The organism is methanotrophic endosymbiont of Bathymodiolus puteoserpentis (Logatchev), from assembly GCF_900128525.1.
GTDB lineage: Bacteria > Pseudomonadota > Gammaproteobacteria > Methylococcales > Methylomonadaceae > Methyloprofundus.
Genome location: NZ_FQTQ01000190.1, coordinates 1 through 57,671, shown reverse-complemented (window position 1 = coordinate 57,671; position 57,671 = coordinate 1). Strand labels below are relative to the sequence as shown.

At 39.1% G+C, this 57,671-nt stretch carries 54 protein-coding genes and 1 pseudogene (1 of these 55 running past the window's edge); 18 read left to right on the top strand and 37 right to left on the bottom strand.

Annotation, left to right across the window (positions count from 1 at the left end; genetic code table 11):
* Positions 1–775 carry the 3' end of an excinuclease ABC subunit UvrA gene (gene uvrA, locus BQ7314_RS14095; protein ID WP_174484321.1) on the top strand. It extends 2,063 nt beyond the left edge of the window, so 775 of the gene's 2,838 nt are visible here — the last part of the coding sequence; its start codon lies beyond the left edge, outside the window; the stop codon is at positions 773–775.
* A 118-nt stretch (positions 776–893) separates the two neighbouring features.
* On the opposite strand, the gene BQ7314_RS14090 is transcribed toward uvrA, so the two are convergent.
* The 15 genes from BQ7314_RS14090 to BQ7314_RS14020 form a co-directional block, all read right to left on the bottom strand.
* Positions 894–1,622 carry an oxygen-binding di-iron domain-containing protein gene (locus tag BQ7314_RS14090; protein WP_174484320.1) on the bottom strand — a complete coding sequence of 243 codons (729 nt, stop codon included), beginning with the start codon at positions 1,620–1,622 and terminating at the stop codon, positions 894–896.
* Between the two features lie 22 nt (positions 1,623–1,644).
* Complete coding sequence (locus BQ7314_RS14085; protein ID WP_174484319.1) at positions 1,645–2,262, bottom strand: chemotaxis protein; 618 nt, start codon at positions 2,260–2,262, stop codon at positions 1,645–1,647.
* A 45-nt stretch (positions 2,263–2,307) separates the two neighbouring features.
* Positions 2,308–4,008, bottom strand: a complete 1,701-nt coding sequence (locus tag BQ7314_RS14080) for a SpoIIE family protein phosphatase (protein WP_174484318.1) — start codon at positions 4,006–4,008, stop codon at positions 2,308–2,310.
* 19 nt (positions 4,009–4,027) lie between these two features.
* Complete coding sequence (locus tag BQ7314_RS14075; protein WP_174484317.1) at positions 4,028–4,333, bottom strand: STAS domain-containing protein; 306 nt, start codon at positions 4,331–4,333, stop codon at positions 4,028–4,030.
* Positions 4,334–4,515: 182 nt separating this feature from the next.
* The gene (locus tag BQ7314_RS14070; RefSeq protein WP_174484316.1) at positions 4,516–5,721 is read right to left on the bottom strand and encodes a methyl-accepting chemotaxis protein; all 1,206 of its coding nucleotides are present in this window, start codon (positions 5,719–5,721) and stop codon (positions 4,516–4,518) included.
* Between the two features lie 13 nt (positions 5,722–5,734).
* A complete protein-coding gene (locus tag BQ7314_RS14065) occupies positions 5,735–6,823 on the bottom strand; it encodes a protein-glutamate methylesterase/protein-glutamine glutaminase (protein WP_174484315.1) in 1,089 nt (362 codons plus the stop codon).
* Positions 6,824–6,836: 13 nt separating this feature from the next.
* Entirely contained in the window at positions 6,837–7,469 is a 633-nt protein-coding gene (gene cheD, locus BQ7314_RS14060) for a chemoreceptor glutamine deamidase CheD (protein WP_174484334.1), read from the bottom strand.
* A 139-nt stretch (positions 7,470–7,608) separates the two neighbouring features.
* A complete protein-coding gene (locus tag BQ7314_RS14055) occupies positions 7,609–8,439 on the bottom strand; it encodes a CheR family methyltransferase (protein ID WP_425356652.1) in 831 nt (276 codons plus the stop codon).
* Positions 8,440–8,468: 29 nt separating this feature from the next.
* Entirely contained in the window at positions 8,469–8,954 is a 486-nt protein-coding gene (locus BQ7314_RS14050) for an STAS domain-containing protein (protein WP_174484314.1), read from the bottom strand.
* Positions 8,955–9,716 carry a ParA family protein gene (locus BQ7314_RS14045; RefSeq protein WP_174484313.1) on the bottom strand — a complete coding sequence of 254 codons (762 nt, stop codon included), beginning with the start codon at positions 9,714–9,716 and terminating at the stop codon, positions 8,955–8,957.
* Positions 9,713–10,207 carry a chemotaxis protein CheW gene (locus BQ7314_RS14040; protein ID WP_245395012.1) on the bottom strand — a complete coding sequence of 165 codons (495 nt, stop codon included), beginning with the start codon at positions 10,205–10,207 and terminating at the stop codon, positions 9,713–9,715. The genes BQ7314_RS14045 and BQ7314_RS14040 overlap by 4 nt, the downstream gene beginning before the upstream one ends.
* A 93-nt stretch (positions 10,208–10,300) precedes the next feature.
* Positions 10,301–12,655 (bottom strand): methyl-accepting chemotaxis protein, encoded by a 2,355-nt coding sequence (locus tag BQ7314_RS14035; protein ID WP_174484312.1) that lies wholly within the window; start codon positions 12,653–12,655, stop codon positions 10,301–10,303.
* A 42-nt stretch (positions 12,656–12,697) separates the two neighbouring features.
* Positions 12,698–13,219: a chemotaxis protein CheW gene (locus BQ7314_RS14030; protein ID WP_174484311.1), complete on the bottom strand. Its 522-nt coding sequence runs from the start codon at positions 13,217–13,219 to the stop codon at positions 12,698–12,700.
* Positions 13,220–13,231: 12 nt separating this feature from the next.
* A complete protein-coding gene (locus tag BQ7314_RS14025; RefSeq protein WP_174484310.1) occupies positions 13,232–15,310 on the bottom strand; it encodes a chemotaxis protein CheA in 2,079 nt (692 codons plus the stop codon).
* Positions 15,311–15,426: 116 nt separating this feature from the next.
* Positions 15,427–15,789 (bottom strand): response regulator, encoded by a 363-nt coding sequence (locus BQ7314_RS14020; protein WP_174484309.1) that lies wholly within the window; start codon positions 15,787–15,789, stop codon positions 15,427–15,429.
* A gap of 22 nt (positions 15,790–15,811) precedes the next feature.
* Between BQ7314_RS14020 and BQ7314_RS14015 the strand changes: the two genes are divergently transcribed.
* Entirely contained in the window at positions 15,812–15,976 is a 165-nt protein-coding gene (locus BQ7314_RS14015; protein WP_174484308.1) for a hypothetical protein, read from the top strand.
* 292 nt (positions 15,977–16,268) lie between these two features.
* Here BQ7314_RS14015 and ssb read toward each other — a convergent pair whose 3' ends face one another.
* Positions 16,269–16,781 carry a single-stranded DNA-binding protein gene (gene ssb, locus BQ7314_RS14010; RefSeq protein ID WP_174484307.1) on the bottom strand — a complete coding sequence of 171 codons (513 nt, stop codon included), beginning with the start codon at positions 16,779–16,781 and terminating at the stop codon, positions 16,269–16,271.
* A gap of 172 nt (positions 16,782–16,953) precedes the next feature.
* Here ssb and BQ7314_RS14005 point away from each other — a divergent pair, with 172 nt between their 5' ends.
* Together BQ7314_RS14005 and BQ7314_RS14000 are read left to right on the top strand one after the other, a co-directional pair.
* Complete coding sequence (locus tag BQ7314_RS14005) at positions 16,954–17,670, top strand: MBL fold metallo-hydrolase (protein WP_174484306.1); 717 nt, start codon at positions 16,954–16,956, stop codon at positions 17,668–17,670.
* Between the two features lie 7 nt (positions 17,671–17,677).
* Positions 17,678–18,580, top strand: coding sequence for a sulfite exporter TauE/SafE family protein (locus tag BQ7314_RS14000; protein WP_174484305.1), 903 nt, complete (start codon positions 17,678–17,680; stop codon positions 18,578–18,580).
* An 8-nt stretch (positions 18,581–18,588) separates the two neighbouring features.
* Here the strand turns inward: BQ7314_RS14000 and BQ7314_RS13995 are convergent, their stop codons facing one another.
* The 3 genes from BQ7314_RS13995 to BQ7314_RS13985 form a co-directional block, all read right to left on the bottom strand.
* Complete coding sequence (locus tag BQ7314_RS13995) at positions 18,589–19,977, bottom strand: competence/damage-inducible protein A (RefSeq protein ID WP_342590413.1); 1,389 nt, start codon at positions 19,975–19,977, stop codon at positions 18,589–18,591.
* Positions 19,898–20,866: a YncE family protein gene (locus BQ7314_RS13990; protein WP_245395011.1), complete on the bottom strand. Its 969-nt coding sequence runs from the start codon at positions 20,864–20,866 to the stop codon at positions 19,898–19,900. Before BQ7314_RS13990 ends, BQ7314_RS13995 begins: the two co-directional genes overlap by 80 nt.
* Positions 20,867–20,962: 96 nt before the next feature.
* Positions 20,963–21,559 carry an SRPBCC family protein gene (locus BQ7314_RS13985; protein ID WP_174484304.1) on the bottom strand — a complete coding sequence of 199 codons (597 nt, stop codon included), beginning with the start codon at positions 21,557–21,559 and terminating at the stop codon, positions 20,963–20,965.
* 214 nt (positions 21,560–21,773) lie between these two features.
* On the opposite strand from BQ7314_RS13985, the gene BQ7314_RS13980 reads away from it, so the two are divergent.
* From BQ7314_RS13980 to BQ7314_RS13965, 4 genes are all read left to right on the top strand, one after another.
* Positions 21,774–23,369: a LysM peptidoglycan-binding domain-containing protein gene (locus tag BQ7314_RS13980; protein WP_174484303.1), complete on the top strand. Its 1,596-nt coding sequence runs from the start codon at positions 21,774–21,776 to the stop codon at positions 23,367–23,369.
* A 183-nt stretch (positions 23,370–23,552) separates the two neighbouring features.
* Complete coding sequence (locus BQ7314_RS13975; RefSeq protein WP_245395010.1) at positions 23,553–24,935, top strand: efflux transporter outer membrane subunit; 1,383 nt, start codon at positions 23,553–23,555, stop codon at positions 24,933–24,935.
* Entirely contained in the window at positions 24,928–26,115 is a 1,188-nt protein-coding gene (locus BQ7314_RS13970; protein WP_174484302.1) for an efflux RND transporter periplasmic adaptor subunit, read from the top strand. Before BQ7314_RS13975 ends, BQ7314_RS13970 begins: the two co-directional genes overlap by 8 nt.
* Positions 26,108–28,456 (top strand): efflux RND transporter permease subunit, encoded by a 2,349-nt coding sequence (locus tag BQ7314_RS13965; protein ID WP_245395009.1) that lies wholly within the window; start codon positions 26,108–26,110, stop codon positions 28,454–28,456. Before BQ7314_RS13970 ends, BQ7314_RS13965 begins: the two co-directional genes overlap by 8 nt.
* A 91-nt stretch (positions 28,457–28,547) precedes the next feature.
* Here BQ7314_RS13965 and BQ7314_RS13960 read toward each other — a convergent pair whose 3' ends face one another.
* Both BQ7314_RS13960 and BQ7314_RS13950 read right to left on the bottom strand, forming a co-directional pair.
* A complete protein-coding gene (locus tag BQ7314_RS13960; protein WP_174482658.1) occupies positions 28,548–29,648 on the bottom strand; it encodes an IS91 family transposase in 1,101 nt (366 codons plus the stop codon).
* Positions 29,645–30,552 (bottom strand): annotated as a pseudogene (locus BQ7314_RS13950) (tyrosine-type recombinase/integrase). The gene BQ7314_RS13960 and the pseudogene BQ7314_RS13950 overlap by 4 nt, the downstream one beginning before the upstream one ends.
* 132 nt (positions 30,553–30,684) lie before the next feature.
* Here BQ7314_RS13950 and BQ7314_RS13945 point away from each other — a divergent pair.
* From BQ7314_RS13945 to BQ7314_RS13935, 3 genes are all read left to right on the top strand, one after another.
* Positions 30,685–31,713, top strand: coding sequence for an efflux RND transporter permease subunit (locus BQ7314_RS13945; RefSeq protein WP_174484300.1), 1,029 nt, complete (start codon positions 30,685–30,687; stop codon positions 31,711–31,713).
* A gap of 127 nt (positions 31,714–31,840) precedes the next feature.
* On the top strand, positions 31,841–32,800 hold the full coding sequence (gene trxB / locus BQ7314_RS13940; protein WP_174484299.1) for a thioredoxin-disulfide reductase: 960 nt from the start codon (positions 31,841–31,843) through the stop codon (positions 32,798–32,800).
* Between the two features lie 310 nt (positions 32,801–33,110).
* On the top strand, positions 33,111–33,560 hold the full coding sequence (locus tag BQ7314_RS13935) for a DUF4124 domain-containing protein (RefSeq protein ID WP_174484298.1): 450 nt from the start codon (positions 33,111–33,113) through the stop codon (positions 33,558–33,560).
* A gap of 18 nt (positions 33,561–33,578) precedes the next feature.
* On the opposite strand, the gene BQ7314_RS13930 is transcribed toward BQ7314_RS13935, so the two are convergent.
* The 8 genes from BQ7314_RS13930 to rluC form a co-directional block, all read right to left on the bottom strand.
* Positions 33,579–34,508 carry an SPOR domain-containing protein gene (locus BQ7314_RS13930; RefSeq protein ID WP_174484297.1) on the bottom strand — a complete coding sequence of 310 codons (930 nt, stop codon included), beginning with the start codon at positions 34,506–34,508 and terminating at the stop codon, positions 33,579–33,581.
* A complete protein-coding gene (locus BQ7314_RS13925) occupies positions 34,505–35,245 on the bottom strand; it encodes a type III pantothenate kinase (protein WP_174484296.1) in 741 nt (246 codons plus the stop codon). Before BQ7314_RS13925 ends, BQ7314_RS13930 begins: the two co-directional genes overlap by 4 nt.
* Positions 35,242–36,237, bottom strand: coding sequence for a bifunctional biotin--[acetyl-CoA-carboxylase] ligase/biotin operon repressor BirA (gene birA, locus BQ7314_RS13920; protein WP_174484295.1), 996 nt, complete (start codon positions 36,235–36,237; stop codon positions 35,242–35,244). Before birA ends, BQ7314_RS13925 begins: the two co-directional genes overlap by 4 nt.
* 8 nt (positions 36,238–36,245) lie before the next feature.
* On the bottom strand, positions 36,246–36,842 hold the full coding sequence (locus BQ7314_RS13915; protein WP_245395008.1) for a PilZ domain-containing protein: 597 nt from the start codon (positions 36,840–36,842) through the stop codon (positions 36,246–36,248).
* Positions 36,843–36,859: 17 nt separating this feature from the next.
* Positions 36,860–37,714 (bottom strand): MotB family protein, encoded by an 855-nt coding sequence (locus BQ7314_RS13910; protein ID WP_174484294.1) that lies wholly within the window; start codon positions 37,712–37,714, stop codon positions 36,860–36,862.
* Between the two features lie 2 nt (positions 37,715–37,716).
* Positions 37,717–38,478, bottom strand: a complete 762-nt coding sequence (locus BQ7314_RS13905) for a MotA/TolQ/ExbB proton channel family protein (protein WP_174484293.1) — start codon at positions 38,476–38,478, stop codon at positions 37,717–37,719.
* A 106-nt stretch (positions 38,479–38,584) separates the two neighbouring features.
* A complete protein-coding gene (locus BQ7314_RS13900; RefSeq protein WP_174484292.1) occupies positions 38,585–39,568 on the bottom strand; it encodes a S49 family peptidase in 984 nt (327 codons plus the stop codon).
* A gap of 97 nt (positions 39,569–39,665) precedes the next feature.
* Positions 39,666–40,619 (bottom strand): 23S rRNA pseudouridine(955/2504/2580) synthase RluC, encoded by a 954-nt coding sequence (gene rluC / locus BQ7314_RS13895; protein WP_174484291.1) that lies wholly within the window; start codon positions 40,617–40,619, stop codon positions 39,666–39,668.
* Between the two features lie 668 nt (positions 40,620–41,287).
* On the opposite strand from rluC, the gene BQ7314_RS13890 reads away from it, so the two are divergent.
* Complete coding sequence (locus BQ7314_RS13890) at positions 41,288–43,540, top strand: Rne/Rng family ribonuclease (protein WP_174484290.1); 2,253 nt, start codon at positions 41,288–41,290, stop codon at positions 43,538–43,540.
* A gap of 128 nt (positions 43,541–43,668) precedes the next feature.
* Complete coding sequence (gene infA / locus BQ7314_RS13885) at positions 43,669–43,887, top strand: translation initiation factor IF-1 (protein ID WP_174484289.1); 219 nt, start codon at positions 43,669–43,671, stop codon at positions 43,885–43,887.
* Between the two features lie 27 nt (positions 43,888–43,914).
* Here infA and clpA read toward each other — a convergent pair whose 3' ends face one another.
* Positions 43,915–46,176 carry an ATP-dependent Clp protease ATP-binding subunit ClpA gene (gene clpA, locus BQ7314_RS13880; RefSeq protein WP_174484288.1) on the bottom strand — a complete coding sequence of 754 codons (2,262 nt, stop codon included), beginning with the start codon at positions 46,174–46,176 and terminating at the stop codon, positions 43,915–43,917.
* A gap of 12 nt (positions 46,177–46,188) precedes the next feature.
* Positions 46,189–46,512, bottom strand: a complete 324-nt coding sequence (clpS, locus tag BQ7314_RS13875) for an ATP-dependent Clp protease adapter ClpS (protein ID WP_174484287.1) — start codon at positions 46,510–46,512, stop codon at positions 46,189–46,191.
* A 134-nt stretch (positions 46,513–46,646) separates the two neighbouring features.
* Between clpS and BQ7314_RS13870 the strand changes: the two genes are divergently transcribed.
* Positions 46,647–47,102, top strand: a complete 456-nt coding sequence (locus BQ7314_RS13870) for an NUDIX hydrolase (RefSeq protein ID WP_174484286.1) — start codon at positions 46,647–46,649, stop codon at positions 47,100–47,102.
* Complete coding sequence (mnmA, locus tag BQ7314_RS13865; RefSeq protein ID WP_174484285.1) at positions 47,102–48,193, top strand: tRNA 2-thiouridine(34) synthase MnmA; 1,092 nt, start codon at positions 47,102–47,104, stop codon at positions 48,191–48,193. Before BQ7314_RS13870 ends, mnmA begins: the two co-directional genes overlap by 1 nt.
* 84 nt (positions 48,194–48,277) lie before the next feature.
* On the opposite strand, the gene BQ7314_RS13860 is transcribed toward mnmA, so the two are convergent.
* From BQ7314_RS13860 to BQ7314_RS13850, 3 genes are read right to left on the bottom strand one after another with little or no spacing between them, the layout of a single operon-like run.
* Positions 48,278–48,976: a TIGR04283 family arsenosugar biosynthesis glycosyltransferase gene (locus tag BQ7314_RS13860; protein ID WP_174484284.1), complete on the bottom strand. Its 699-nt coding sequence runs from the start codon at positions 48,974–48,976 to the stop codon at positions 48,278–48,280.
* A gap of 1 nt (position 48,977) precedes the next feature.
* Positions 48,978–49,610, bottom strand: coding sequence for an HvfX family Cu-binding RiPP maturation protein (locus BQ7314_RS13855; protein ID WP_174484283.1), 633 nt, complete (start codon positions 49,608–49,610; stop codon positions 48,978–48,980).
* 35 nt (positions 49,611–49,645) lie between these two features.
* Positions 49,646–50,110, bottom strand: a complete 465-nt coding sequence (locus BQ7314_RS13850; RefSeq protein ID WP_174484282.1) for a YehS family protein — start codon at positions 50,108–50,110, stop codon at positions 49,646–49,648.
* A gap of 175 nt (positions 50,111–50,285) precedes the next feature.
* Here BQ7314_RS13850 and BQ7314_RS13845 point away from each other — a divergent pair, with 175 nt between their 5' ends.
* Complete coding sequence (locus BQ7314_RS13845) at positions 50,286–50,726, top strand: single-stranded DNA-binding protein (RefSeq protein WP_174484281.1); 441 nt, start codon at positions 50,286–50,288, stop codon at positions 50,724–50,726.
* A gap of 101 nt (positions 50,727–50,827) precedes the next feature.
* Here BQ7314_RS13845 and BQ7314_RS13840 read toward each other — a convergent pair whose 3' ends face one another.
* From BQ7314_RS13840 to BQ7314_RS13830, 3 genes are all read right to left on the bottom strand, one after another.
* The gene (locus BQ7314_RS13840) at positions 50,828–52,579 is read right to left on the bottom strand and encodes an ABC-ATPase domain-containing protein (protein ID WP_174484280.1); all 1,752 of its coding nucleotides are present in this window, start codon (positions 52,577–52,579) and stop codon (positions 50,828–50,830) included.
* Between the two features lie 283 nt (positions 52,580–52,862).
* Complete coding sequence (locus BQ7314_RS13835; protein ID WP_174484279.1) at positions 52,863–53,600, bottom strand: dienelactone hydrolase family protein; 738 nt, start codon at positions 53,598–53,600, stop codon at positions 52,863–52,865.
* 114 nt (positions 53,601–53,714) lie between these two features.
* Positions 53,715–55,412 carry an NAD-dependent malic enzyme gene (locus BQ7314_RS13830; protein ID WP_245395007.1) on the bottom strand — a complete coding sequence of 566 codons (1,698 nt, stop codon included), beginning with the start codon at positions 55,410–55,412 and terminating at the stop codon, positions 53,715–53,717.
* A gap of 241 nt (positions 55,413–55,653) precedes the next feature.
* On the opposite strand from BQ7314_RS13830, the gene BQ7314_RS13825 reads away from it, so the two are divergent.
* Complete coding sequence (locus BQ7314_RS13825; RefSeq protein WP_174484278.1) at positions 55,654–56,046, top strand: group II truncated hemoglobin; 393 nt, start codon at positions 55,654–55,656, stop codon at positions 56,044–56,046.
* Between the two features lie 172 nt (positions 56,047–56,218).
* The gene (locus tag BQ7314_RS13820; protein ID WP_174484277.1) at positions 56,219–57,559 is read left to right on the top strand and encodes a diguanylate cyclase; all 1,341 of its coding nucleotides are present in this window, start codon (positions 56,219–56,221) and stop codon (positions 57,557–57,559) included.
* Positions 57,560–57,671 lie beyond the last annotated feature (112 nt).

Below are 57,671 nucleotides of genomic sequence, written 5' to 3'. Positions count from 1 at the left end.
AAGTCCAATTGGTCGTACTCCACGTTCGAATCCAGCCACATATACGGGGTTATTCACACCCATTCGTGAACTATTTGCAGCAACCCCCGAGTCACGCTCTCGTGGCTATACACCTGGTCGTTTTAGCTTTAACGTCAAAGGTGGTCGCTGTGAGGCCTGTAAAGGTGATGGTGTGGTTAAAGTAGAGATGCACTTCCTCCCTGATGTTTTTGTGCATTGCGATACCTGCGCAGGCAAACGCTACAACCGTGAAACGCTAGAGATCCGCTATAAAGGCAAAACGATTAATGAAATATTAAATATGACTATCGAAGAAGCCTATACCTTCTTTAGTCCTGTACCTACTTTAGCGCGCAAACTACAAACTTTATTAGATGTCGGTTTAAGTTATATTACCTTGGGGCAAAATGCGACCACCTTATCAGGTGGAGAAGCGCAACGCGTTAAATTAGCTAAAGAATTATCTAAACGCGATACCGGAAAAACACTTTATATACTTGATGAACCGACGACAGGCTTACATTTCCATGATATTCAGCAATTACTCAATGTACTACATACTTTGCGTGATCATGGGAATACAGTGATTGTGATTGAACATAACCTAGATGTCATTAAAACGGCAGACTGGGTGGTTGATATAGGACCAGAAGGTGGTAATGGGGGCGGGATGGTCGTTGCCGAAGGTTCGCCTGAACAAGTTTCTCACATTGAAGCATCCTATACAGGCCAATACTTAAAACGCTTTTTTACAGCAATCATAAAATCCAATTAGTTTTTTATAGGGTATAGCGGGAACAGTAATTCAGCCTCTATTTCCAGCTATAAAGGCAGATTAAAGCACTACTCCCAAAAGTATAATTGACTCTATGAAAGAGGGCCCTACGAAAAACTTAAACAGCAATTCCTACTTGTAGTGACTCAAACCAATCTAAAAATCGATTCACATCATCGCCTCTAAAGATTCGCCCATGTTGGGGGGCCATAATATCAATATCAAGTTTACGTACTCGATCAATCCAATCACGTTTTGCTTGGTTAGATGGCATCCAGCGTTGATGAAAAAAGCGCATTTTTTCTACATGTGCATTAAAATCATCAACAAAGATGGGAGCTCCATCCTCCTCTAATGCCGCGCCTACATCACCTGACATCAGGATTTTTGCTTTTGGGTCATAAATATGAAAATTAGCTGAAGAATGTAAATAATGTGCAGGGATAATTTTTAAATCCGCACCATCCAATTGAATAACGCCGCCATTATCAGGAATACCAACATATTCAATCGTTTCACAACCGAAATGTCGCAAAAACCCTTCCCACAAGGCAGGTGCATGTAGTTTTGCGTGCGGTAAAGCTTGGTCCCAAAGCCCTAAGGACGAAATAATATCCGGATCTTGATGTGAGGCAAATAAATCGGTAATTTCTTCTACAGGCGCATGATGCAATACAGCGGCTAACATCGGTGCAAATAATTCTATTCCCCCTGGATCAAGCACCAAGCAACGCTTCGCCGTGCGAATGATATATTGATTGGTATCAATAATATTGCTAGGTTTATTTTTATCCCGCCCGTACATAATCCATTGGTACGATCCATCGTAAAGCTTAGTCATTTTCATAATAAATAATCTCTTTTAGCAACTATTCTGTAACATTAAGAATGGATAATGCGCTTCGGCAACGCTGCACATTATCATGAATAACTTGCGCCGCATTATCGACACTTTCTGCTACGGCTTGTAAACTTTGTAAGTATTCCCCTGCTTGTGAAGCTTCAATCCTTGAGTTAGCCGCAATAACGCGCGCAGCTCTAGCAGGATGCATAACGCCTTCGAGTTGGTCTAAAAGTTGATTAACGTGTATTCTAAATTGAGTACGACAAAACTGCATACGCTGTTGCGCTAGTTCCACCGATTTATCTAATGAACTTGCATAAGGCGCACCTTCAGCCAATATCACTACTTTCTCAAAAGAATGGCATGCGTCAGTCATTCTATGCTCATCAACTGTCATCTGGTAAAGTAATAAGGCATGTTCATTGATATCATTAACTAACTCAATCGTTTCTTTAGCCAACTCATTAATAAAATCAGTAATCGGTTGAAAACCTTTTGCCTTTTCACCGGCTCTAAAAGCAATAGCTTTAGCATTGGCAGCCGCTAAGGAAATTTCTTTTGCCACATGCATAACAGCACTTAGTTCAGCAGCAATAGATGCCACGGCTACAAATTTAGATTTTGCATGATTCGGTTTATTCATTAATTAATCCAGCTTTTAGCCTATAAAATACAATCGCATTTACTTTTATGCAGTCCACTCATAAACTGCTTTCACACGATTACCATTACCACTGTACTCAACGGTCTTACATAAGTTAAATAAGAGACTTATGCCACGCCCAAAGTTTTGTTCATTCTGCTTTAAGTCTGATGATACCTTTGAAAAATCAAATCCTGGCCCAGAATCTTGCATTCTAATCACTAATTTTCCACCTGTCTTCGTCGGCTGATGATTAAAACTCATTTTTATATAGCCATCACTTAATTGCGCTAGCCTCTCCTCTCGAGTTGAATAATATTGCATAAAACCATCAGCACTTTGTTTCATTTTGGAATCCAATCCTAATAACCCATGCTCTAAAGCATTAGCAAATAACTCAGTAACAATTAAAAAAATAGACTCACGGTGCTCAATTAACCCTTGAATTTCCATAATTAAATTAATCACGACAGGAACGGGGTTAGCATGTCGTAAGGAGGAGCTCTGGAACTCCATAGATCCCTTCCAAGAAAGCGCTTGTAACTTTTTATGTGTTTCTTTAGTTGCTACTTGCATCCATTGAGCATCTGAAACATTACAGTTTAACTCAACAAAAGTAATATCATCTTGCTGCCCCATTCCCTTAGTGTGCTTATCTAATGCACTTAAAACCGCAGTATAACCATCAATACCACCATCAATACTGTTAATCACACTAGGTGCATCAAACTGCTCACCTTGTGTGTTTTCAGCCTCAATAACACCATCGGTAAACAAGTACAAAAAGCTATCTTTGCTAATCGGCATATGTTGCATGTCGGGCACAAAGCTATCAATAATACCTAAAGGTAAGTTTTTGGAAATAATAGTCTGTAACTGCTTAGTCTTATGATTAAATAAATAATGATCGGGTAAACCACAAGTGATCAAGCTCATGGAGTTAGTATCCGGAAAAAAAACCACAACCGTAGCTGCTAAAAACATATTAACAGGTAGCAATTTATGCATTTTACGGTTAATTTCAACAATAATTTCGCTACAGCCAAACCCTTTTTCTGTCATACCATAGAAAATTTCTGCCGCAGGACCAGCACCTACCGAGGCGGCTAAACCATGCCCTGTAAAATCACCTAATAAAACATAAAGTTGATTACCTGGCGATTTAGCCACCAAAAATATATCACCATTAAACAAAGCCATGGGAGATAAGCGATATTTCACTTCTGGTGTATCATAAAACCCAGCGTGAACAATATTTTTATACAATGTTGCGGCAATTTCTTGCTCTTGATCCATTTTGTGCTGATATTCTAATAGCTGTTGCTTTTGGCTATATTGCTTCTGACAAAGCTGCCGAAAACGCAACAAAGAATTTACTTTTGCTTTTAATACCAATTCATTAATTGGTTTATAAATAAAATCATCGCCTTCAGCATCTATACAATACTGCAAGTATTCCTCACGACTATCCCCAGTAATAAAAATAATAGGCACATACTCAGTACCTGAAATTTTCTTTATTTTAGTCGCTGCCTCAATTCCATTCATTTTTGGCATCAGAATATCTAAAACAACAAGATCTGGCCTTTCTTTCTTAAAAAGTTGTAATGCCTCATCTCCATCCTCAGCCACAAAAACTTTATATCCTGCTTGGGAGAATATTTTTTCTAACAATATGCGTTGCAGTTGGCTATCATCTGCAACTAAGATCTTTGATTTATATTGTGTTTTTTTTTCTAAAATCATTAGCTTGTGTTTTTTTACTTTACATTACTGTAAATAATTTATCAAAATTAGCAATGATCAATATTTTTTTGACATCAGGGCAAGCATTGATGATTTTTATCGCACTTTGTTGGTTACTCACTTTATCACGTAACACTAAAAGCATACCTAAAGCGGAGCTATCCACATATTCGGTTCTACCAAGGTCGATACTAATCGAACTAACACCTTTCGCTGCTTGTTCTGATAATTTACGGAAATCTTGGTGCAAGCTAAAGTCAAAACGTCCTATAACCTTTACTTGTAATTCGTTATTACTTTTATTTAAAAAAACTTCAACTGTCATGTTATATTCCTAAAATATTAATTAATCATTCACTAGCGTAGTACAGTAGTCCCAAAATAAGCCATACAACAGTAAGATCTATCAAGGTTATAGTTTTTATGTGATGCGCTTCGTTCCTCAGCACATCTTACATGACTTAGTATCTAACAGAAAAAGGAGGAGTAAAAGTTATCTATCATAAGCTAAAACAAATCAATCTCACCTTCTTCCATTGTGTTCTGCGCAACAGTTTTCTTTTCTTTAATTTGCCATAGCGCCTGCATATCTTTAAAGCGCTGCACCCCTGCTTCTAATTCATTTTTTTGCATCAGAATATCAGATATTTTGAAACTTCCTAAACCGATTTTAACTTCGTCATTGAGTGCTTGAAAATGATGTACATTGCTTTGTAAAAATTCGATTTGCTGGCGTGCCATATCTTCAAACTGTAAAGCTCGAATAGCACCCCCAACTGCTTGCTCCATTTGATTAGAAAGTCCTGATACTTGCGTTAATTGTACCGACATATTTGCATTCATCGTACCGATATCGCGCATCATCTCGTCAATATGCGATTTGGAAGTAATGGCTATATTCATGTCTCTTGATGCCATTTTTTCAATCATTTGTTTGGCATTATTAATATTTGTACGCGACTCCCCCACTACTTTCTTGATTTCTTCACTAAATTTATCAGAATGTTTAGATAAATTTCTAACCTCATCAGCAACTACAGCAAAACCACGCCCAGCCTCGCCGGCTCTTGCTGCTTCGATCGCCGCATTGAGTGCTAGTAGATTAGTTTGATCCGCAATACCTTGTACATCAGCCAATAAGACGACAATTTTTTTCATATGCTCATCAACATCACTTACAACGGCAACCATCTCCATGCTTTGTTTACTAACCTCTAAAATATGCTCGATAAAATAAGCTAAAACCCCATCAGTTTCTTCTGCAAATTGTTGAAAATTTACTGATTTTTTTTCACCTTCTTCAGTAGAAGTGCCTTCTAAATTATTGACTAATGAATGCATTGCGTTTGCCTGCTGAACCGAAAGATTATGCATTTCAGTAAAACTATTCGACATAGTAACAACGGCATCCGAAACAACTTGCTTCACTTGTTCTAACTCACCAACAAAATCAATAACTTCTTGTTCAGTACAGTGCTGTAATGTCTGTAAATACTGATCAACTGCCCCTTCTACAGAAGAATTTTCATCCTCAGCTTCTCCATCCTTTATAAAATTAGCTTGCTGAACTTGATAAATAAGTACACAGAAAAGCCCAAATAAACTTGGAATAACAATCCAATACAAGGTTTCTATAGAAAAAAATAGCGGCAAAAACAAAGCAGCTAATGTCAACAAAAAAGGCCAAATGATTTTTTTCAAAAAAAGCGACATTTTAATTTCCAGATTATTTAACTAACGCAAGTATTTGTGCAGCAACTTGATCGAGAGGCTGTACATAATGCGCTGCACCTTGGCGATAAGCTTCGCCTGGCATACCCCATACGACACTACTGGCTTCATCTTGAATGATATTTGTTGATCCAGCATCACGCATTTCTTTCATCGCCACAGCACCATCGGCTCCCATTCCTGTAAGCATGACACCTATGGCATTACTGCCAACATTTTGTGCGATGGAACGAAACATCACTTCCACAGAAGGCTTAAACCTATTCACAAGCGGGCCATCATTTAACTGGCAGACATAATGTGTACCATGCCTAATCACGAGTAAGTGCCTATCTCCTGGCGCAATATAAATATGCCCTGACTTAATCACTTGGCCTTCTTCAGCAACACAGGCTTTCATTTCAGTTACCTCATTAACATGCTTAGCAAAAGAAGCACTAAAAGCAATGGGTAAATGCTGGGTAATAACAATGGCAGGGGTTGTTGTTAGTAAACCTTTTACTACATTTTTAACCGCTTCTGTTCCCCCTGTCGATGAACCTATAGCAATAATTTTTTCCGTAGTAACAAAATGTTTTTTCGGAGTCGTCGCTTGTTTATCTTGGATGTTTAATTTTGTAGAAATATTAGCTGCCTGTTTATGATTGCTTTGATTACTGACTGAGCTAGATCCAGATCGTACATTTGCTTTAGCTGCTGCTTTAACTTTTGCAATTAAATCTTCGGCGTAGGCATTCAGTGTATTGGCCACATCTACTTTTGGCTTAGCAACAAAATCGACAGCGCCTATAGCTAGCGCTTCTAAAGTTACCTCAGCACCCTTCTCAGTTAGAGTGGAAATCATAACCACCGGCATAGGTCTTAAGCGCATTAAATTACGCAAAAAAGTTAGCCCATCCATACGCGGCATTTCAATATCCAAAGTTAAAACGTCAGGTTTTAGTTTCTTAATCTTATCTCTGGCGATAATAGGGTCTGCAGCAGTCCCAACGACCTCAATTGCAGCTGAAGACTCAAATATTTTGCTCAACATCGTACGAATAAGTGCTGAATCATCAATAATTAATAAGCGTATTTTTTCCATCTAACATATTCCCTTAAAATAATTCAATATCACTTTCAACAGGCATATCTTTAATACTATTAAAGTATCGCTTCTCTCTAATAGCAAGCGTTTCATTATGTATATCTTGAATTTTTTTCATTTTAACTTTACCCGTTTGGGGGTAATAGTTCACTTTACGTGGATAAATATCGCCTAAATCTTGGGCAAGCAATCGCAAAGCCTCAGCATCGACATAATCTAATACAAACTGTATATTTCTTGCTCCCACATCACTCATAGTTGGGATAATTTTGCCGCCGCCAAATAACTTAACTTCAAGGTTTTTTCGTTTACCACCGTTAGATAAAATAATATTAATTAAATGCTCCATGGCATAATTTCCATAACGCGTAGCATTACCCACAACCGCCTCATCACCCGCTTGTAATCGCGCTTTGCTTGTTTCAGGCAACATAAAATGATTCATACCACCTATACCGGAGATAGGATCGCGAATACAAGCTGAAATACAAGAACCCAGGACAGTGGTAATAAGTTCATTTTCCCTAGTTACATAATACTCGCCAGGTAATACTTTGGCAGTAACAATATTATTTTGTTTATCCCAGTAACGTTTTATTGACTCAAACCCTTCAACTGAAGGGGGGGCTATATTTTCATTCATAATAACGTATTTTTGTAATGTCTCATTATCTACTGACGTTTGAATAATTAAGCTCGAAAAATCAAGGTAAATGTTGCGCTGCATTTTCTAGTGTATCCTACATCAACGTGTCCATGTGTGATGAGAAATTGTATGCTTTTTATCTTATTTTTCGATAAATAGTATTACCAATTAAATCAAAATCAGTCTCAATTTGATGTAAAGACTCCGAGTGACCAATTAATAAATGTGCGCCTGTAAATAATAAAGTACTGTAACGATTAACGAGCTTTTCCTTTGTATCTCGATCAAAATAAATAATTACATTACGACAAAAAATAAAATCAAAATGCCCTTTCATAGGCCATTCATTCATCAAATTAAGTTGTTTAAAACGAATGCAGGCTTGTAGTTCAGGTTTAACTTTTACTTTACTCGCATTCCTGCCAATGCCTTTTTTAAACCATCTTTTTAAGCGATCTGTTGATAAACCACTGACACGATCATCTCCATAAATACCTGTTGCAGCAGTTTGTAAAACATTCGTATCTAAATCTGTGGCCAAAATCTTTACATTCCAGTCCTTAGGTAAGTTTTCCAATAATGTCATCGCGATAGAATAAGGCTCTTCTCCAGTAGAACAGCCAGCAGACCATACCTTAATTTCCCTACTCATATGATTACGTTTAAGTAATTCAGGGATAATCGTATTTTTTACATACTCAAAATGGTGATTTTCACGAAAAAAAGCAGTTAAATTTGTCGTGATCGCATTAATAAATTCTGTAAACTCATGTGCTTCGTTGTTTTTTAAATACTGACAATATTCCTGAAAATCCCTTAAGCCTAGCATTCTTATCCGCTTTGATAAGCGAGAATAAAACATATCAAACTTATCATCTGTAACAATAATGCCGGAATGACTATTTGATATTTTTCTCAAAACCTCAAAATCTGCTCGGGTATAGTTAAATTCACGCTGTTTTTCCATCGTTTTTATCCTTTCTTTATATACTCTGATCAGAAAAAACCAGCAGCAGCCTGATCAACCCCTAGCATATTATCGATACCTAGCAATTTCGCCGCTTCTATAAATTTATCCGATGGAAAATCAAAAATAATATCCTTATTTAACTTGAGTGCCTCCTGCTTTAAAACAACAAACAACTGTAAACTTGCAGTATCAATACTATTCACATTCGCAGCATCAATTTCTAAACATTCATTACCTTGTAAAGCTTGTACTAACTGACTATGTAATTCTGCCACTGTACTAATATTGAGGGTATTCTCTAAGAGAATTTTTGAATTATCTATAAACTCACTAACTTCCGATATTTGATTGCTTACTTCAGCAATTAAAACTTCATTCTCTGGCTTATCGACGCTTGCGTTGTCAACGGCTTGCTCGACCAAGGTTTCTTCTTGATCTGGTGGTTTATCATCGTCATTGATCCAGGCAAGTGGGTCAAAACCAATTAAACTGTCTTTATTTTTTGTCGTCATTTACATCACCTTACCTTCAAGAAAAGCATTCGCTAAATCACGAAAATCTCGTGCTGAACGGCTTCCAGGTCGATACTCTAAAATTGTTTTACCAAAACTAGGACACTCGGCTAATACCGAAGCTTCTCGAATAACAGTCGCTAGTACCTGATTGGGAAAATGTTTTAACATAGTATTTAAAACTTCTTTAGATATACGTCTTGTCGTTACATAGCGAGACATCACTAAAGAGATTTTATATTTTTTCTTTAATGCACTTTCAAAGCGCTTTAAAGTAGCAACTAAATGCGACAAACCTTGTAGTGCCAAAAAGTCACTCGTCATCGGAATTAAAACCTCATCCGCTGCAAATAATGCATTTGCGACCAATACACCCGATGAAGGTGGACAATCAACAAAAACAAAATCTTGGTCTTGTAAATTCTCATGCAATGCTTTGCGCAATAAATCCCCTCGTTGCGCACCGCCATCGGTCAACTGTTCAATTTCTTGCAGCCTTGGGCCTGCAACAATAAGTTGCAAATTATCACGTGCTGCAATCACCTGCTGCTCAATATTTTTTTCATCTAACATCACTGCATCAACACCATTAATCTGAGGCGATGTTACCCCAAAAGAGACCGCTAAATGCCCTTGTGGGTCTAGATCAATAACAGTCACTTTATAGCCTTTTTTAGCTAAAGCATGCGTGAGATTCGTCGAGGTAGTCGTTTTACCAACGCCCCCTTTTTGATTAATAATAGCAACCACTCTAACACTCATAATAAACTAGGTAATCCTTCAAACTCATCAGGGTTAAGTAGCTTATCGACATTTAAAAGCATAATCATATTGTGTTTATACACATAAATACCACGCATAAAGCGGGTATCAATTTTGCTGCCTAAATTTGGTTTTTCTTTAATATCTGCTAATTTAATATCTAAAACATCCGAAACCGCATCTGCAACAACACCAATAACATTAGTCCCTTGCTCAGATTCAACACACAAAATAATAACCACGGTAACGGGGGTGAACTCCCTATTTTCCATTGCAAAACGTACGCGTAAATCAATGATAGGGACGACTTCTCCGCGCAAATTTAGTGCTCCCTTAATATAATCTGGCGCATTAGGAATATTACGCACCTTTTCCCAACCTCGAATTTCTTGTACCTTCAAGATTTCAACGCCATACATTTCTCCTGCTAAATCAAAAGTCAAATACTGTCCGCTCATATTCGATTGATTACCCATAGCGTCATTAGCCATATTCACTTCCTAATCATTAGCTGTATGTTTTACGCGTGTAAAAACATACGGTTTACAAACTACTTGTTTATCTTAATTTTATTGCGTATTAGCTTAAAACTCATCCCACTCATCATCCTCACTTGTTTCTACAAAAGACTTTCCTACCATGTCTTTTGCTTGTGATTTATTCATCCTATGCAGAGTAGGTTTGGGGGAAACTGGAGGGGGAGCCTGTTGATCAACGGCTCTATTTACTGGACTTGGTGCCCCATTAAAACTAAAGAATTGTAATAAATTAATCATATTAGTCGATTGGTCACTCATAGATACACTTGCTGCTGAAGCTTCTTCAGCTAAAGCGGCATTCTGCTGAGTAATTTCGTCCATTTCTGAAACAGCTTGGTTAACTTGTTCAATTCCTTGAGACTGCTCAATACTAGCCGCCGCAATTTCAGAAATAATATCACCGACTTTTTTCACGCCTCCGACAATTTCATTTAATGATACACCTGTCTCATTAACGAACTCAGTTCCTGTACGTACTCTTTGTATACTGGTTTGAATTAGCTCTTTACTTTCACGTGCAGCGGCGGCACTACGTTGTGCTAGATTACGCACTTCAGTCGCTACAACAGAAAATCCACGCCCTTGCTCACCTGCCCTTGCTGCTTCAACGGAAGCATTTAAGGCAAGTAAATTCGTCTGAAAGGCAATTTCATCGATAACACCAATAATTTCAGCAATTTTATTACTACTTTCATTAATTTCAGCCATTGCATTAACTGCTGAAATAACGACTGTGCCACCTTTTTCTGCCAATTCTCTAGCACTACTCGCTACCTGATTAGCTTGTTGGGCATTATCTGCGTTATTTTTAACGGTACTAGTCAGCTCCTCCATGCTCGAAGCTGTTTCTTCCAAACTCGCCGCTTGCGCTTCTACACGCTCAGATAAGTTATTATTACCACTGGCAATCTCTTGTGAGGAATTATTAATAAAATCCGCCGACTCTCTTATTTGTCCTACAGTATCCGCTAATTTATCGATCGTGGCATTTATACTGCCTTTACAGTCATCGTAAACCCCCTCATACTCATTAGTAATTTTATTTGATAAATCACCTGTTGCCATGCTGTGCATCGTATTATTAATATCCGAAAAAACGCCTTCGATACCATCTGTTAATTCATTAATTCCTTGACTTAGCTTTTCAAAGAAACCGTCTTTATCTGCCATTTCAATCCGAGCAGATAAATTCCCTGTTTTAACGCCTTCAACTAAATTTTCAATTTCTTTTTCTATTTTAACTTCATGCGTTCTATCCAACCACTCAACTACCGTGCCAATTCGACTTCCGCTTTCATCTAAAACAGGGTTAGCAACAAAATTCATATGTCGTGAGCCAATGACTAATTCCGATGTTAAAGTACCTTGTAAATTAGGCACCATGCCTCTTTGATGAGCTGGATTTTTATGGAACTGATCAATATTAGCCCCTAAAAGCTTATCTGCATCAAAATTAGGTAATTGCTGCTGTATATCTTTCTCAGCATTTTTGAACATACTTTTCACGGTATCATTCATATAAATGATTTCCAGATTAGTATTCGCCACCATGACACAAGAGCTGACATTATCTAATGCTTGTTTAATACGTAAAGACTCACTCCCTGTTTGTTTCATATAAGCCATGTCTGCATTTAATTTAACTTGCATGCCATACAGTGCTCGATTGAAATCACCAATTAAATCATTACGATCAATATCTGTCTTATTTCGGAAATTATTATCCGTCATTTGATAACACATATTAGTTGCTTTACCCAAGGAGCCAGTGACATCACGTACCAACCTATACCCTAATATACAAGCTAAAGTAGAGAGCAAAGCGACTATTGCAAGTGGTAATAGTTGTTGGGCATCATAAAACTGCTTCATTAAAAAAATATTAGGTAAAAGAAATGCGCCTGCAATCATTCCCGCTTTTTTATTGATCGAAATTTCTTTAATTGCTTTTATTACTTTTGCTAAACCAACAGGTCTAATCGTTGTTGCGCGACGGCCATTTAACTCCCGATAAAAAGTATCTGCTTCATTAACCTGTGCACGGCTAGGTGCATAACGAACAGAAAGATATTCAACAGGAACCCCTTGTTTATAAACAGGTGTAACATGTGCTTCTACCCAATAATAATCACCTGATTTAGTTCGGTTTTTAACTAGTTGAGACCAGGGCCTCAATGCCTTAACAGATTCCCATAAATCCTGAAAAGCAACCGCTGGCATATCCGGATGCCTTACCATATTATGATTTTTACCAATTAATTCATCATAAGAAAACCCACTTATTTCAACAAAAGCATCATTGGCATAAGTAATAACGCCTTTTAAATTAGTACGCGTAACTAATATAGTCCCGTCTTTCATCATGACTTCATTCTCAGTCACAGGCATGTTAACTTTCACTATGCATTCTCCTTACCAGTCAACTTTGTTAATTTAAGCAGTTTAACTTTCATCATTATCATCCTCTGCAGCATCGTCCACACCATCTAATTTCAATAATTTTTTAACATCGAGTAGTATTAGCATTCGCTCCTCAACTAATGCTAAGCCACTAATAAATTCGGTACTAACTTTTGTCCCAAAATCAGGTGCACTTTGAATTGATTGCAGATCAATATTATTGACATCAGAAACCGAGTCAACAACAAGCCCCATAGTACGACTTCTACCTTGTAAAATTGTCTGCAAAACAACCACAACGGTTAAGTTAGTATATTCAGAATGCTCTAAGTTAAATCTTTCTCGTAAATCAATAATCGGAACGATAGCACCTCGTAAATTCACCACTCCTTTTTCATAACTGGGTACATTAGGTATTCTAGAAACAGGCTCCCAACTGCGTATTTCTTGAACACTTAATATATCAACACCGTATTCTTCTTCACCCAGAGTAAAGCTTAAAAACTGCATAGAGTTCTCAAGCTGAGTTTCTTCTAGTTCTTGTGTATCAGTTTCTTGAGTCATTACTGTTTCGTATTACTGATTTGATAAACGTACTAAACCAGGAATATCCAAAATTAACGCAACTGAACCATCACCCAGTATAGTTGCACTTGATACCCCCTCCACACGCCGATAGTTTGCTTCTAACGACTTAATAACCACTTGTTGTTGGCCTAATAAATCATCGACAAACAAGCCACAGCGTACGCCTTGCCCATCAACAACAACTAATAAGCCTTCGGTTAATTTAGTTGCTTTAGCTGATTTAACATTAAAAACATGATGCATTCGTACTATAGGCAGATATTCATCACGCAAGCGAAATGTCTCGCCCTTTCCAGCGACACGATTAACCATATTATCGTTAATTTTAATGGACTCAATAATAGAGCCAAGTGGCACAATAAATGTCTCATCTCCCACAGCAATAGACTGCCCATCTAAAATAGCTAAGGTTAAAGGTAAGTTAATTGATATAGTTGAACCAACCCCTAAATGAGATGTTATCTCAATATTCCCGCCTAAAGACTGGATATTTCGGCGTACCACATCCATGCCTACGCCACGCCCTGAAACATCAGTTACTTTTTCTGCTGTTGAAAATCCAGCCATAAATATCAGTTCATAACATTGCTTATCAGTTAGTACGGCATCTGGGTCTAAAAGCCCTTTTTCTATTGCTTTGTTGCGTAAAAAATCCTTATTTAGCCCTTTCCCATCATCTTTTACCTCGATAACAATATTACCTCCCCGATGGTAAGCTTCTAGAGTTATCAAACCCACTTCAGGCTTGCCGGCGGCAATTCGGTCAGCGGGCATTTCAATACCATGATCCAAACTATTACGTACTAAATGAACCAGCGGATCACTAATAAGTTCAACAACTGTTTTATCAACTTCTGTATGTTCACCGACTAACTTTAGCTCAATTTTTTTATCCAGCTTAGTGCTCAAATCATGTACCAGCCGAGGAAAGCGACTAAAGACAAAACTGATGGGTAGCATGCGGATATTCATGACACTTTCTTGTAACTCACGCGTGTGTCTTTCTAATTGCACTAAGCCATTTTTTAGGTGATCGATTTTGTCAGGGGAGAAATGTTCGCCGACTAAGCTCAACATAGACTGAGTAATAACCAGTTCACCAACCATATTAATGAGCGTATCTATCTTCCCGGTATCTACTCGAATGGAAGTCGAAGCAGCTCCTTTTGATTTTTTCTCCTTAGCTTGAACGGGTTTAGATGATGTTGGAATATTTTTCTTCAGCTCAGGGTTTTCCTGATTTTCAGTGATTAGACTGTCACTTGGAGTTGTTTGCTCAACCAAACTAGAAGGCTCAGTCTGTTGCATATTAACTAACGCTTCACCTAAGTTTAATTCTTGAATAGATAAGTCACACTCACCTTCAACCCAATCAAAAATATCATCAATCTCTTCTCTTTTAACATTTCCTTTAAGAATCAAAGTCCAAGACAAATGACACTCTTCAGGATCCAGTTCAAAGAGTGCTGGAACGCCGTGCAAATCAACAATAACCTCTAAATCACCTAGCTCCGATAACTCTCGAAACATGCGCACAGGATCATTACCTGTTTTTAGTAAATCCGCATGAGGACAAAAAGAAATCTTCCATCCGCTTTCAGTGGCACTTTCCATCTCCTTAATAACCACTGTTTCAGGCGACTCAACAGGAGTGGCTGGTGAATTATCCTTACCACTTGCACCATTTAGCTCAATTTCCAAAGCCTTTTTATGCTCTGCGACACTAACCTCATCAATATCATTTTCATCTTGTATGGCCGACAACATTTCACGCAAGCAATCAACCGAACCAAGCAAGACATCAACAGCCGCTTGAGTGATTTGCCTGCGCCCATCACGCATCTCATCCAAGAGCGTTTCCATCACATGGGTAAAATCCGATACCGCAGTAAAACCAAAAGTTCCGCTACCGCCTTTTATTGAATGAGCTGCCCTGAAAATTGTATTAATAACTTCAGAATCAACATCGCCCATATCCAGGTTTAATAATCCTGACTCCATAATATCCAAGCCTTCAAAACTTTCTTCGAAGAAAACCTGGTGAAACTGCGCCATATCAATTGACATTGAATAACCTGTATACTTTAAATTAAGTAAAAAACCAGCCGACCTTATTGTTTATATCACTATATAACCCAACCTTGACCTATTAAGCTTTGAGAATGCAAACCTAAACTTACTGTCTAGCCTAAAACTTTTTTTATAGTCTTTAATAACTGATCAGGGTTAAAAGGTTTAACGATCCAACCTGTTGCGCCTGCAGCTTTACCTTGTTGCTTTTTATCCATACCAGATTCTGTGGTTAACATTAACATAGGGACAAACTTGTAATTAGGTAAGGCTCTTAACTCTTTAATTAATGTGATGCCGTCCATATTTGGCATATTCACATCAGTTACTACACAGTCAAACTTTTGTGTTTTTGCTTTATTAAGTGCATCTATACCATCTACAGCATCAACAACTGTATAACCAGCGCCTTTTAAGGTAAAGGCGACCATTTGTCTCATTGATGCTGAATCATCAACTGCTAGTATGCTAGCCATCTATTTCTCCTAAGGTAATATTATGAATAATTTTTTAACTTTCTTGAATGATACAGGAAAGAACAGCAAAAAAAGAACTTTAACATTTATTATTGTGACTTGCTTCAAACATATAAGATTTAGTATTCAAATGGGTGATGATGACAAGCTTGACGACACAAATTTAAAGGACTTAAGGCAAAAATGATTTATATACTTATCGACTTAATCATCAAATTCTTTAGAAAAAATTTTTCATCCTGACTCATTAAACTTGATATTTCTCTTTACTCTCTAGATTTAGAGCTGGGTATTGTATGTATTCGAAGGGAATTCTGAATAGCAACATAGAGAATAGTCAGTTTATTTTTTAAATATAAAATTAGTCTTCAATATCCCAGCAAATATAAATTTTACAAAAAAAATCATTTCACCATAAAAAAAGCCCCTATAAATAGAGGCTTATAAATATCTTTTACACAATTAGTGTTAGGTGTCTCCTAAAAAGGAATATCATCATCAAAATCCTCATAAGCCGCAGCTGGCGGTTGTTCAGACATAGGCCGAGATTGTGATGCAGGAGTAGAGGCCGGATTACTCTGACTCTGGGCAGGGGGCGAAGTATTTTGTGCTGTAGCATGTTGCTGCGCAGGTGAATGATTACCCAAAGGTGCTGTACCTCCTGAGCGACTCCCTAACATTTTCATTTCAGCAGCAACAATTTCAGTCGTATAGCGATCTTGGCCACTTTGATCTTGCCATTTTTGCGTGCGAATACGCCCTTCTATATAGACTTGGCTACCTTTTCTTAAATACTCACCTGCAATTTCTGCCAAGCGATTAAAAAAAACAACACGATGCCATTCAACACTTTCTTTACGCTCACCCGTTTGTTTATCTTTCCAGCGTTCCGTTGTCGCCAAACGAATATTGGTAACTGCTCCACCTGTAGGCATATATCGCACTTCAGGGTCAGCGCCTAAATTTCCTATTAAGGTTACTTTATTCAGCATTTATTACTCCAAATGATTCAATTATGTTGCTAATGTTGTATCAAACTAGTTTACCACTATTCAATTTAATTCTGTGCCTACAATATAAATTCGTGGTAACTTTGCCTTGCAATTAAGCGCTATTATCGCTAACCTTTAATTAGCATTTGATTATATTAATGGATAAATAATAATGATCTTTAGACAACTTTTTGAACCAGATACCTGTACTTATACTTATCTTATCGCTTGTGAAGTCAGCAAAAAAGCGCTCTTAATCGATACCGTTGCAACAGAATTAAAACACTATATAGAGCTACTTGACAGCTTAGATCTCACTCTTATTTATACGCTGGAAACTCATGTACATGCAGATCATGTGACGGGTGCTAGTTTATTACGTGATCAGCTAAATTGCAAAAGCATAGTTCATAGGGATGCAGGCGCTATGTGTGCTGACCTCTTAGTGACAGATGGAGTAGTGTTGCAAGTGGGTGACATTGAAATTAAAATATTACACACACCAGGTCATACGAGTGGCTGTGTGAGTTACCTAATTGGTGACCGTGTGTTTACGGGTGATTCCTTACTGATTAATGGCTGCGGCCGCACTGACTTCCAGCAAGGCGATACAGCCACCTTATATAATAGTGTCACCGAAAAGCTGTTTACCCTACCGGCGGATACATTAGTCTATCCTGGACATGATTATAATGGCAAACGGGTGTCTAATATTGCCCAAGAAATAGCATTAAATGCACGCTTAGGGCAGCAAAAAACCTGCGCTGAGTTTATTGAAATTATGGCTAATTTAAATTTACCCTATCCTAAATATATTGATGCCGCCCTACCAGCAAACCAAGCTTGTGGAAAAATAGAAACATCCCAAGAACCACTAAGACAAGGATAATAAACTTATGTTTTTAGCTAGTTTCTTCGCCATTATTATTGGCTTTTTACTGGGTTTATTGGGTGGTGGTGGCTCGATATTAACGGTTCCTGTGCTAGTTTATTTAGTCGATATTCCTGCTAAAAGTGCTATTGTCATGTCTCTTTTTGTCGTTGGCTGCACGAGTTTAATTGCAACTTATCACCATGCTCGTAAAGACCACGTTTGCTGGAAAACAGGGGCTGTATTTGGTAGCGCTGGCATGCTTGGTGCTTTTTTAGGAGGACGTTTAACAGCTTATATCCCTGGTGCTTTATTACTCGTACTACTAGGCGTGGTTATGCTGATTGCAGCTTTTTCTATGATTTTAAAAAACAGCAAACAATCCAAGGATACTAGTGCTGATTCAAGTGACACACCCACTTGTCCATTAGAATTGCCTGTACTGGCTATTTTATTCGATGGTTTTTTCTTGGGTATTGTGACTGGCTTAGTAGGAGTCGGCGGAGGATTTTTACTAGTTCCAGCCTTAACTCACCTTGCTAAATTACCCATTCATGGAGCGATTGGCACTTCTTTATTTATTATTACCTTACAAACAGCTGCAGCGCTTGCTGGCCATGCTAATCATTTAGATATTGACCCAGTCTTGACGTTAATGATTACTACTCTAGCTATTATCGGCAGTTTTGCTGGGGCAAATGCTTCAAGCTATATTCCTGCACATCATTTAAAGCGAGGCTTTGGCTATTTCGTACTACTATTAGGCAGTTATTTACTTTACAAAGAAGTTAATCAAAGCATTATTTTGCAAATACAAGTGCTGATTAAAGATAACCGTGAATTTATTATAGGCGCATCTTCTGTTATTGCTTTTATGCTCGTTTATCGTTTATGGGCTTGGCTACATACGAAAAGCAATAAAATCTAAAAATAGCATTACGCTGAGCCTTTATTTTGTAAATAACGCCTTAAAAGATCCAAGGCTAATAGTGCAGATTGGTTTTGCTTTCGTTGCTGCGAACCATTCATATTAGATTCACTGCGCCGAACCCCCTCTGGCGTTAATAGTAGATTATAAATAACAATACTTTGCTCTTTGTGCTGAAGTTGTTCAACGCCCCCTTGATACAACTGAACTAGCACCAAATCAGTACCTTCTTGCTGCTGGATTTTATGGGCAATACTTTCCGCTATTTTAAAACTAGCAGTAGACCCAAGTTGCAGGCTAAGTTTATTGCTTAACTGCTGCAATGTTTGACTAAAAGATGATGCCAATAACCAGGGCTGGCCAATGCATTTCGCAGCGATTAAACCTTGGGATGCCGTTTCTTGTACTGATAAGGTAAATTCTCGCTGCTGCATTAGCTGATTAATAACACCAACAAGAGAACCTTGTTTCTTGTTCAACCCATCGATGGCAAAAACATAATCACCAATATTGGAAACAAGTTGTTGCACAAGCTTTTTAACTTGCTCCTGATCTGTGCCCGCGGGGAATAATAACTTAGTTTGAACTTCATCAGCACCTGCTCGAAAACCCAACTGAACGGCATCAGGTAAAGACATGGTATTAATTCTCTCCTGCAAATCAGATTCTCCTATACCTATAGATCGTAAAGTGATCAATTGATTTGCTTGCAATGAAAAGCGTTGTTTTAATCTTGTTGTAATTTGCTCAGCAAACATTGCTTTCATTTCAAAGGGAACACCGGGAAGAAAAACAAACCAGCAACGATTTTCTTGTAAAGCAAAACCAGGTGCAGTGCCCCATTCATTATCAATACGCTCCGCACCTTCTGGGAAAAAGGCTTGTTTACGATTAGTGTCAGCCATAGCCCGCTTACGCCCCGTAAAGTAAGCGCTTATTTGCTCCAGTGCCACCGAATCTAAAGATAAAGGTCGAGCAAAAGCTTCAGCAACAGCTTGAGATGTTAAGTCATCTGTTGTTGGCCCTAGACCTCCAGTACTAATACAACAGTCGGTACGTAATGACATTTCTTGCAATAGTTTTTTTAAATCAGATAAATTATCACCGACAGTCGTATGACGCTTGATGATAAAACCCATTTGTACTAGCTCTTGAGATAACCAAGTCGCATTGCTATCAACTGTTTGACCGGTGATAAGCTCTTCACCTTGAGAGAATATTTCTACTTGTGGCTGCATATTGGTAACTATATGAATAGTATTTTTTCGCTTGCTTAAAGGTGGGCTAAAGTCATGCTCTACCTTTAAAGGTAATACCTCAGCGACTAATAAAATCACCAAAAGCACGACTACCATCAGCAACGCTGATTGTTTTAACAACAGAAAGTGTTTGCGCATCAATCACTGAAACCGTTCCATCAAACCAATTGGCGACATAAACATGGCGATCATCAGTACTTGTGCTTATCCCTTCAGGTTTTTCACCAACTTCAATTTGCTTAATTTCAGTTAAGGTTTTTGTATCAACCACAGAAACAGTACTATCATCTTGATTGGTCACAAATAACAACTTGCCCCCTAGTGCCAAAGCTGAAGCATAAGGACGCCCGCCAACTTTTATACGCGCCACACGTTTCAAATTAGCGCCTTGGGTGCTTAAAACAGAAATATCATTACTTTCTACATTAGCACTATAAAGTCGTTGCCTTTTATTATCTAAACAAATACCAAAAGGATGTGCACCTACTTTCGTTGTATTTCTAATGCTTAATTTATCTAAATCAATTTGAGAAATTGAATCATCCATACGGTTGGCTACATATAACCAGCGGTTATCATGACTAACAGCCAAACCAGAAGGTGATTTCCCCACCGTCATTTTCTTTTCTAAATGTAAGTCAGCACTATTAAAGATAGAGACACTATTTTCATACCAATCTGCCACAAAAATACGTTTCCCATTCGGGCTTACTGCTATACCAACTGATGCGCCACCGACTTTAACCCGATTAATAACTTCCAGGGTGTTGCCATCAATGATTGTAAATCCTTCACCTTGGGGCGTACTGATATAAACTTGATTATTTTTATGGTTAACGGCAACACCGACGGGCTTGCCTTTAACGGTTATAGATTTAATAACCTCATTGGTTGCTAAATCAATAACGGCTACATTATTATCTAATTGGTTCGTTATAAAAGCATAAGATTGCGCTAATATATTAGAGCTATAGGCGAAACATAAGACTATAACGAATTGTAAAACAGTTTTACATGGATTATTCACAAAGAAACCACTGATCAAGGGTTTGGGAAGGGTTTAGAGTTTCTAGCTCAGTAAGCACCATTGATAGGGCGGGCTAAAGTCCGCCCTACTAAAAAGCTATCTTTTCATTGTAAATGTAATAGCTGTAGATAATGTATTGGGTTCAAACTTATGTAATAAACTTGTTAAACCTGATGTTAAAACAGCTGTCACAGCGGCATCAGCAGCTTCTTCATTTAACTCTTCTGGTGGATAATTATTCATATAAGCACGGTAATAAGTAGCAACCCAAGTAACAACAGAGCTATTACCTTTTTTCTTAACTGTGATCACACCTTGATAGTTATCAACCGGAAGTACGGGAACAATTTCATCTTGGCCAGAATGTTGAATTGTTTTTACCGCAGTCATATCGGTAATTTTATACTTATATGACATTTTTTTATCATTATAGCTTTTTAACTTCTCAGTGATTTCACCGCCAGGAACAGACAAAACACGCGTAGCTCCTTTCTCATTACCACCGGTAGAACTTATTACCTTAATATCAGGGTGCCATGACATATCATCAAAATTTTTGATAATCTCCCAAACTTCTTCAGCGGGCGCTTCAATATCTATAGTTGCCGTCATTTTCCCTCTAACGGGGCCATGTGCGTAAGAAACCGCACTAAATAAAAACAAGAAAAACGCAAGAAAAGATATTTTTTTCATATTAAATTCCTAATTGATAGTAATGTAAAAACTAAAGCAACTATTATAAGCCAATTTGATTAATGCTAAAATTAAAAAAGAGAGTCTTACGACTCTTCACACCTAAAAACAAACAGGAGTACATATAGCAAAGGTCATATTTTTCTAATAATTTTTCTATAAACGCAGTAGAATAGTCAGATTTATATAAAAAAAGTAGCTATCTTATTAGACTATGAACAAACTTAAGCAACGCGCCATTATTTCTGGAACTTTAAGCTTACTACTGGCTAATGGCTGTAGTCTAAAAAATTCTGATCACAGTGCACACCTGCGCATAGAGCCTGCCATCATTAACGCCTCTCCCGCACCTCAAACAATTTTGCAATCAACCTTATTAGTCGACCAAGAAGGTTTTACTCCTGCTATCGATGTTAATGCCCAGCCTAAAGATAGCTGGCAATACCTGATTTCTCTTTTTTCCATTCCACAAGAGGATAATACCCGCATTGATAAAGCTGTTTCTTGGTATTTAGCACACCCAAAATATATTGAAACTATTCAAGCCCGTGCCAAGCCTTATTTATATGCCATTATTAAAGAAGTAGAGGCAAAAGGCTTACCAGGTGAGTTTGCTTTATTGCCTGCAATCGAAAGTGGTTTTAAAGCACACGCCTACTCACATGCGCGTGCTGCAGGGTTGTGGCAGTTTATTCCCTCTACAGGTAAAATTTATGGCCTAGAACAGAATTGGTGGTATGACGGAAGGCGTGATATTTATGCTTCAACTGAGGCTGCAACGAGTTACTTGAAAAATCTAGGCGAACTATTTGAGCATGATTGGCTACTCGCCCTCGCCTCCTATAATGCCGGCCAAGGAAATGTAAAACGCGCAATAAAACGCAACCGCGCTAAAAATAAAGCAACTGATTTTTGGAGTTTAGACCTTCCTAGAGAAACAGAGCGCTATGTTCCTAAATTATTAGCTTTAGCCAAAATATTCGCTAACGCGAAGCATTATGGTGTTGATTTAATGAAACTGGATCATAAACCTAGCTTCTCTGCTGTCAATATTGGTTCACAGCTTGACTTATCTTTAGCTGCTAAGCTTTCTGATACCTCATTAAATGAGTTATTTCAATTAAACCCTGGCTGTAACCGCGCTTACACACCACCAAAAGGCCCGCACCGTTTATTAATTCCTATTGATAAAGTAGATCTTTTTGAAGAAAATCTAGCTTCGCTAGCAGATCAAGATCGCATTAAGTGGCAACGTCACAAAGTTATTTCAGGCGATAGTTTAAGTCGTATTGCTCACCGTTATAAAACCCAAGTTAAAGTTATTCGTGAAGTTAATCATTTAAGTAACAATACAATTCGTGCAGGAACTTACCTACTTATTCCTTTAGCGCAAGGTAAAATAAATAATAATCCATTTATTCAAGCCAGTCAGCTTAAGCCTAACAATAAACACTCTACTTACACAGTACAAGCGGGTGATAGCTTATGGAGTATTGCTAGAAAGCTAGATTTACATAGCAGAGATATTGCTCGTTGGAATCACATTAGACTTAAAGCGCCTTTGCCTTTAGGGAAAAAGCTGATCATTAAAAAAACCAATAAGGAAACAAAAAAATATACCCGACGAAAGTCAGTCATTCAACCTATTCGTTACACAGTACGTAGTGGTGATTCTTTATCAACTATTTCAGAAAAATTTAATGTACGTGTCGCTGATTTACGTAAATGGAATAAAAATAGCTTAGGAAAATACTTAAAACTAGGACAAAAACTAAAGGTCAAAGTGGATACCACGCAACCCTCTACATAATAAGGAGTGAGTCTCGTATAGCACATATAAATCCTACGAAAAAAGAAATCAAAATTCCATGCTACCCTAGCCTTGTCAGTCCTGAGAGAACCAATAGCGCTACATCAACTAACGTTTCAGGAGTTATAACTACATTCCTAGTGACTTGTTACACTCTCTCGTCATTTAATGTCTTTTGCATATATGGATATCAAACCACGCTTAATTATCATTACTGCACTGCTTGCCCAATCGTGTGCAATGCCAATAAATAAAATTCCCACACCGATAATAACCCCCGAAAAATTCTCACAACCTGGTAAATCAACATATCAAGAATACTGGTGGCTCGCTTTTAATGACCCACAACTCAATCAACTTATCGACTCAGCACTGGATAATAATTTCAGCCTGTTATCGACTTACAACCGCCTTGAGCAAGCACAAGCGATTGCTAACAAAACCAAGGCGGACTTAATTCCGAGTATTACTGCCGCACTGACAGGCCAACAAAATTACAGTGCCCACACAGATGCAAGTCAATTTAGTTTAGGCTTGAATGCCAGTTATGAAGTCGATTTATGGGGGCGGATACGTGCCCATAGAAATGCTTCAGACTTAGATGTTCGCATTGCCCAAGAAAACTTAAATACGGCAGCTATCTCTTTATCTGCTGAAGTCGCGATTGCTTGGTACCGCTTAATCGAGCAACGCAGCCAATTAGCTTTATTAAAACAGCAGATTAAGACTAATAAAGATAATGTAGACATCGTTACTTCACGTTTTGCTGGCGGACAAGCGACTGCTGCCGATGTCTTCCAGCAACAACAAATACTGGAAGCCAGAAGAGGCGACCAAAATAATGTACTCTCTAGTATTAAACTTTTAGAATATCAACTTGCAATTCTGACCGGTAATACACCTACTTTGCTCGTATTGCCCGAGCAAGACCAATTACCTGACTTACCCGCACAACCTCAAACTGGATTAACTAGCGACCTTATACAGCGCCGCCCTGACCTACGCTCTGCGTATTTTCGTGTGCAAGCCGCAGATCAGCGTACCGCTGCCGCCATTGCTGATCGCTTTCCCAAACTGAGCTTATCAGTCGGTATAGATACCACAGCACCCAATTTACAATCCTTATTTAATAACTGGATTGCAACGCTAGCAGGTAATTTAATCTTACCTATTGTTGATGGTGGACGACGTGTCGCTGAAGTCGATAGAAATCGAGCTGTTGCTGCAGAAGCCTTAAACAATTATGCAACCGCACTACAACAAGCCATACAGGAAGTCGAAGACGCGTTGATTCAAGAACATCAACAGCAGAAATTAATTATTAGCTTAAATAAACAACATCAACTCTCTGAACAAGCCACGCTACAAATTCGACTCCGCTATATGTATGGCGCGATAGATTTTTTACGTGTTTTAACCACGCAAGTGAGTCAACAATCTCTAGAGCGCAGTCAAATTTTAGCCAAACGCCAATTATTAGAGTACCGCATACAACTCTATCGCGCACTTGCTGGTAGTTGGGAACTTAATACACTCGCTAATAACAAGGAAAATACCGATGCTTAAGCGTCTTTTATCATGGCTACCTGCCCTAGTCATTTTAACCATCACCTTTAGTTTAGCGTATTACTGGCTCAATAATAAACCTAAAGCAAAGCGTGTTAATGCCAATAAAGTCGCACCATTAGTCAAAGTCTTTCCAGCACAAGCGATTGATTACCCCATAACAATAACCGCGATGGGGAGTGTTGTACCTGCCCAAAAAGTTAATTTAACTTCACGAATTAATGGTATGGTTACATCTGTTAGTCCACATTTTATGCCAGGTGAGTTTTTAAAGAAAGGTGAGCAGATCATTCAGCTTGACCCCACTGACTATAAATTACTGGTTCAACAAAAAGAAAACGAATTAGAAAAAGCGAAATTTAATCTGACACTAGAACAAGGCCGGCAAGCCATTGCACAACGCGAATTTACCTTATTAAATGCCCCCCTTGATAAGCAAAGTAAAAACCTTGTGTTACGCAAACCACATCTTGCCTTAGCAAAAAGTGCCATTAAAGCTGCACAAGCTGCACTAACACAAGCTCGCTTAGATTTAAGTCGCACACGTACTGTATCGCCTTTTAATGCTATCGTTTTAGAAACAAATGCACAAATTGGCTCTTGGGTTTCAACCTTTTCTACAGGGACCCCTTTAATTAAATTAGCAGGGATTGACAGCTTTTGGATCATCGCCTCACTATCTATCAACAAACTAAGCAAAATAGCTATTCCCAGTATTAATAGCAACGCGGGATCTAAAGCCATCATCACGCATAGCGCAGCATGGGGATCTCAAGGCTCACGTGAAGGTACAGTTAAACGCTTAAAAGCAGAATTAGAAGCCTCAGGTCGTTTAGCCGAATTAATTATTGAGGTGAAAGACCCTCTGAGCCAACAAGCTAAAAACAAGGGGGCACCTGTCTTAATTTTAGGCTCTTTTGTACGTGTGCAAATTACCGGTGACACGCTACACAACGTCATCGCCCTCCCTAATTCAGTTGTACATAACGGTATACAACTCTGGTTACTTAGCAAACAAAATACTTTAGAAATACAAACCATTACCCCCATCTGGAAAGGTGACAATCAAATATTTATTGATGCCAAGCAAATACCTAAAAATGCACGCATTATTAGCAGCAATTTAAGTACTCCCGTTCAAGGCATGACTTTACGCACTAAGGTTACAAATCATGAGTGATCAAGGCATGAATATCAATAATCATGACCCTGTTAGCTGGATGGCAATTCATCCGGTTGCCGCTAATTTAGTGATGGCTGCCTTTATTCTCGGTGGTTTATTATTCTTAAACACCATGAAACAAGAAGTGTTTCCTGATTTTGTCACCGATACCATCAGTATTAGCACGACCTATACAGGCGCTAGCCCTGAAGAAATCGAACGAGGCATTGTTCTTGCTATAGAAGATGCTATCTCTGGCTTAGAAGGTATTGATGAAATCAGTTCATCAGCACAAGAAGGCTATGCCACTGTTTTAGTGGATGTAATGACCGATGCCGATATCAATCTATTAGCCCAGGATATACAGCGAGAAATTGATCGCATCACCACATTTCCTGAAGATGCTGAAGATCCTAAAGTCAATATCGTTGCCAGTAAGCGTAAAACAGTTTCTCTGGTTCTGTATGGCAGTACTGAAGAAGCCGTATTACACAAACTTGCTGAAAATTTTCGCGAACAATTATTACAAGCCGACAATATTACTCAAATTGATCTTACCGGTGTTCGCCCCTTGGAAATTAGTATTGAAATTTCTCAAGCTAACTTACAGCGCTACCATATTTCTATCGCTGATATTACGCAACGGATTCGTAATGCCAGCTTAGAATTACCGGGTGGGAGCATTAAAAGTACAGCAGGTGAAATATTAATTCGCATGCAAGAGCGTAAAGATACCGGCCAGCAATTCGCACAACTTCCCATTATCACCACGCCCTCTGGCGGAATTGTGTTACTCGGTGATATTGCGACCATTCATGATGGCTACGAAGAAACTGATTATTCAGCCAATTACAATGGTGTCCCAGCAATTATGCTGCAAGTCTATCGTGTCGGCCAGCAAACCCCTATCGGCATATCTGATACCGTTAAAGAACAAATAGAACTAAGTAATTTACCCGAAGGTATACAGGTAGAAATTCGTTATGATGCATCCGTCTCTTATGCACAACGCATAGACTTATTACTACGCAACAGCGCTATGGGCTTAACATTAGTTTTTATTACCTTAGCTTTATTTTTAGAATTACGTTTAGCCTTTTGGGTAATGACTGGCATTCCGATTGCTTTCCTTGGCTCTTTTCTAATCTTACCCGCGCTCGGTGTCTCATTAAATATGATCTCACTATTTGCCTTTATTATTGCTTTAGGAATCGTTGTTGATGATGCCATTATTATTGGCGAAAATGTCTATCACTATCGGCAGGAAGGTTATCCCGCACTTACCGCAGCAATTAAAGGAGCACAAGAAATGGCGGTACCCGTTACCTTCAGTATTTTAACCAATATAGCGACCTTTATGCCCTTATTTTTTATGCCGGGTCAAATGGGGAAAATTTTCTTTATGATCCCCACAGTTGTTATCATCGTTTTTTTACTTTCATTAGCAGAAAGTTTATTTGTTTTACCGCAACATTTAGCGCATATCAGTGACCAACCTAAATCAGGCGTGTTCCTTTGGCTTCATAGGCAACAACAAAAATTTAGCCATGCTTTTCGCCATTGGGTGGTACACCGTTATGGTAGTTTTCTTGAGCTTACCCTTAATCATCGTTATTTAACTGTTATCATTGCTTTTTCAATTTTAATAACCACCCTATCTTTTGCTTTAAGTGGACGTATGGGTATGTCGATGTTCCCTAAAACTGAATCCGACTTTGCACAAGCAACTTTGAGCCTACCTTATGGAACACCAGTAGAAAAAACCCAAGCTATTGTTGATTATTTAGTAACAGCAGCACGCCGCAGTGCCGACAAGATTGAGCAGGGTGACCAACTCATCCGAGGTATTTTTGCCGAAATAGGTAAAGATGGGAGTCATAAAGCGACTATTCGTACCTATTTAGCACCACCAGAAATTCGCAATAAAATTATGAGTACCGATGGCTTTAGTGAACGTTGGCGTGCCGAGGTGGGAGAATTAGTTGGTGTAGAAAGCTTGGTCTTTGAATCTGACTCAGGCGGACCAGGCTCAGGCTCAGCGATTACCATAGAACTCACCCATCATGATATTAGCGTATTAGAGCAAGCCAGCATCAAAGTCACAGCAGCACTCCGTACCTATCGAATAAGGTTAGATTGTGATCGCGAAGCGAGCCACAATCTGAACCGTTTGTTGGACAAGCCCGGTTTACCCTTTGAGATGAATTCCGCTATTGCAAATAGCTTTTTGCTGAACAGCCCGAATAATGCATTGAGCTTCTATTTTTTAACCCTTTTACCGAAAACGGATGGATTTTCATTGCGATCATCCATAAAGCCCCTTTTTTTACTCATTTTCACCTATTATCCCTGTTTTTAGAGCAGACAATTGCCTTGGCTCAAGATAGGCCACTTTTCCCCTTTACCGGTGAGTGATTGAAGATTACATAATCAATAAATGCCTCCAGTGCTTAAGTCGGCACCAAGACTTGTCCGTTCATTTTTACCCTGAATACTTCGGCAATGGGAATCCGAGTTCGACCCACTTGCATCTTTCCACCACAGCAAGTACAGGTCATCTGGGGACGCTGTCGCAGGCCTATTTTTTCCAGCATCTTTTTGGGGGTCAGTTTACCTAAGGTAAGTAGAATGTTGATCATTTTCTTGCTATTAGGGTGCAAAAAGCCATAGTTTCTGGCACGGCGAAATCCCGTTGGCAGAACATGCTGTAATACCCGCCATAAGAATTTTGCGCCTGTTTCTGTTCGGGTTTCCCAACGCTTGGTCTCACTGTTCTGATAGCGGAAGGTGACCTTGCCATCCTGGACAGACAGAATATCCTGCTCGCGGATGACACCACGATAAAGATAGCGCCCCAGATAGACCAGCGCTTTGCCGCCTGAACCGACTTTTTTACAATTAACAATCCATTTTTGGGGCACGGATTGAGGCAAAACTAAGTTTTCCTTGGCCAGTTTTGACAATAGTTTACCGCGAAAAACTTTGGCGAGCGCTTTATGGTTAAACAAATATTTCCCGTGTTTGGTACGCACAAGCTTATTGAGCTTATCAACCGCAATAGCAGGCATGACGGTATGGATATGCGGGTGATAGTCCAGATTCCTAGCATGGGTATGTAAAACGGCAATCAACCCCGGATCTCCCCTTAATTTTTTGTCATTGCGACTGAAGGATTGCAAGGTCTCCCAAACACAGTCAAACATGAATTGATAAACACGTTTCTGGTGGTTTTTAGCCAAAGGCCTCAGCTGTGCAGGTAAGGTAAACGTGATCATAAAGTAGTCGCCCGCCACCTGTTTCTTCAGCTGATTCTCAATCCACAACTGAGATTCATGATGTTGGCAATGCGGACAGTTGCGATGACCGCAGGAATGCGGAACAAAAGATTGATGGTCACAGTCGATACAGCTGACCTGCATAACAGGGCTGAATTTTGTTCGGCAGATTTTAAGCGCATTCAACGCTTTTCGCTGAACTGGCAGAACCTGCCCTTGATAGCTGTTAAGGAAATCCGCCTCAAACTGATCAATGATAGAGGAAAGTAAAATCATCTAATCGCCCCCCACGACACGTTAAAACCACCGATCAGCTGATTGATACGCTGTTCAGAATGATCGCAGCTCACATCGGTCAGATGCGCATAGCGTGCCGTTGTCAACAGAGAACTATGCCCCAAGAACTGCTGGAGTTCCAGTAATCCAACGCCGGATTCTAAAAGATGTGTGGCATAGCTGTGACGTAGCGAGTGACAGGAAATCTTTTTTTTAGTCCCATTTCCTTAGTCACAAGTCCAATTGTCTTCTGCACACCTCCACGATCAAGCGGTGATTCAGCCAGATGCGCACCTTTTAGCCCCCGCGTCCGATTGGGGAACATCAATATGGGGTGCCGATGCAGCGCCCAAAATTGACGTAGCACCTGCAAGGTAGCGAGGGGCAAAGGGACAAGACGATCCTTGTTGCCTTTTGCATTGCGGATATGCACCCGCATTCGCGTGGCATCAATATCCCCTACCTTCAGGTTTAAGCCCTCGCCCAGACGCAAGCCCATACTGTAAACCGTAAAATAGAATACGCGGTAGCTTAACTGACGTGTCGACATAAACAGCTGCTGTGCCTCTGCAACCGTCACGATATCGGGAATACGCGTACAGCGTGGTGGTTTTATCATCGGAATATCGACCCAAGGCTTAGCAAGGACATGAGTGTAGAAAAACTTCAATCCATAGAGATCCAGCTTAACGGCACTCCAGGAAAGGCGGTCAAGCAGATCATGAAAGTAGTCCAGCAGCTGATCTTGAGATAGGTCATCCAGATGCCCGTTAAAATAAGCGGCGATACGACGAATAGCCCGTGAATACGCCTCAATTGTTTTAGGTTGTAAGCCCTGAAGTTTTAAATGCTTGCAGTGGAGAGAATAGTAATGGTTGTATTTTGATTCAAGAGATGGTTTCATAACGACGTAACCTCATTGTTAGTTTAATGAGCTTGCAGGTTACCTTCCTATGCGAATAGAAGGAAGTGAGGTTACAACTTTAATTACCGGCGTGGTGGTTCTTTTCTCCGCGTTAGCGGCTTCGTCCAACCAATGGCTAAAGATGTCACTAACGGCATGAGTCAAGGTAAACAACAATTAGATTTTTCATTACTACCCGAAGGTGAAAGCCTTGGTTTAAGCCCGCTCTCAGTTGCTCGCCAAGTTCGCAATGCCTTTTACGGCTCCGAAGTACTACGCCAACAACGTGGACGTAACGAAATAAAAGTGATGGTACGCCTACCTGAAAACGAACGGTTATCCGAACAAGATTTATATGATTTTTTAATTTGGACAGACCAAGGTCGCGGTATTCCCTTGCATGAAATTGTAAAAATAGACCGAGGTCGTGCCTTTACTGAAATTAAACGCCGCGATGGCCGACGCAATGTACAAATTACCGCCAATGTTACGCCCAGAAGCCAGGCTGGCGAAATTGTTAATGATTTAACAGAAAGCACTCTGCCCGACTTAGTTCAACAATATCCTGATCTACAGTATAGCTTTCAAGGACGACAAGCCGATATGGCTGAAAGTGTCGGTAGTTTAAAACTTAGTTTTATCTTTGCTATACTCGCCATTTACGCCATGCTCGCCATTCCTTTTAAAAGCTATGTACTACCGCTCATTGTGATTGTTAGCATTCCCTTTGGCATAATTGGTGCCATTTTCGGACACTTAATCATGGGCTACGGCTTGAGTATATTAAGCTTACTCGGTATCGTTGCCCTATCTGGTATTGTGGTTAATGATTCCTTAGTGTTAATTAGTCAGGCTGTCGGTTTAGAACACCAGCAACACCTAAGCCCCAAAGAGGTCATAAAAACTGCCGCCATACAACGTTTTCGTCCCATTATATTAACAACTCTAACCACATTTGGCGGTCTAATGCCGATGATTCTAGAAACTTCACGGCAAGCGCGTATCTTAATCCCAATGGCAATTTCCATCGGCTTTGGTATTCTCTTTGCCACACTGATTACCTTAGTCTTAATTCCCTCATTATATTTAGTCATTAATGACTGTAAAAATGTCTGGAATTCCATCCGAAATACCACGCCAGACGCTTTACGAAAGCCATAATTGCACGCATAATATAAAAGTTAAAACGGTAGGGCAAACTTTAGAGGCAGGGAAAGCCACGCCCTACAAAGAATTTGTATCAACACCACTTATCTATCAACGCCCAACCATTATAAGGAAACGACTTATGAGCGAAGCAAAACACTGCACTCTGTTAATTTTAGGTTCAGGTCCTGCCGGATACACTGCCGCAGTTTACGCAGCACGCGCCAACCTAAAACCCGTCATGGTCACAGGCCTACAGCAAGGCGGACAATTAACCACTACAACAGATGTAGACAACTGGCCAGGTGATAATGAAGGCGTACAAGGCCCGGAACTCATGGAAAGAATGCGCAAACATGCCGAGCGCTTTGAAACTGAAATCATTTTTGACCATATTCACACCGCAGACCTAAATGCAAAACCCATAAAATTAACTGGCGATACAGGCAGTTATACTTGTGATGCTTTAATTATTGCGACCGGTGCATCTGCCATGTATCTAGGCTTAGATTCAGAAGAAGAGTTTGCGGGAAAAGGTGTTTCAGCTTGTGCAACCTGTGATGGATTCTTCTATCGCAATAAACCCGTTGCCGTTATTGGTGGTGGTAATACTGCCGTTGAAGAAGCTTTATACCTAGCCAATATCGCTTCTAAAGTCACCGTCATTCATCGCCGAGACAAATTTCGTTCAGAAAAAATCTTATCCGATAAATTAATTGAAAAAGCAAAAAATGGCAATGTCGAAATCCTGTGGAATAGTACTTTAGAAGAAGTTCTAGGTGATGATATGGGTGTGACCGGCATGCGTATCAAAAGTACCCTTGATGGCTCTACTAAAGATATTGATGTCCACGGTGTATTTATCGCCATCGGCCACCGCCCTAACACTGAAATATTCAAGGATCAATTAAATATGGATGATCATGGCTATATCCGCGTAAAAAGTGGGCTCGAAGGCAATGCCACAGCAACTAATATCCCAGGCGTATTTGCTGCAGGTGATGTAATGGACTCAGTCTACAAACAAGCCATTACTTCCGCTGGCGCGGGCTGTATGGCAGCATTAGATGCAGAGAAATATTTGGATGACTTGATAAGCTAAAAACTTCCAAGTATAAATCAAGAAACCTCCCATTCTTTGCATAAATTTATTTTATTGCTTGCCCAGTTAAGCGGTTGATATCACTTATCAGGGCAAGCTAAGGAATCTCATAAAAATGCTCATACCCAATCATTATAATTTGGCTATAAAGAATGAGCTTATCGGGGCGCAGTGCTTTAGCCTGCTATTTTAGGCTACGAAGGCAGGCTAAAGCACTGCGCCCCATTTATTGTATTACTCTTAACTTAATGGCAGTGGGGCTCTCAAGCAGGTAAGTTCATTCTTTTAAGGTTCCTAACAGGATAAAACAATGAGAATAAGCACTATATTAGCCTTTTTTATGTTCATTGCACCGGCGGCTTATGCAGAAATATATAAATGTGGTCAAAATGGACAAATAAGTTATCAAGATAAGCCATGTAAAACAAGCAGTATAGAATTTACTCCAAGTAAGGACATTAGTACTAGGCAACAACAATCTGCAGCAGAAAAGTTAAAATCAGATTTAGCCTTACGCAATGAACAAAAAAGAGTCGCGCAAGAAGCCAAAGACAAAGAGCGCATACTTCGAGCTCAAGAGGCTAAAGCTGATGCTGCGTATAGACAGGCACTCGCAGCCGAAGAGCAAGCCAAACAAACTGCCCGTCAAGCAGAAGCTTTAGAAAGGCATAACGACTACTACCAAAACACTAGACCTTACTATGTCATAAACCCTAAACCAATAGTAAGACCTCGCCCTACTCCTTTTCCCCGTAAATAGTAACACTTTTTATAAACTCTAAAAATTTTCGTCCTGGACTTTAGCACATTCACTTTCTTGCTTAAAATACTGAAAAAATTCATCTTTAAATAAAGAAATATCTTTTTCCAGACCACTTATTTTAATTTCTGTCTGCACCTTAGTTTGATAACTAGGCACAACTTCCAGCTCTCTTGAGATTCGCCTTGTAAAAGAGGCTTTGACTTTTTCTGCTTTGCTTTGCGTACTAAATAATCCTAAGGAAATTCGCCATTTAAATTTCCCTCGTGTAAACAACCACAGCTCATTGATGCCTTGCTGCTTAATCGATTTTTCCCACGTTTTAGCTTCTTGATAAGAATTAGCAGCTAAAGTAAGTACTAAATAACTACTAATATGTTGCTGTTCTTGTCGTACGAGTTCAAATTTAAAGGTTTCACTTTTATTGCTCGTGGCGAACATCCGCTCTGAATATTCACCGTCTTGCAATAGATAACAGGCAAACGATACTTTAGCTTTAGCACTAGCCCTAAGTAGCCTATCAGGCTCAATAATTACTGCCTCTTGCTTAGCAGTTTTAAGGACTTCAGAGTTATCTGCAGTATTTTCAGAAGGCAGCAAAGGGCCAATAAATTCTAAATTGAGATCTGCTACACGAGTATTAACTTGCTCTATATTATTTAATGGCTCTATAAAATCATCATTAGCAATGAGTGTTTGCTTTGGCCCAATCAATAATTTTTCAGAGTGTATCTCAGGAAGGTTTACTTCGCTATTACCAGCAGCCCCCCCCAAAAAAGAGGAAACTTTAACTGGAAGCTCACTGAGCAAAAAAATCTGCGAAGGATTATCGTTACTCACCTTATTTTCACTACTGATGGGTAAGTAAATTTCCGGTGCGCCTTTTCTATACTCCCAAAAGAAAAAAACAATATTGCATAATAAAATACTTAAAAATAGAAATCTCACGGCACACTTTGCTCGCTACTTAATAAAGCCATTCCTTTAAAAACTAGTTGGGTATCAACCACAGCATCTAACTCTAAAGTAGTCGCCAAAAACTCAGCATCACCTCCTGTTAAAATTAAGCGTGAAGGTGATATAGTTTGCATAAGTCCTGCCTCAATAAAACCTTTAACAGCATAAAGGCAACCATTATAAATAGCCGCTTGAGTATCCTTAGCCAAGCCTTGCTTATACACCTCTGAGCAAAAATTTAAATCTGCCGTATTGTTACTTAAAGACTGCTTTAGCAAGGTCAACCCAGGCATAATCATCCCCCCTAAATGTCGTCTTTGTTCATCAATAACATCTAGGGTAATCGCAGTACCAAAATCAACAATACAGACAGGCATAGAATAATGCTCGACCGCTCCAAGCATTGCCAGCCAACGATCTACACCTAATTTTTCTGGATGATGGTAAGCATTACTTATACCATGAGAATATTTTTCCGTATGGATTTCTTGTATAGAGCAATGAGGCCATAGCTGCCTAATAATAGTAGTAAGTAACTGCTTTAGCTCAGTGAAACTAACGCAAGCAATATAGATATAATCAGGTATCGGCAGAAACTGCCAAGCAGAGATTAAGGTAGCGGAAAAATCATCTTGATTATGATTAGCGGCGCCGAAATATTCCAATGTACCAGATTGCTGTAGCGCCCATTTCAAACGAGTATTACCAATATCGACCAATAAGTTCATAAACGACGAAAGCTGACTTCACCCGAGGCATAGCATTGCATCTTGCCATCTTGAGTTTGCAATAATAGCAATCCCTCATCATTAATACCTTGTACAGTTCCTGAGATGACTTGATTACCAATAAACAAATTAACTAGTTGTCCCTGCATGCAATCATAAAGTCGCCATTCATCTCTATATTGAGCAAATGACTGCTCAGTATAATGACTAATGACTTGAAAAAACTGTTCCAATAGAGATGCCTGTAAATCATTGCGTGAAATTTTATGATCACTACCTAATATTTGACTGATATCGACCCAGTCTTGCTCTATGCTTGATGCTTCAGCACTCGACAAATGAAGGTTTAAACCCAGCCCAATAACCGCGCTACAAGGACCATTTACTTCCCCCGACACTTCAACCAAAATGCCACCTAATTTTTTTTGTTGCCAATAAATATCATTCGGCCATTTCAAACCAACCCCTTGAATACCATGAGCATTCAAAGCTTTAATTACCGCGACACCAATTGCCAAACTTAATCCTGACAGACTTTCTGGACCACTCTGAAATTGCCAGAGAACAGAGCAGTAAAGGTTACTACCAAAAGGCGAGACCCACTCTCGGCCTCGTCGCCCCCGCCCGGCTGTTTGCTGCTCAGCAAGACACACTACACCGGTTGATTTCGGTATTGCTCTACTTAAGGCAACTAAATTAGTGTTAGTGGAATCAATTTGATCATGAATATCAAATACAGAAATCAATTGCCGTGTTGTAGTCGTCAAGTTATTAATAATATGAGATTTATTAAGTAATTCTAAAGGTGATTTTAATCGATAACCTTTGCCATTAACGGCTAAAATTTCAATCCCCAACTCCTCCAAGGTATTTATTTGTTTCCAAAGTGCGGAACGGCTGAACTTTAATTTCTCAGCTAACGCTGTACCCGAGTGAAAATCCCCATTAGCCAATAAGCTCAACAATTTTTTCTTTTTTTCTGAAAATTTCACGTGTTGTTTTAATTTTCTTTATGTTCACGAATTTGCTGCATTTGTCGCTTAACAACATGTTTAATTAATAACTCCTTATCCTGTTCTTTCATTTCGCTAAAGGCAACACCTACTATATAAGCCATATCAGCCTTAGGATCTGGGTTTTTACGGCTATAAACAACATTACCATAACTAACAATCACAGCCATACTAGAAGTAAGTAATAATTTAATTTCCAAGAATTCACCTTCAGAAATTAATTCTTCACACTCAAAGGCTACCCCTGAAGCACTTAAACTGACATTACGAGTTTGCTCATTAACAAGATCCGTTCCATCCATCAATACAGTCCGAGCAATTAAATTAATTTTGCTATCCATGACTTTTAAATAGTCAGCAATATCAGGATTATTACGCTCAATCCGATTAAAGATAATTTGCGACTCTTGGTTTAAAACGTCTAAAGTTGCTGCAAGCGAACAATGGCTCAGTAGTTCGTTAGATACTTCGGAATACTTTCTTATTGCTGCAGAATCTACTTTTTTATAAAAAAGATTAATTTCATCATCAATTCTAAAGAAACGTCTACGTTCATCCATTTCAGCTACGTTTTTTTGGCTCATAATTTTATGCTCACTTATTATTCTTGCGCGTGTGTCTGGGTTTTATCAAATTCAAGCGTGGGATCATCTTGTACTAGAATAACTTCTACACGCCGATTTTTTGCTCTATTTGCACTTGAAGTATTAGGTACTAAAGGTTGTGTATCGGCATGCCCTTCGATAATAATTCGTTTCGGGTCGAGCTTTTTATTTTTTAACATAAACTCAGCAACACTCACTGAACGCCCTGCTGATAACTCCCAGTTGGAGCGGTACCAATCAGTCGAAATAGGAATATCATCGGTATGCCCAGCAACTAAAACTTTACCTTTGGCTGAAATAACGGATTCTGTAATCCTGTTCATAACTGGCTCAAATCCAGATTTCAAAATAGCGGAGCCGGACCCAAAAGAGCCTTTCTCATTAATACGAATAATAATTTTCAAGCCCTGCGTTTCAACTGAAACAAGGCCTTTATTAATATCATCTTTTAACCTCTCTTCTATTTTTTTTGCTTCCGCCTGCGTATTGTCTAAAGCTTGCTCCATAATTTCTTGCTTTATTTTTTCTTTCTCTTCCAAAGAAACATCCAAGCTAGTTGAAGACTGGGAAGTGGATTGTTTAACCTCTTCTAGCAAAGTTGGATTGGTTGATGCAGGAGAAAAGTGCTGAGCAATAATGCTTGTTCCCATTGGAATCTCAGCCGCTTCAATATCTCGCTGTACACCAAATGCGTTTTCTAATGATTCAGCCGTTGCTTTAAATTTTTTGGCATCCATCGTTGCAAAAGATAGCAATAAAACAAAGAAACACATCAATAAGGACATTAGATCAGCAAAGGTTGCTAGCCAAAGCGGCGCTCCAGCAGGAGGACATTTAGGACAATCAGCCATCGTTAATCTCCACCTTCAACCTTACGTTTTTTCTCAGAAATATAAGAATTTAACAAAGTTTCAAGCACTTTAGGGTTCATCCCTTCTTGTATGCCAGAAATTGTTTCTAAAATAAGTTCTTTATTAGTACGTTCATATAATAAAACATAAGCTAATTTATCCACCATAGGTAAAGCAAAGCAGTTAGCAACCATAGCACCATATAGAGTCGTTAATAGCGCAACCGCCATTGCCGGACCAATACTTGCTGGGTCTGACATATTAGCAAGCATTTGCACTAAACCTACTAAGGTACCAATCATACCCATAGCAGGCGCTAAATCTCCCACCCCTTTCCACATATCTTGCCCGGTTTCATTACGGCTAACCATTTGATCAATATCTTGCTGTAGCATTTTTCTAACAAAGGCAGGATCATGGCCATCCACACAAAAGCCTATGCCTTTTTTCATAAAAGGATTAGCAATTTCTTCGCCTTCCAAGGCAAGTAAACCATTTTTTCTAGCCACATCAGCTAAACGCACTGCATCTTCAATAAGTGCAACTGGGTCTTCTTTTTTATTTAAAAAGGCTTTACCTAGGACACCAAAAGAGCGGATAAAATCTGCCAAGGGAATACGCATTAGGCTCACACCCAAAGTTCCACCTATAACAATCAGTAGTGATGGCACATTAACAAACAGCATGACATCACCACCGGTAGCAATAGCCGCAATGATAATCCCAACACCTAATAAAAACCCAACTAAGGAAGCAATATCCACTAAAAATCCTCGTACTACTACATACTAATTAAAAATCATGTATAAAGTTATGCTCTATAAACCTATAGAGCATAACGATTCTAGTTAACATATTAATGACAACAATTTATTGCAGCGTAATTTGCTGTCCTAGACTACGCAATGAATGCGCAAATGAAGCGCCCATTTTTCCAGCCAAACGATCAATTAAACGCTCTTGAATAGTAAAATCAACACGTTTTTTAGCGCCAATAATATCCGTTGCCACGCTATCATCAGTACCAAAATCATCGGCTAGACCAATTTTAACTCCCTGCTCTCCAGTCCAGACTAGCCCTGAGAAAGTCTCCTCATTTTCCTTTAGTCGGTCACCGCGACCATTCCTTACAGCAGTAATAAACTGTTGATGTACCTGCGCTAAAAGGCCTTCCATATATTTTTTCTCTTCTCCTTTGGCAGGAGAAAAAGGGTCCATTAAAGCTTTATGTGCACCAGCAGTAACGAGCCTACGCTCCACACCTAGCATCTTCATAGTACCCACAAAGCCGAAGCCATCCATAATAACGCCAATTGAACCAATTAAACTGGATGGATTGACAAATATCTTATCGGCAGCAGAAATAATAAAATAACACCCTGACGCGCAAATATCAGAAGCCACTGCATAAATAGGTAAATCAGGATGATTAGATTTGATTTTGCGAATTTCATCATAAACATAAGATGATTGTACTGGGCTACCCCCAGGGCTATTCACATGCAAAATAATACCTTTGGTATCTTTATTTTTTACCGCATTGCGTAAGGATTTAATAATTGACTCGGCATTTGCTTCCTTGCCTTCAGCAATAACACCATTAATACTAATGACAGCAGTATGTCCTTCATCGCTATCTTCACCAAAGCTTTGTTCGAATGTCGGATACATACCTATACCTAAAATAACAGCAAGATAAACAAACATTAAACTTTTAAAGAATATTCCCCACCGCCGCGCACGTCTTTGCTCGGTAACAGCAGCAAAAGCCAGTTTTTCAATTGCTTCTCGCTCCCAGCCGCTTGCTTTATCGGTTACGTCTGAACTTGGCTCATTCCACTGGTTTTCACTCACGTGAATTTTCTCCTGGTTAAAATTTTTATAACAAAAAAGGCTCACTTAGACTTAAAGTGAGTAGTCCGTTAAATATTAGCAGACAATTAAAACAAATTTACTTTTCATTATCTAGCAAGGTTTGTAAATCACTAGGTAATGGTGCAATGATCTTCAACAGCTCACCATTTATTGGATGTGCAAATTGCAATTTTTGCGCATGTAAAAACAAGCGCTTATAACCGCGTTTTTTAAATTTCTTATTAGTTTCATTATCTCCATAACGATCATCTGCAATAATAGCATGTCCTAGCCATGCTGCATGAACACGGATTTGATGCGTACGCCCCGTAAAAGGAGATGCCTCAACTAAAGTAGCATTTTGCAAAAGGCTAAGTCGTTTAAATAAAGTCTTTGAGGCTTTACCTGCCGCGCTAACCTTAACCATGCGCTCTATACTTTGATTAGTGCTTTTTAGCAAAGGCTGATCAACAATAACTTTCTCCTGTTCCCAGCGCCCTCCCAATAATGCTAAATAATTTTTTCTAACCCCACTCCCACGAAAGTACTCATGCAAGGTACGTAATGCACTACGTTTTTTGGCAATAATCAAACAACCTGAAGTTTCTTTATCTAAACGGTGTACTAATTCCAAAAAATGACTTTCAGGACGTATTTCACGTAAAGCTTCAATCACTCCTGTGCTAAGCCCTGAACCACCATGCACAGCAAATCCCGCTGGTTTATTAATAACCAAGATAGCGTTATCCTCAAATAAAATCCCCTCTTGCAAGCACTTTTTAAGGAACGCAGGCGCGGGTAGTTGTTCTTTTTCTTCGGCAACACGGATCGGTGGAATACGCACAATATCACCAATAATCAATTTACGTTTAGCATCACAGCGTCCTTTATTAATGCGTACTTCACCTTTACGGATAATGCGATAAATTCGACTTTTAGGCACACCTTTAAGTAGTTTCATCAACAAGTTATCTAATCGCTGCCCTTCGTGAGCTTCCGTAATTTCAACAAACTGCACTTTAAGTATATTTGAGGTATCTTCTCTTTTCATCGGTATATAATAGTGGAATTCATAACTGCATACTATAAGATAATTTCATTCGCCACTGTAACAGGTTATAATTAATAAGTTGTAGGCAATATAATAAAAAACACTCCCTATGATTAGCTGGCATTGGGCCTTTATTTGAACTAATAAAGAACTAATACGTCATTTTTAGTATTACCCAATGCAATACAAAGCTATAACAATTTTTGGGTTTTTTCGCTCGACCCATGATGAGCGATATTCGACCTGATAAAGGCTGAACGATACGATAGACAGTTTACATGGCCTTTCGATCGAAACTGTACAAAATGTTGTAATAAAACACCAGTAGAGCAGTACAAGCACAGCTCCTGAATATGTGTTTTCAACACAGCATGACAAGCAGTCGATTGAACGGCCTGTTGTTAGCTAGATGTTATTTGCAAAACAAAACATCTAGTATAGGCACGCGTGATTTACCCCTGAGACACTGATTTTTCAATTTATATCCTGTGTTGTAACAAGTCTTTAAATTACTTGTAAAACAATTTACAAACAACTGAATATAAAAAATAATTTTAGCAAGGGGCATTATTTCATGCCCATACCCGTAGACCAATATACTAACAATAATAAACTAGCTTTATACGCATCTTCCGCACGGATTAGCAAGGTCAAAAAAAGGATTACTAATGAAAAGAATGCTTATCAACGCAACGCAGCCTGAAGAACTGCGTGTTGCATTGGTAGATGGTCAAAAACTTTATGATTTTGACATTGAACACCCTTCACAAGAACAAAAAAAATCTAATATTTATAAAGGCATTATTACTCGTATTGAGCCTAGCTTAGAAGCTGCATTCGTAAACTACGGAGCAGATAAACACGGCTTCTTACCATTAAAAGAAGTTTCACCGAATGCTGTAAATTCAGATGACCCTAACTTAAGTCGCCAAAAAATAAAGGACTTATTGAAAGAGGGCCAAGAAGTTATCGTTCAAATTGAAAAAGAAGAACGCGGCAATAAAGGCGCTGCGTTAACGACTTACATCAGTTTGGCTGGAACATACCTTGTACTCATGCCTAACAACCCCAAAGCCGGTGGCATTTCACGTCGCATTGAAGGCGAAACACGCAATGAGTTACGTGATGCAATGGCAGGCCTTGAAGTTCCTGAAAATATGGGGCTTATTGTCCGTACCGCAGGCTGCGGAAAAAGTACAGACGAGCTGCAGTGGGATTTAAACTACCTATTGCAGCTATGGGAAGCAATTGATCGCACCTCTAAAGAGAAAAATAAACCCTTTCTTATTTTTCAGGAAAGCAACGTTATTATTCGCGCTCTACGTGACCATTTACGCGCCGATATAGATGAAATTCTTATTGATAAGGAGTCTTCATTCAAATTAGTGCATAACTTCTTAAAACAAGTCATGCCACACTACCTGAATAAGGCAAAATTATATAGTGATGACGTGCCGCTCTTTAATCGTTATCAAATCGAATCTCAAATCGAAACAGCTTATAGCCGCTCAGTCCCCCTCCCTTCTGGTGGGGAGCTTGTTATTGACCATACCGAAGCGTTAACATCTATCGATATTAACTCGGCACGCTCAACTAAAGGCAGTGATATAGAAGAAACTGCCCTTAATACCAACCTTGAGGCTGCCGATGAAATTGCGCGCCAATTAAGGCTACGTGACTTAGGTGGACTATTTGTTATTGATTTTATCGACATGCTCGCCAATAAAAATCAACGCGCTGTAGAAAACAGAATGCGTGACGCATTAAAAATTGATCGTGCACGCGTACAAACAAGCCGTATCTCACGCTTCGGTCTATTAGAAATGTCACGCCAACGCTTGCGCCCATCGCTAGGCGACACAACCCAGCTAACTTGTCCGCGCTGTAACGGCCAAGGTGAGATTCGCAATGTTGAATCAGTTGCTTTATCAGTACTAAGAATACTGGAAGAAGAAGCAATGAAAGGTGGCACTGATAGAGTGATCGCTCATTTACCAATTGAATGTGCAACCTTCTTATTGAATGAAAAGCGTCCTTCTATTGACCAAATTGAATCTCGCTTAAAAGTACGCATCATCATCTTACCTAGCAAGCACTTAGAAACGCCTGCGTATGATATAGAACGTATTAAATTGAAAGACGAAGACGGCTCTACAGAAACAACAAGCTACAGCCAAATTCAACATGAAGAGATTACAGCACCTGACTTCGCTAAAGAAGCAGCACCCAAAATCGAGCAAGCTGCACTTAAAGAATTTCTCCCCGATGCACCTGCACCACCGATACAAACTATACAAAACAAGAAAAATTCAGCTAGCCTAATCAGTCGCTTCTGGAACAAACTTGTTGGCCCTGCAGAAGAAGAAAGCGCCGATCAACCTGCATCAACTAATGATACAAAAACAGAGAAAACGCGTACCGAAAGACCGCAAAATAACCGAAATAGAAATAATAACCCAAGAAATCGCAGTAGAAACAATAACCGCGATCGCCGGAATAAACCTAATACGGGAAAAAGCACCGATACAAACGTTACAGCTACAACTAAACCTCAAGAACGCAAAGAAGAACCCGTTATTGAAACTAACGGTGTAGCAAACTCGGAAGCTAAACCTAGGAATCAACAAAAAAGAACTAACCGCAGGAACCACAACAGAAAACCAAGAGAGAAAACTGAAGGAACACAATCTAATACGGGTAAATCTAACAACTCTACTGAGAATAAAAATCTCACCCAGAGCGAGCCAGTTACACAGGAAAAGCGCAACACCAACACCCAGTCTTACGCCGCTGATTATCAAAAAAATATAACAACCAATAAAACAGAAATAGCAGTTCCTGCGCCAACAGAGAAAAAAGAAAGTAGCACACCCAGTAAAGAAGTTAGTACAATTGTAGAAACAGTAAAAGAAAAAGACTAGAATTTAAGTGAAAAGGGCATAAAGAGAATTCCCCCTATATGCCCTTTTTTATTCTTATATCTAGTCCCAATAAAACTTATCTGCTATGATGAAGAAATTTATTACATATTTTAGAGTACATAATACAAATGGCAAAAGAAGACCAAATTGAAATGGATGGTACGATTATCGATACCCTTCCCAATACAATGTTTAGAGTAGAACTAGAAAACGGACATGTTATTACTGCACATATTTCTGGAAAAATGCGCAAACATTACATTCGCATTTTGACAGGCGATAAAGTTAAAGTAGAAATGACACCTTACGACTTAACTAAAGGTCGTATTACATTCCGTATGCGCTAACCAAAAAGTTAGCGCAACCAAAAAAAATTAATTTTTTTCTGAGATACTAAGTTCTTTGCTTTCAATAGTGAACGCTAACTCTTTGTCCTGAACAATAACATGAACATGACCGCCTCGTTCCAGTTTACCAAATAATAAATCATTCGCCAGAGGCTTTTTGATTTTTTCCTGAATCAATCTAGCCATCGGCCGTGCTCCCATTTTAGGGTCACAACCGTTCTCTGCTAACCAGAGCCTGGCTTCTGGATCTAAACTGAAAGTTACATTTTTCTCTAATAATAACGTTTCCAGCTCAAAGATAAACTTATCCACTACACTACCCACAACAGCAATATCAAGTGGCTTGAACTGAATAATACTATCCAACCGATTCCTAAATTCTGGTGAAAAAGTCTTTTCCACCACGCGCATACTATCACTAGAATGCTCCTGCTGAGTAAAGCCTATAGAAGCGCGACTTCCTTCCTCAGCCCCCGCATTCGTGGTCATCACCAAAATAATATTTCTAAAATCGGCTTTACGCCCATTATTATCCGTTAACGTGCCATGATCCATTACTTGTAAAAGTAAATTAAACACGTCAGGGTGCGCTTTTTCCAATTCATCTAACAACAGAACAGCATGAGGATGCTTAGTAACTTGCTCCGTCAGCAAACCTCCTTGATCGTAACCAACATAACCAGGAGGAGCACCAATTAAACGCGAAACCGTATGACTCTCCATATATTCCGACATATCAAAACGAATCAATTCAACGCCTAATAACTTAGCCAACTGCTTTGTTACTTCAGTTTTTCCTACACCTGTAGGCCCAGAAAATAAGAAAGAACCAATGGTTTTACTGGTGTCACGTAGGCCTGCACGAGAAAGCTTAATTGCTGATGATAAAGCAGAAATCGCCTCATCCTGACCAAACACTAACATTTTTAAATTTTTCTCAAGACTTTTTAATTTATCTTGATCATTACTAGAAACAGATTTAGCAGGAATTCTAGCTATTTTAGCGACAATATCCTCAACTTCATGCACATCAATCAGTGACTTACGCTCACCTTCCGGCATCATACGCTGTCTAGCACCCGCTTCATCAATCACATCAATCGCTTTATCAGGTAAAAATCGATCAGTAATATGACGTGCTGATAATTCCGCCGCCACACGCAACCCTTCTAAACTATATTTAAGCTCATGGTGCTCTTCAAAGCGGCCCTTTAAACCTTTTAAAATTAAATAGGTTTCATCAATTGTTGGCTCTATAACATCAACTTTCTGAAAGCGCCTCGCTAAAGCGTGATCCTTTTCAAAAATTCCCCGATACTCTTGATAAGTCGTTGAACCAATACACCGTAAACTACCAGAAGCTAAAGCAGGTTTAATTAAATTAGATGCATCCATCACCCCACCTGACGCCGAACCCGCCCCAATAATAGTATGAATTTCATCAATAAATAAAATCGAACTCTCTTCATTTTTCAACTGATTCATCAAAGCTTTAAGCCGCTTTTCAAAATCACCACGGTATTTTGTACCTGCAACTAAAGCGCCTAAATCTAAAGAATAAATAATACAGTCCTGTAAAACATCAGGCACATCCTCCTCAATAATTTTCTTAGCTAGGCCTTCAGCAATCGCTGTTTTACCAACACCTGCCTCACCCACTAATAAAGGATTATTTTTACGGCGACGACATAAAACTTGAATAGTTCGCTCTAACTCACTTTCACGGCCAATTAAAGGATCAATTTTACCCGCTAAAGCTTCTTGATTGAGATTCGTTGTATATTTATCTAACGGGCTTTCAACTGCCTCCTGCTCTACCGCACTAGCAGCACCGACTTTTTCTTCTGCAGCCTTATCATTGCTAGATAAGCCATGCGATAAGTAATTAACTACATCTAGGCGCTGTATATCTTGTTTATTTAATAAATACACAGCATGTGAATCTTGCTCGCTAAATAACGCGACCAATAAATTAGCACCATCAACTTCCTTTTTATCCGATGCCTGAGCATGAAAAACTGCCCGCTGCAAAACTCGCTGAAAACCAAGAGTTGGCTGAGTTTCGCGCCGCCCCTCCTCACTTAGCAAGCTAATCGTTTCATCTATAAATTGCGTTAATTCACTGCGTAGCAGAGAAATATCACAAGAACATATAGCCAAAACTTGAGCGGCCGTTGCATTATCCAATAAGGCTAATAGCAAGTGCTCAACAGTAATAAATTCGTGTCGTTGCTCATGCGCAGAAACAAATGCCAAATTCAATGTTACTTCAAGATCTTTACTTAACATACTATAAGCTCCTTACGCTTCTTCCATCGCACACAATAAAGGGTGTTGATGCTCACGAGAATAGGTATTTACCAATTCCACTTTAGTTTCCGCAACATCGCGCGAAAATACACCACAAATGCCTACGCCCTGAGTATGCACATGCAACATAACCTGCGTGGCCTGCTCTTCTGACATAGCAAAAAAATCAACTAGGACTTCAATCACAAAATCCATCGGCGTAAAGTCATCATTCAATAAAACTACTTTATATAATGGCGGCCTTTTTAATTTAGGCGCAGCCTCCTGAACAGCCAAAGCATCATCATTATCTATGGATGGATCAAAGTCACTCATTTCTATTTACACTTTCAATTTAAATTAATCATACTTAATCTTGAGGTCAAATCCTCAAATTCAATCACTAATAAAGTATAATAGCCTTAAATCAGTTAGACTACAGCCCTTTTTTTAAACTAAGTGGATAAACAATGGTTTGGAAACCGCATGTCACCGTCGCAGCTATTATCGAACAAGATCAACGTTTTCTATTAGTTGAGGAAAAAACACCCACCGGCATAGCATTCAACCAACCCGCTGGACACTTAGAACCCAGTGAAAGCTTAATAGACGCTGTAAAACGTGAAGTTAATGAAGAAACTGCTTGGCAATTTATACCCGAATACCTTACCAGTATCCAACTATGGCGTAAAAATCCTGATTTTCCTAGTTTCATGCGCGTTTGTTTTGTTGGCCACTGTTACAACCATAAGCCTGAGCAAGCTTTAGATGAAGGTATTATCCGCACTCACTGGTTAACTTATAATGAAATTGTAGACCATAAATCCCAATTGCGTAGTCCTTTAGTATTAACTACGATAGACCAATACTTAGCAGGTGAGCATTACCCCCTCACCTTATTAACAACTTTTTTAGATTTAGAATAATGAGCAAAAATATCATCGTCGGCATGTCCGGTGGCGTCGACTCATCTGTCACTGCCGCGCTATTATTAGAACAAGGTCACCGAGTGACTGGTGTTTTTATGAAAAATTGGGACGAAGATGATGGCACAGAAGAATGTACCGCCTTAGAAGATCAAGCCGATGCCCAACAAGTTTGCGACACCCTTGGTATAGAGCTAAAAACGGTAAACTTTGCCAGCGAATATTGGGATGAGGTTTTTGAAGTTTTTTTATCTGAATTTGCTGTAGGCCGTACACCTAACCCCGATATTTTATGCAATAAACACGTAAAATTTAAAGCCTTCTTGAACTATGCAACAGAAGACCTAGGCGCTGAATATATTGCTACTGGTCACTATGCTCGCGTTAGTGAAAAAAACGGTGAATTTTACCTACTAAAAGGGCTAGACCCAAGCAAAGAACAAAGCTATTTTTTATATACTTTAGGCCAAAAAGCGCTAGCCAAAACTTTATTTCCTATTGGTCATTTACATAAAACTGAAATCAGAAAATTAGCAGAAAAATACGGATTCGCCAATCATCAGAAAAAAGACAGCACGGGCATTTGTTTTATAGGCGAACGTAAATTTAAAGAATTTTTACAACGCTATTTACCGACCCAACCCGGAGAAATGCGCACACCAGAAGGACAGTACATAGCGCAACACTCAGGCTTAATGTATTACACCTTCGGCCAGCGCCAAGGCTTAGGCATAGGCGGTGTTAAGAATGCCCCCGATGAACCATGGTATGTCTTAGATAAAGACTTGGAAAATAATATTTTAATTGTAGGTCAAGGACATGATCACCCTTTAATGCTGCATAACACACTAGAAGCTAATCAACTGGATTGGTGCAGTAATCAGCCCTTAACTGAAATAATTGAATGCACAGCCAAAACACGCTATCGACAAGCGGATCAAGCCTGCAAAGTTATTCCGCTCCCAGAAAATAGGGTAAAAGTTATTTTTGCTCAACAACAGCGTGCAATTACGCCTGGGCAATCAGTAGTATTTTATAATAAAGACGTTTGTTTCGGCGGGGGGATTATTGAAACTAAATACAATGTTTAAAAACAAACAGCATGGGATGTGGCTTCACCCCACTTTTGACACGACTATTAATTATTAACAAGCCTGAAGCCACACATTTGAAAATCAAAGCGTCTTGTTAAAAATTTTACCCTGCCGGTATAATTGAGCCAAAGTATCTGGCTCAGTACCCAAAAAATAGCGCAAACGTAAACTCCACATCAATACTATCGTGCGCCACACACCAAAGTCTTCCCACCTGCGCCCAGAACTTTGTACCTGAGCCGTCAAACAATAACCTTTGGATATTTTTTTTAAGCGTTTACTGATGGCAACATCTTCCATTAATGCAATTTCAGGAAAACAAGCAACCTTTCGAAAAGCTGCACGCCTGACAAAAATTACTTGGTCTCCTGTCGCTATTCCCGTTAAGCGTGAACGCCAATTCATCATTGTTGCCACCACCTTAAGCATAAAATGCTTACCCACTAGTTGCATATCAAAGCGCCCCCACTGCGCTCCATTATTGAGGGCATGCTGAATAAAACCCAGAGCATTTCTAGGCAAAAAAGTATCTGCATGCAAAAAAAGCAACACCTCAGCCGATGCCTTTTGCGCACCCGCATTCATTTGTACTGCTCGACCTTTAGGTGCTGTAATAAATATATCAACCAACGGCAAAGCAATTTCCCTCGTTTGGTCGGTACTTCCAGCATCAGTAACAATCAATTGGCACTCTGGCCTTAATGCCTGCAATGCAAGTAGGCACTCATTTATGCAAGACGCTTCATTTAAAGTAGGAATGATAATACTATATTTATACACTTTAAAACCGACTATAGACGCTTGTTTTATAGGTAAAGGCTTGACTACGAAATTTTTTAGCAATCCAATAATCCAAACTCAAATAACGACCACCACCTACAAAAAACAGCATTAACAACATAATCGCATAAGTAACAGCAAATTCGACACCATTATTTAAAACCACAAAACTACCCTGCTCTGTAAGCCAATCATAATCACCATACTGCTGAAGAATCTCCTTCGCTCGACTTAGTCGCTCTACGGCAGCTATTGTCCTATCTGTAGCAAAAAAGCCACTCCCTTCAGAAACAGCCAACCAACCATTGGGTAAGTGTACAGTATAGGCAGCAACAATCATGATAATAAATAAAGGGATAGAAACCCAACGCACAGCAAAACCAAGCAATAAAAATACAGCACCAACAAGCTCAGTTCCGGTTACTAATCCAGCCATAAGGGTAGGAAAAGGTAAACCTAAACCCCATTCAGCATTACCAAACCAGGCAACTGTACTCTCAAAGCCAGTATACTTATGCATACCTGCCATCCACATAATGGGAAATAAATACAACCTCATTGCCAAAGGTCCTAAAAAATCGAATGCTCGCGTTAAATTCAGGTAATCATGTAATTTATTTAAAAAATTAATCATTTCTTTTATTCACAAATAAAGAGTAAATACTAGCTTTAAGCCTCAGAGCGATATTTCAGTTGTACTCCTTGTAAAAAATTACGCAAAATCTGATCTTTGCATTCACGGTAATTTTTATGTCCCGGCTTACGAAAAAAGGCACTCAACTCATGCTTACTCATTGAGAAATCAGCCAATGCCATCAACTGCAGTATATCTTCATCTTTAAGATCTAAAGCTATCTTTAACTTTCTAAAAATAATATTATTTGTCAGCTTTTTTTCTATTTCAGGCTGCACACCGTCTCTTTTTCCACGCTTCTCATTAATCAAACCATTTAGAAAAGTTGCCATTTGCTCATCTTTACAAGCCTTATAAGCAGGGTCATCATCTTTTTTAAGCCAGTTAACCACTTGCTCTCGCGTTACCTCATAATCAGCCAAGGCAAAAATAGCCATCATTTTAAAATCATCAAAATCGAAAGTGTAACGAAGACGGCGTAAAATATCATTATTAGTCATAAGTAAGCTCTAAATTAAATATTTGTTATATCATAATAGCTACTTTAGCGGAGATTTTTTAAGGAAAGGCTCCCGTTAAAAAGCTAAAAATAGATACTCCATCCTTCCCTCTATTACAGTGTATAATTCGCACAAATATTTTCATCCAAATAATAAATCAACAGGAATAAAACCCATGAGTAATGTTTTTAGCTTCACCGGTACTATTGGTAGAGATGCTGAAGTAAGATCAACCCCAAGCGGACAAACAGTATTAAATGTAACTGTAGCAAACAATGTTGGTTTTGGTGATAGACAACAAACAATTTGGATTAGAGTTGCCTTATGGGGACGACGTGCAGAAGGTTCATTCCCTAGTTACTTAAAAAAAGGCCAACAAGTTTTTGTTTCAGGTGAGTTATCTCAAAACGAATACCAAGCACAAGATGGCACAACTAAAACTAGCTTAGAACTAAATGCCAATGTTCTGGATCTTATTGGTGGTAAACGCACAGAACCAGCCCAAGTCGCACAGCCACAACAAAACTACCATCAACCAGCTGCTGCTACCAACCCTCAACAACAAGCACAACCTAGCTATGCACAAAATGATAATTATGATGATGTCCCGTTTTAACCGGTCATAAATTTACATAAACAAAAATAACAATCTCTTAGGTGGCAGTAAAAATCCGATTATTGCATAGCTAACAAATTTTCGCTTCCAGCGCAGCGGTGTCAGTCATTTATTATAACCTTCAACGACCTGATTCGATTAATTGCAGCGGCGACTTCCTGCTTTCTTGGCATAGATAAGTTACCAGGATATTCAGGCTGCAAAAAAGACAAGCCTTGCTGATCTAACTTTTGGTATAGCCAGCGCAAGCAATCATTCATTGTTTGTGCTTTATCTGCACTGTTTTGCAGTGCATATCGAATGCGTAATAAACAATAACCGACACTCAGTATTTGCGGTGCTTCAACAATCTGCGGTAACGCCTCTAGGTTGATTAAGTCCAGTCCATATTCTAACTGCTTGGGAGCGTTGCGTAGTGGCTTGATACGTATAGGCACTTCTTTTTTTAGCCGGTAATTGATATAGGCGGGGGGAAAATTATCTGCCATTAGCTGCCTAGGTGCTGAAAAATGTAAAGGCTCTGTACTTTCACCAGCTATCTCTCCTAGCACCCTCCTTACTTTAGTACTTATATCTTTACACTGGTAATTATCCATCAACAAACAAGTATCTGCTTTTTGTAAAAAACTACCTAAGCCCCCTACGACAAATATCATGGAAATGCCATGCTGTTGCCACATTGAACGGACGACGGAGTAAAGTGGCTTAATCGGTTCATTGGCAGAACCCAGCACCTTCTCTATAAGAGAGTCTCTAAATAAAAAATTACTGGCGCAAGTGTCCTCATCAAATAACAATAACCGTGAGCCAAACTCTAATGACTCAACTATACTTGCCGCTTGTGACGTACTGCCACTGGCATTTTCAGAAGAAAACTGCTGAGTATTTATACCATTGGGTAACAAGCCTATAAAAGGACTAATATCAACATGCTGAATGCTTCGGCCTTCTTCAGCACGAATAAAAACCGCATCATCTCGGGTCACTATATATTCCCTTCCATCACCCGGTATATGGGCATATACACCCGCCAATATTGCCTGTAGTAGGGTAGATTTACCATGATAGCCACCACCAGTAATGCATGTTACCCCAGCTTTAAGCGCCATCCCTTGAATACTACAATGATTTGCCAAAGGAATATCGACGAGTAGAGTTTTAGGGGATTGAAAACATATTATTGCACCCTTCTCTGCTGGCCTATCATCAATACCACTGCGCCTAGGTAAGTGTGCGCCATTAGCAATAAAAACAATATAACCTTTATGCAACATATAGTCTTTTATCGCCTGTCGGTTAATTTGCACCTCTAAATATTCAGCGAGTTGTTTTTTTGTTGCCGGACTATAGTCTTTATAATACAAAGAATAATCAACGATTAGCGCTAACTCTTGGGTAAACATTAGCCATGCTTGCTGTCCATCAAACAGGCCGCCCCCTCTCCCTTTTCCGGGTAAACTAAAAATAAAACGTAGCTCGATGTCCCGCTCAGAAAATAATACACTATCGCGTTCCAACATTTTCTGACTGAGTTCAATGGTATAAAAGGAACCACTGCCCTCTTTACCCCTGTTCTGTTGAGCAAATTTATCAATACCTCGTTTAAATCTGCGGATCAAAAAATCAGCAACGGCTACACGACAATACACAGAACTTAAAAACTCTGGAGGTAGCTCGCTTACTCCCATGTCAATCTTAAGGCTAGCAATTGAGGCTGGGTTTGCTCCAGGACTTCCTTGTATTTTAAGGAATTGAAACTGATATCGTGAAAACTGAAAATTACCCGTTAATTGCTGTATTTGGGAGTAAGGTTTATTAGCAAGCGAATCAATTAATTTTTTTAATTTATACATTCCCCTTTCCTAAATAAAGCCTAGATTTGAGCTAAGGAATCATTTATAAAATCGTTTCAGTAGAGTTACTTAAAAATAAAAATCTAATAACCCCATCAGCACTGTCAGCCCTAAAAGAGCTGGCAGTGCTGCATCAACTAAAGTTGCGGTTTTATAAAAGTGCATTCCTAACTCTCTCAAAATAGCCGGTGAAGCCTAAAAGAAAGTCAGATCCAGCTATGATCGAATTCTCGCGCTGGCCTAGGATTTTTATGCTTTTAATATCCTAGTTGTTTTTCAAGCACTAACGCAATGTTCTGCTAAACAAATTTAATGCCAACTGATAGCCTAACATTGCAGTTTGTGCGTCATAGCGCTCACCTTCATCACGCATAAACGCATGTTGTGCATTGAATTCATGCCAAGTAAAGGTCAGGTCTGTTTCATTGAGTTTTTGATAAATTTCAGCACGCCCGGCCGTTGGAATATGTGAATCTTGCTTACCCCAAATCATCTGCAACTCACCGGTAATATCATTCAAACGTTCCATGCTGTGTTGCCCAGGCTTATTAGGAATAACATGTGTGTGTAAATCAGTTGCATAAAAACAAGCCGTGCCTTTTACTTCTGGCTGTAATGCGGCACGAAATGCCAAGTGACCGCCAATACAAAATCCCATCGCACCTATATTGCCGTTGCACCAATCTTGTTGTTTAACAAAATCAATAAGCGCAGCATTATCAGTATCGTAACCTTGCACATCTTTAGCCATTTTATCCGCATTGCCTTTCTCGCGGCCAGCATCGTCATAACCTAACACTGTACCAATAGGGTTAAGCTCATGAAATACCTCAGGCACTAATACGGCATAACCGTGACTAGCCATTATTTGCGCCGCACGTTCAATAGGGCCGGTTTGCTGAAATATTTCTGAATAAAATAAAATTGCGGGATATTTGCCTGCCCCTACAGGACGATGAATATAAGTACGCATCACCCCAGTCGGGGTATTAAGGTCGGCAATATGGCTTTGTATGTTCATGATAAGATCTCTTAATTCACTTTTAACGTGTTGATAGAAAGGTTATAAAAACCAAGGATATTGTACAACGATACATGTCGCTTGCACGGCTTAATACTTGTTCTTTTTAAAGCGCTACTTATCACAGAACTTACGACGATAATCTCGGTATTGAGGCTCCCAGAAATTATCTTTAATCTTTACTTGTAACTCTTGCGCTGAAATTACTTCAGCTACACCATCTTCCATAGCCTGCAAGCCTACTGCTAAAGCAATAGAGAGACTGACCTCTCTTATTTGGCTTAAAGCGGGTAACAAAGTATCTCCCGTTCCCTTAACTAAAGGCGAGCTTTTGGCTAAAGCGCTGCTGGCAGCCATAAACATATTTTCCGTAACATGCTTTGCTTGGCTAGCAATCACCCCTAAACCTACACCAGGAAAAATATAACTATTGTTACATTGAGCTATAACATAATGTACCCCTTCAAAGTCAACAGGCTTAAAAGGGCTCCCCGTCGCAACAATCGCATTACCTTCAGTCCAACGTATAATATCTTCAGGAAAAGCTTCAGCATGAGAGGTTGGATTGGATAATGGCAATACAATAGGTTTCCGACAATTAGCATACATCGCTTTAATAACTTCCTCAGTCATTAAACCTGCTTGCCCAGAAACACCAATTAATATCGTTGGTTTACTCTCGCGCACTAAACTTAATAAACCTATTGCTTCACCTGCGCCACTCCAATCAGTCACTTCATTAGGGTCACGCGCAAATTTTCTCTGAAAATCGAGCAAATGATCCATTTCAGCAGTCAATAAGCCCTGGTGAGTAAATAAGTAAATACGACTGAGTGCCTGCGCTTCAGTTAACCCTTCTTTAACCATATGCGCGACAATTTGGGTTGCAATGCCACAGCCTGCGGAACCACCACCAATAAAAACAATACGATGATTTTTAAGTTCACTATGATTAGCATGACAAGCTGCCAACAAAGTCCCTACCGTAACAGATGCTGTGCCTTGAATATCATCATTAAAACAACGAATTTTCTGTGCATATTTTTTTAATAATGGCGTAGCATGAGCCTGAGCAAAGTCTTCAAATTGCACCAAAACACCTGGCCAGCGAGTAGTGACCTGCTGAATAAACTCATCGACAAAATTATAATAATCATCACCAACAATCCGTTTATGGCGCCACCCCATATACATAGGGTCATCCAATAACGCTTGATTATTAGTGCCTACATCTAAGGTAATAGGCAAAGTATAGGCAGGACTAATCCCCCCACAACTAGAATAAATAGCTAACTTACCAATAGGTATGCTCATGCCACCAATCCCTTGGTCACCTAAACCAAGAATACGCTCGCTATCGGTCACCACTATAACTTTAACATTTCTTTTATCCATGTTTTTGAGCATCACAGCGATCTTGTCACGGTCAGGATATGAGACAAATAAACCTCTTTTACGCCGATAAATTTGAGAAAATTTCTGGCAAGCTAAACCCACCGTTGGGGTATAAATAATGGGCAGCATCTCTTCAAGATGCTTCGTTAGTAAGTTATAATATAGTGTTTCATTAATATCTTGAATATTGCGCAAAAAAATATGCTTATTAAGGTCATTGTGCAACTGAGATATCTGGTAATACACCCGCCTTTCCTGCTCATCAATCGTTTCAATAACCGCCGGTAAAAAGCCATCCAATTCAAATTCTTGCCGTTCTCTTGCTGTAAATGCAGTACCTTTATTGAGTATTGAAATTTCCAATAACACAAAATTTGCATAGGTGGTATGTAAAGGACGTTTTTTAGTTATTGCCATCAGGTTAGTTATTTTATTATTAAATGTTTGCGACTAGCATTGAGCAAATGAGTACAGTAAACCGTGTAGTGTGAACATAGAAAAATCACTCTCCACGTTGTTTATCGGGATACCCAATAAGAGTAAATTACTATCAATTATATGATAAATTCGCTTTAAACTTGAAACCTAGATGCTGAAAGCCATAAAATAATAGTTTGTACCTCCCTTTATTTATCTATTACAAAAAAAATAACCACACATGACACAACCAGAACCAGTAACGCCTTATTCTTTAATGGGCGGCGAACCCGCTATTTTAAGCTTAGTCGATCGATTTTATTTTTATATGGATACCTTGCCCGAAGCAAGTGAAGTTAGGTCCCTGCATCAAGCTGATTTATCATCAGCTAAATCTAAACTATTCAAATTCTTATCTGGTTGGTTAGGAGGGCCTGATTTATTTGCCCAAGAATATGGTCACCCTCGCCTTAAGCAACGGCACTTTCCTTTCAAAGTCACAGAACAAGGTAGCAAGGAATGGATGCTATGCATGAATAAAGCATTATATGAAGTAAGCATGCCAGATGAATTAAGAAAAAATATCAAACAAGCACTACAAGATCTTGCGACACATATGATTAATACCGACTGACTAGGCTGCTTTAGTAGGCGTTGACAAAAGAGTGAAGAATACCATGTAATAACTAACTTATATTGCAGCACTCTCTCCTCTCATTTATTAAAATAGACTCAGCAACCATCATGACGCATATATGCTTTATCGCCAGATATTATTAATTCTGCTCATATTCATAAGTCTATTTATGAATATTACTGTTCATGCCGATAATAGACAAACGATTTCAGCGCAAAAAACCTATAGCGCAATAGGTAAATTCACTGCTATATATGCAGAAAAAGGACCTCAACTTTCCCTAGATAAAGCCCAAGAAACCTATGCTCAAGGTCTTTTTTCTGTATCAAATACACCTGTTTTAAGCCTTGGTAATGGTAGCCCTGCTCATTGGATTACATTTACAATAAACAACCCAACACAAAATGACTTATTGCGTCGCCTCATCATAGAAAACTCTTGGCTAGATTTAATTGATCTCTATATCCTCAATAAGGGAAAGTTAATTAATCAACAGCAAGCTGGCGATCAGTTCCCTTTCTCAACCCGCCCAATTAATCACCGTTTCTTTGCTTTTGATTATAGCTATCCGTCAGGAAATAGTCAGGTTTTCATCCGTATCGAAACCCCTGACCCTATGGTTGTACCCCTTTTTTTCGGTAGCCTTAGTGACTCTGCCACACAAGATTTAATGTATGGCTACAGCTATGGGTTAATCTATGGAATTATTATTGCCTTACTACTGTATAACTTTATATTGTATTTCAATATAAAACGAGAGCGGTATTTATATTATGTCATTTATCTCACGATGTTCTTAGTTGATAACATTGGTTATACAGGCCATGGATTTTGGTTATTCTGGCCAAATAATACCTGGTGGCAACATTGGACAAATCCGGTTTGCACCATGCTTTATTCCATTACTGGAATTATTTTTGCCTTATCTTTTTTACAAACTCGTCATTTATTTCCACGTATTTTCACTCTCATTGCAACTATCAGTATTGCTCTAACTATCATGCTGGGTATTTTTATACTTCTTGATATGCAAGCTGAAAGCGTCATTTTAACTGTTACTTTTGTTATATTTTTCTCAGTCTCCACTTTAAGTTTAGCGCTCTTAAGTCTAAATTCTGATAAGCGTGAAGTAAAATATTTTCTCTTTGCTTCAGTTGCTACGCTTTCTGGTGCATCAGTCACGGCTATGGCAGTTTTAGGAATAATCCCTTATTCAGAGCTCACATTTAGAGCTATAGAAATGGGTACCGTAATCGATGCCATATTACTGTCTATTGCTTTGGCTGAGCAATTTCGCTTATTGCAACAAGGTAAGTTACAAGCAGAAAAACTGTCACGTATTGATCCTTTAACTAAGTTATATAATCGACGTGCATTTAATGAAGCTGCAGCTACTATTTGGCATAATGCCGAACGCTATCAACAAAACCTATCCATTATGGTATTAGATATTGACTATTTTAAAGTTATCAATGACCAATATGGCCATATAACAGTAAGCGTCAATTAAAGTACACATTCTAAACCAATATAAAACATGGCAGACTAAGCCCTTCAATTAATTTCGGAGGCACTTATGAGTCCATATCAAAATAAAGCGGCTATGCAAGAGCATATACCGC

What these genes read in the sequence shown, in the direction of transcription:
- BQ7314_RS14025 (WP_174484310.1), bottom strand. Translation starts at nt 15,310, where the DNA reads ATGTCAATTGATATGGCGCAGTTTCACCAGGTTTTCTTCGAAGAAAGT.
- mnmA (WP_174484285.1), top strand. Translation starts at nt 47,102, where the DNA reads ATGAGCAAAAATATCATCGTCGGCATGTCCGGTGGCGTCGACTCATCT.
- BQ7314_RS13845 (WP_174484281.1), top strand. Translation starts at nt 50,286, where the DNA reads ATGAGTAATGTTTTTAGCTTCACCGGTACTATTGGTAGAGATGCTGAA.
- BQ7314_RS13850 (WP_174484282.1), bottom strand. Translation starts at nt 50,110, where the DNA reads ATGACTAATAATGATATTTTACGCCGTCTTCGTTACACTTTCGATTTT.
- BQ7314_RS14045 (WP_174484313.1), bottom strand. Translation starts at nt 9,716, where the DNA reads ATGAGTGTTAGAGTGGTTGCTATTATTAATCAAAAAGGGGGCGTTGGT.
- BQ7314_RS14065 (WP_174484315.1), bottom strand. Translation starts at nt 6,823, where the DNA reads ATGGAAAAAATACGCTTATTAATTATTGATGATTCAGCACTTATTCGT.
- BQ7314_RS13995 (WP_342590413.1), bottom strand. Translation starts at nt 19,977, where the DNA reads ATGCGCAAACACTTTCTGTTGTTAAAACAATCAGCGTTGCTGATGGTA.
- infA (WP_174484289.1), top strand. Translation starts at nt 43,669, where the DNA reads ATGGCAAAAGAAGACCAAATTGAAATGGATGGTACGATTATCGATACC.
- clpA (WP_174484288.1), bottom strand. Translation starts at nt 46,176, where the DNA reads ATGTTAAGTAAAGATCTTGAAGTAACATTGAATTTGGCATTTGTTTCT.
- BQ7314_RS14090 (WP_174484320.1), bottom strand. Translation starts at nt 1,622, where the DNA reads ATGAAAATGACTAAGCTTTACGATGGATCGTACCAATGGATTATGTAC.
- BQ7314_RS13915 (WP_245395008.1), bottom strand. Translation starts at nt 36,842, where the DNA reads ATGAGCCAAAAAAACGTAGCTGAAATGGATGAACGTAGACGTTTCTTT.
- BQ7314_RS13935 (WP_174484298.1), top strand. Translation starts at nt 33,111, where the DNA reads ATGAGAATAAGCACTATATTAGCCTTTTTTATGTTCATTGCACCGGCG.
- rluC (WP_174484291.1), bottom strand. Translation starts at nt 40,619, where the DNA reads ATGAAAAGAGAAGATACCTCAAATATACTTAAAGTGCAGTTTGTTGAA.
- BQ7314_RS14070 (WP_174484316.1), bottom strand. Translation starts at nt 5,721, where the DNA reads ATGTCGCTTTTTTTGAAAAAAATCATTTGGCCTTTTTTGTTGACATTA.
- BQ7314_RS13830 (WP_245395007.1), bottom strand. Translation starts at nt 55,412, where the DNA reads ATGGCAATAACTAAAAAACGTCCTTTACATACCACCTATGCAAATTTT.
- BQ7314_RS13975 (WP_245395010.1), top strand. Translation starts at nt 23,553, where the DNA reads ATGGATATCAAACCACGCTTAATTATCATTACTGCACTGCTTGCCCAA.
- BQ7314_RS14040 (WP_245395012.1), bottom strand. Translation starts at nt 10,207, where the DNA reads ATGGCTAATGACGCTATGGGTAATCAATCGAATATGAGCGGACAGTAT.
- BQ7314_RS13960 (WP_174482658.1), bottom strand. Translation starts at nt 29,648, where the DNA reads ATGATTTTACTTTCCTCTATCATTGATCAGTTTGAGGCGGATTTCCTT.
- BQ7314_RS13925 (WP_174484296.1), bottom strand. Translation starts at nt 35,245, where the DNA reads ATGAACTTATTGGTCGATATTGGTAATACTCGTTTGAAATGGGCGCTA.
- BQ7314_RS13980 (WP_174484303.1), top strand. Translation starts at nt 21,774, where the DNA reads ATGAACAAACTTAAGCAACGCGCCATTATTTCTGGAACTTTAAGCTTA.
- BQ7314_RS13910 (WP_174484294.1), bottom strand. Translation starts at nt 37,714, where the DNA reads ATGGCTGATTGTCCTAAATGTCCTCCTGCTGGAGCGCCGCTTTGGCTA.
- BQ7314_RS13835 (WP_174484279.1), bottom strand. Translation starts at nt 53,600, where the DNA reads ATGAACATACAAAGCCATATTGCCGACCTTAATACCCCGACTGGGGTG.
- BQ7314_RS13890 (WP_174484290.1), top strand. Translation starts at nt 41,288, where the DNA reads ATGAAAAGAATGCTTATCAACGCAACGCAGCCTGAAGAACTGCGTGTT.
- BQ7314_RS14050 (WP_174484314.1), bottom strand. Translation starts at nt 8,954, where the DNA reads ATGACGACAAAAAATAAAGACAGTTTAATTGGTTTTGACCCACTTGCC.
- BQ7314_RS14080 (WP_174484318.1), bottom strand. Translation starts at nt 4,008, where the DNA reads ATGATTTTAGAAAAAAAAACACAATATAAATCAAAGATCTTAGTTGCA.
- BQ7314_RS14055 (WP_425356652.1), bottom strand. Translation starts at nt 8,439, where the DNA reads ATGGAAAAACAGCGTGAATTTAACTATACCCGAGCAGATTTTGAGGTT.
- BQ7314_RS13945 (WP_174484300.1), top strand. Translation starts at nt 30,685, where the DNA reads ATGGCTAAAGATGTCACTAACGGCATGAGTCAAGGTAAACAACAATTA.
- BQ7314_RS14000 (WP_174484305.1), top strand. Translation starts at nt 17,678, where the DNA reads ATGTTTTTAGCTAGTTTCTTCGCCATTATTATTGGCTTTTTACTGGGT.
- clpS (WP_174484287.1), bottom strand. Translation starts at nt 46,512, where the DNA reads ATGAGTGACTTTGATCCATCCATAGATAATGATGATGCTTTGGCTGTT.
- cheD (WP_174484334.1), bottom strand. Translation starts at nt 7,469, where the DNA reads ATGAATGAAAATATAGCCCCCCCTTCAGTTGAAGGGTTTGAGTCAATA.
- BQ7314_RS13825 (WP_174484278.1), top strand. Translation starts at nt 55,654, where the DNA reads ATGACACAACCAGAACCAGTAACGCCTTATTCTTTAATGGGCGGCGAA.
- BQ7314_RS13965 (WP_245395009.1), top strand. Translation starts at nt 26,108, where the DNA reads ATGAGTGATCAAGGCATGAATATCAATAATCATGACCCTGTTAGCTGG.
- BQ7314_RS13820 (WP_174484277.1), top strand. Translation starts at nt 56,219, where the DNA reads ATGAATATTACTGTTCATGCCGATAATAGACAAACGATTTCAGCGCAA.
- BQ7314_RS13855 (WP_174484283.1), bottom strand. Translation starts at nt 49,610, where the DNA reads ATGATTAATTTTTTAAATAAATTACATGATTACCTGAATTTAACGCGA.
- BQ7314_RS13985 (WP_174484304.1), bottom strand. Translation starts at nt 21,559, where the DNA reads ATGAAAAAAATATCTTTTCTTGCGTTTTTCTTGTTTTTATTTAGTGCG.
- ssb (WP_174484307.1), bottom strand. Translation starts at nt 16,781, where the DNA reads ATGCTGAATAAAGTAACCTTAATAGGAAATTTAGGCGCTGACCCTGAA.
- BQ7314_RS14030 (WP_174484311.1), bottom strand. Translation starts at nt 13,219, where the DNA reads ATGACTCAAGAAACTGATACACAAGAACTAGAAGAAACTCAGCTTGAG.
- BQ7314_RS14085 (WP_174484319.1), bottom strand. Translation starts at nt 2,262, where the DNA reads ATGAATAAACCGAATCATGCAAAATCTAAATTTGTAGCCGTGGCATCT.
- BQ7314_RS14005 (WP_174484306.1), top strand. Translation starts at nt 16,954, where the DNA reads ATGATCTTTAGACAACTTTTTGAACCAGATACCTGTACTTATACTTAT.
- BQ7314_RS13870 (WP_174484286.1), top strand. Translation starts at nt 46,647, where the DNA reads ATGGTTTGGAAACCGCATGTCACCGTCGCAGCTATTATCGAACAAGAT.
- BQ7314_RS14075 (WP_174484317.1), bottom strand. Translation starts at nt 4,333, where the DNA reads ATGACAGTTGAAGTTTTTTTAAATAAAAGTAATAACGAATTACAAGTA.
- BQ7314_RS14020 (WP_174484309.1), bottom strand. Translation starts at nt 15,789, where the DNA reads ATGGCTAGCATACTAGCAGTTGATGATTCAGCATCAATGAGACAAATG.
- BQ7314_RS14015 (WP_174484308.1), top strand. Translation starts at nt 15,812, where the DNA reads ATGAATAATTTTTTAACTTTCTTGAATGATACAGGAAAGAACAGCAAA.
- BQ7314_RS13840 (WP_174484280.1), bottom strand. Translation starts at nt 52,579, where the DNA reads ATGTATAAATTAAAAAAATTAATTGATTCGCTTGCTAATAAACCTTAC.
- trxB (WP_174484299.1), top strand. Translation starts at nt 31,841, where the DNA reads ATGAGCGAAGCAAAACACTGCACTCTGTTAATTTTAGGTTCAGGTCCT.
- BQ7314_RS13970 (WP_174484302.1), top strand. Translation starts at nt 24,928, where the DNA reads ATGCTTAAGCGTCTTTTATCATGGCTACCTGCCCTAGTCATTTTAACC.